The 57671-nt window shown below is 40.0% G+C and carries 51 protein-coding genes and 1 tRNA gene (1 of these 52 running past the window's edge); 18 read left to right on the forward strand and 34 right to left on the reverse strand.

Annotated features, from left to right (window positions below; genetic code table 11):
* Positions 1-329: 329 nt before the first annotated feature.
* The 14 genes from ACOB82_RS16165 to rlmE all read right to left on the reverse strand — a co-directional run bounded on the left by ACOB82_RS16165 (position 330) and on the right by rlmE (position 12596).
* Entirely contained in the window at positions 330-863 is a 534-nt protein-coding gene (locus ACOB82_RS16165; RefSeq protein WP_448214024.1) for a hypothetical protein, read from the reverse strand.
* Entirely contained in the window at positions 860-1291 is a 432-nt protein-coding gene (locus ACOB82_RS16170) for a hypothetical protein (RefSeq protein WP_448214025.1), read from the reverse strand. Before ACOB82_RS16170 ends, ACOB82_RS16165 begins: the two co-directional genes overlap by 4 nt.
* A gap of 458 nt (positions 1292-1749) precedes the next feature.
* Complete coding sequence (locus tag ACOB82_RS16175; protein ID WP_448214026.1) at positions 1750-2964, reverse strand: tyrosine-type recombinase/integrase; 1215 nt, start codon at positions 2962-2964, stop codon at positions 1750-1752.
* A gap of 332 nt (positions 2965-3296) precedes the next feature.
* Positions 3297-3920 carry a replication initiation factor domain-containing protein gene (locus tag ACOB82_RS16180; protein ID WP_448214027.1) on the reverse strand — a complete coding sequence of 208 codons (624 nt, stop codon included), beginning with the start codon at positions 3918-3920 and terminating at the stop codon, positions 3297-3299.
* A 134-nt stretch (positions 3921-4054) separates the two neighbouring features.
* Positions 4055-4255, reverse strand: coding sequence for a helix-turn-helix transcriptional regulator (locus ACOB82_RS16185; RefSeq protein WP_448214028.1), 201 nt, complete (start codon positions 4253-4255; stop codon positions 4055-4057).
* Between the two features lie 74 nt (positions 4256-4329).
* Complete coding sequence (locus ACOB82_RS16190; RefSeq protein WP_448214029.1) at positions 4330-4875, reverse strand: hypothetical protein; 546 nt, start codon at positions 4873-4875, stop codon at positions 4330-4332.
* A 4-nt stretch (positions 4876-4879) separates the two neighbouring features.
* Entirely contained in the window at positions 4880-6127 is a 1248-nt protein-coding gene (locus tag ACOB82_RS16195) for an integrase domain-containing protein (protein ID WP_448214030.1), read from the reverse strand.
* 166 nt (positions 6128-6293) lie between these two features.
* A tRNA-Leu gene (locus ACOB82_RS16200) sits at positions 6294-6378 on the reverse strand.
* A 74-nt stretch (positions 6379-6452) separates the two neighbouring features.
* Positions 6453-6833 (reverse strand): preprotein translocase subunit SecG, encoded by a 381-nt coding sequence (secG, locus tag ACOB82_RS16205; protein ID WP_448214079.1) that lies wholly within the window; start codon positions 6831-6833, stop codon positions 6453-6455.
* A 4-nt stretch (positions 6834-6837) separates the two neighbouring features.
* A complete protein-coding gene (tpiA, locus tag ACOB82_RS16210; RefSeq protein ID WP_448214031.1) occupies positions 6838-7611 on the reverse strand; it encodes a triose-phosphate isomerase in 774 nt (257 codons plus the stop codon).
* A gap of 101 nt (positions 7612-7712) precedes the next feature.
* Positions 7713-9050 (reverse strand): phosphoglucosamine mutase, encoded by a 1338-nt coding sequence (gene glmM, locus ACOB82_RS16215; RefSeq protein WP_448214032.1) that lies wholly within the window; start codon positions 9048-9050, stop codon positions 7713-7715.
* Positions 9050-9904 carry a dihydropteroate synthase gene (gene folP, locus ACOB82_RS16220; RefSeq protein ID WP_448214033.1) on the reverse strand — a complete coding sequence of 285 codons (855 nt, stop codon included), beginning with the start codon at positions 9902-9904 and terminating at the stop codon, positions 9050-9052. The genes glmM and folP overlap by 1 nt, the downstream gene beginning before the upstream one ends.
* A gap of 65 nt (positions 9905-9969) precedes the next feature.
* Complete coding sequence (ftsH, locus tag ACOB82_RS16225; RefSeq protein WP_448214034.1) at positions 9970-11910, reverse strand: ATP-dependent zinc metalloprotease FtsH; 1941 nt, start codon at positions 11908-11910, stop codon at positions 9970-9972.
* 56 nt (positions 11911-11966) lie between these two features.
* Entirely contained in the window at positions 11967-12596 is a 630-nt protein-coding gene (rlmE, locus tag ACOB82_RS16230) for a 23S rRNA (uridine(2552)-2'-O)-methyltransferase RlmE (protein ID WP_448214035.1), read from the reverse strand.
* Positions 12597-12724: 128 nt separating this feature from the next.
* Here rlmE and yhbY point away from each other — a divergent pair, with 128 nt between their 5' ends.
* The gene (yhbY, locus tag ACOB82_RS16235; protein WP_448214036.1) at positions 12725-13018 is read left to right on the forward strand and encodes a ribosome assembly RNA-binding protein YhbY; all 294 of its coding nucleotides are present in this window, start codon (positions 12725-12727) and stop codon (positions 13016-13018) included.
* A 66-nt stretch (positions 13019-13084) separates the two neighbouring features.
* On the opposite strand, the gene ACOB82_RS16240 is transcribed toward yhbY, so the two are convergent.
* The 7 genes from ACOB82_RS16240 to ACOB82_RS16270 all read right to left on the reverse strand — a co-directional run bounded on the left by ACOB82_RS16240 (position 13085) and on the right by ACOB82_RS16270 (position 21333).
* Positions 13085-14005, reverse strand: a complete 921-nt coding sequence (locus ACOB82_RS16240; protein ID WP_448214037.1) for a hypothetical protein — start codon at positions 14003-14005, stop codon at positions 13085-13087.
* Positions 14006-14111: 106 nt separating this feature from the next.
* Positions 14112-14588 carry a transcription elongation factor GreA gene (greA, locus tag ACOB82_RS16245; protein ID WP_448214038.1) on the reverse strand — a complete coding sequence of 159 codons (477 nt, stop codon included), beginning with the start codon at positions 14586-14588 and terminating at the stop codon, positions 14112-14114.
* A 192-nt stretch (positions 14589-14780) separates the two neighbouring features.
* Positions 14781-17999: a carbamoyl-phosphate synthase large subunit gene (carB, locus tag ACOB82_RS16250; protein WP_448214039.1), complete on the reverse strand. Its 3219-nt coding sequence runs from the start codon at positions 17997-17999 to the stop codon at positions 14781-14783.
* A 20-nt stretch (positions 18000-18019) separates the two neighbouring features.
* Positions 18020-19147, reverse strand: a complete 1128-nt coding sequence (gene carA / locus ACOB82_RS16255) for a glutamine-hydrolyzing carbamoyl-phosphate synthase small subunit (RefSeq protein WP_448214040.1) — start codon at positions 19145-19147, stop codon at positions 18020-18022.
* A 268-nt stretch (positions 19148-19415) separates the two neighbouring features.
* Entirely contained in the window at positions 19416-20219 is an 804-nt protein-coding gene (gene dapB / locus ACOB82_RS16260; protein WP_448214041.1) for a 4-hydroxy-tetrahydrodipicolinate reductase, read from the reverse strand.
* Positions 20216-20662, reverse strand: coding sequence for a hypothetical protein (locus tag ACOB82_RS16265; RefSeq protein WP_448214042.1), 447 nt, complete (start codon positions 20660-20662; stop codon positions 20216-20218). Before ACOB82_RS16265 ends, dapB begins: the two co-directional genes overlap by 4 nt.
* A gap of 50 nt (positions 20663-20712) precedes the next feature.
* Entirely contained in the window at positions 20713-21333 is a 621-nt protein-coding gene (locus ACOB82_RS16270) for an FKBP-type peptidyl-prolyl cis-trans isomerase (protein ID WP_448214043.1), read from the reverse strand.
* A 291-nt stretch (positions 21334-21624) separates the two neighbouring features.
* Between ACOB82_RS16270 and ACOB82_RS16275 the strand changes: the two genes are divergently transcribed.
* Positions 21625-22938 (forward strand): Na+/H+ antiporter NhaC family protein, encoded by a 1314-nt coding sequence (locus tag ACOB82_RS16275; protein WP_448214044.1) that lies wholly within the window; start codon positions 21625-21627, stop codon positions 22936-22938.
* Positions 22939-23110: 172 nt separating this feature from the next.
* Here ACOB82_RS16275 and ACOB82_RS16280 read toward each other — a convergent pair whose 3' ends face one another.
* The 3 genes from ACOB82_RS16280 to ACOB82_RS16290 form a co-directional block, all read right to left on the reverse strand.
* Positions 23111-23758, reverse strand: coding sequence for a thiopurine S-methyltransferase (locus tag ACOB82_RS16280; protein ID WP_448214045.1), 648 nt, complete (start codon positions 23756-23758; stop codon positions 23111-23113).
* Between the two features lie 65 nt (positions 23759-23823).
* Entirely contained in the window at positions 23824-24858 is a 1035-nt protein-coding gene (sohB, locus tag ACOB82_RS16285) for a protease SohB (protein ID WP_448214080.1), read from the reverse strand.
* Between the two features lie 156 nt (positions 24859-25014).
* Positions 25015-27432 (reverse strand): VolA/Pla-1 family phospholipase, encoded by a 2418-nt coding sequence (locus tag ACOB82_RS16290; protein WP_448214047.1) that lies wholly within the window; start codon positions 27430-27432, stop codon positions 25015-25017.
* 259 nt (positions 27433-27691) lie between these two features.
* Here ACOB82_RS16290 and ACOB82_RS16295 point away from each other — a divergent pair, with 259 nt between their 5' ends.
* Positions 27692-28429, forward strand: coding sequence for a YciK family oxidoreductase (locus ACOB82_RS16295; protein WP_448214048.1), 738 nt, complete (start codon positions 27692-27694; stop codon positions 28427-28429).
* A gap of 94 nt (positions 28430-28523) precedes the next feature.
* Here ACOB82_RS16295 and fadD read toward each other — a convergent pair whose 3' ends face one another.
* The 7 genes from fadD to ACOB82_RS16330 form a co-directional block, all read right to left on the reverse strand.
* Complete coding sequence (gene fadD / locus ACOB82_RS16300) at positions 28524-30179, reverse strand: long-chain-fatty-acid--CoA ligase FadD (protein WP_448214049.1); 1656 nt, start codon at positions 30177-30179, stop codon at positions 28524-28526.
* A 182-nt stretch (positions 30180-30361) separates the two neighbouring features.
* Entirely contained in the window at positions 30362-31279 is a 918-nt protein-coding gene (locus tag ACOB82_RS16305; protein ID WP_448214050.1) for an alpha/beta fold hydrolase, read from the reverse strand.
* Between the two features lie 56 nt (positions 31280-31335).
* A complete protein-coding gene (locus ACOB82_RS16310) occupies positions 31336-31941 on the reverse strand; it encodes a M50 family metallopeptidase (RefSeq protein ID WP_448214051.1) in 606 nt (201 codons plus the stop codon).
* A 120-nt stretch (positions 31942-32061) separates the two neighbouring features.
* Positions 32062-32412 (reverse strand): hypothetical protein, encoded by a 351-nt coding sequence (locus tag ACOB82_RS16315; protein ID WP_448214052.1) that lies wholly within the window; start codon positions 32410-32412, stop codon positions 32062-32064.
* A 128-nt stretch (positions 32413-32540) separates the two neighbouring features.
* Entirely contained in the window at positions 32541-33233 is a 693-nt protein-coding gene (gene tsaB, locus ACOB82_RS16320) for a tRNA (adenosine(37)-N6)-threonylcarbamoyltransferase complex dimerization subunit type 1 TsaB (RefSeq protein ID WP_448214053.1), read from the reverse strand.
* Entirely contained in the window at positions 33230-35161 is a 1932-nt protein-coding gene (locus ACOB82_RS16325) for an ATP-dependent DNA helicase (protein ID WP_448214054.1), read from the reverse strand. Before ACOB82_RS16325 ends, tsaB begins: the two co-directional genes overlap by 4 nt.
* A 66-nt stretch (positions 35162-35227) precedes the next feature.
* Positions 35228-35548: a hypothetical protein gene (locus ACOB82_RS16330; RefSeq protein WP_448214055.1), complete on the reverse strand. Its 321-nt coding sequence runs from the start codon at positions 35546-35548 to the stop codon at positions 35228-35230.
* A gap of 768 nt (positions 35549-36316) precedes the next feature.
* Between ACOB82_RS16330 and hisG the strand changes: the two genes are divergently transcribed.
* The 11 genes from hisG to ACOB82_RS16385 all read left to right on the forward strand — a co-directional run bounded on the left by hisG (position 36317) and on the right by ACOB82_RS16385 (position 52048).
* On the forward strand, positions 36317-37216 hold the full coding sequence (gene hisG, locus ACOB82_RS16335; RefSeq protein ID WP_448214056.1) for an ATP phosphoribosyltransferase: 900 nt from the start codon (positions 36317-36319) through the stop codon (positions 37214-37216).
* A 4-nt stretch (positions 37217-37220) separates the two neighbouring features.
* The gene (hisD, locus tag ACOB82_RS16340) at positions 37221-38543 is read left to right on the forward strand and encodes a histidinol dehydrogenase (RefSeq protein WP_448214057.1); all 1323 of its coding nucleotides are present in this window, start codon (positions 37221-37223) and stop codon (positions 38541-38543) included.
* Complete coding sequence (hisC, locus tag ACOB82_RS16345) at positions 38540-39751, forward strand: histidinol-phosphate transaminase (RefSeq protein WP_448214058.1); 1212 nt, start codon at positions 38540-38542, stop codon at positions 39749-39751. Before hisD ends, hisC begins: the two co-directional genes overlap by 4 nt.
* Positions 39752-40819 (forward strand): bifunctional histidinol-phosphatase/imidazoleglycerol-phosphate dehydratase HisB, encoded by a 1068-nt coding sequence (hisB, locus tag ACOB82_RS16350; RefSeq protein WP_448214059.1) that lies wholly within the window; start codon positions 39752-39754, stop codon positions 40817-40819.
* Positions 40819-41439, forward strand: coding sequence for an imidazole glycerol phosphate synthase subunit HisH (hisH, locus tag ACOB82_RS16355; protein ID WP_448214060.1), 621 nt, complete (start codon positions 40819-40821; stop codon positions 41437-41439). Before hisB ends, hisH begins: the two co-directional genes overlap by 1 nt.
* Before the next feature lie 96 nt (positions 41440-41535).
* A complete protein-coding gene (gene hisA / locus ACOB82_RS16360) occupies positions 41536-42270 on the forward strand; it encodes a 1-(5-phosphoribosyl)-5-[(5-phosphoribosylamino)methylideneamino]imidazole-4-carboxamide isomerase (protein ID WP_448214061.1) in 735 nt (244 codons plus the stop codon).
* A gap of 234 nt (positions 42271-42504) precedes the next feature.
* The gene (locus ACOB82_RS16365) at positions 42505-44286 is read left to right on the forward strand and encodes an autotransporter assembly complex protein TamA (protein ID WP_448214062.1); all 1782 of its coding nucleotides are present in this window, start codon (positions 42505-42507) and stop codon (positions 44284-44286) included.
* On the forward strand, positions 44286-48188 hold the full coding sequence (locus tag ACOB82_RS16370; protein ID WP_448214063.1) for a translocation/assembly module TamB domain-containing protein: 3903 nt from the start codon (positions 44286-44288) through the stop codon (positions 48186-48188). Before ACOB82_RS16365 ends, ACOB82_RS16370 begins: the two co-directional genes overlap by 1 nt.
* 347 nt (positions 48189-48535) lie before the next feature.
* Positions 48536-49675 carry a DcaP family trimeric outer membrane transporter gene (locus tag ACOB82_RS16375; RefSeq protein ID WP_448214064.1) on the forward strand — a complete coding sequence of 380 codons (1140 nt, stop codon included), beginning with the start codon at positions 48536-48538 and terminating at the stop codon, positions 49673-49675.
* Positions 49676-49776: 101 nt separating this feature from the next.
* Positions 49777-51303, forward strand: a complete 1527-nt coding sequence (locus ACOB82_RS16380) for a M20 family peptidase (protein WP_448214065.1) — start codon at positions 49777-49779, stop codon at positions 51301-51303.
* A gap of 484 nt (positions 51304-51787) precedes the next feature.
* Positions 51788-52048 (forward strand): hypothetical protein, encoded by a 261-nt coding sequence (locus ACOB82_RS16385; protein ID WP_448214066.1) that lies wholly within the window; start codon positions 51788-51790, stop codon positions 52046-52048.
* A 187-nt stretch (positions 52049-52235) separates the two neighbouring features.
* Here the strand turns inward: ACOB82_RS16385 and ACOB82_RS16390 are convergent, their stop codons facing one another.
* Entirely contained in the window at positions 52236-53105 is an 870-nt protein-coding gene (locus ACOB82_RS16390; protein ID WP_448214067.1) for a hypothetical protein, read from the reverse strand.
* 951 nt (positions 53106-54056) lie between these two features.
* Here ACOB82_RS16390 and hisF point away from each other — a divergent pair.
* From hisF to ACOB82_RS16410, 4 genes are all read left to right on the forward strand, one after another.
* The gene (hisF, locus tag ACOB82_RS16395; protein ID WP_448214068.1) at positions 54057-54830 is read left to right on the forward strand and encodes an imidazole glycerol phosphate synthase subunit HisF; all 774 of its coding nucleotides are present in this window, start codon (positions 54057-54059) and stop codon (positions 54828-54830) included.
* A gap of 2 nt (positions 54831-54832) precedes the next feature.
* A complete protein-coding gene (gene hisIE, locus ACOB82_RS16400; RefSeq protein ID WP_448214069.1) occupies positions 54833-55453 on the forward strand; it encodes a bifunctional phosphoribosyl-AMP cyclohydrolase/phosphoribosyl-ATP diphosphatase HisIE in 621 nt (206 codons plus the stop codon).
* Positions 55454-55987: 534 nt separating this feature from the next.
* Entirely contained in the window at positions 55988-56290 is a 303-nt protein-coding gene (locus ACOB82_RS16405; protein WP_448214070.1) for a DUF6559 family protein, read from the forward strand.
* Between the two features lie 74 nt (positions 56291-56364).
* Positions 56365-56820, forward strand: a complete 456-nt coding sequence (locus ACOB82_RS16410) for a GNAT family N-acetyltransferase (protein ID WP_448214071.1) — start codon at positions 56365-56367, stop codon at positions 56818-56820.
* Positions 56821-56935: 115 nt separating this feature from the next.
* On the opposite strand, the gene ACOB82_RS16415 is transcribed toward ACOB82_RS16410, so the two are convergent.
* Entirely contained in the window at positions 56936-57325 is a 390-nt protein-coding gene (locus ACOB82_RS16415) for an MAPEG family protein (RefSeq protein WP_448214072.1), read from the reverse strand.
* Positions 57326-57382: 57 nt separating this feature from the next.
* Positions 57383-57671, reverse strand: the final stretch of a protein-coding gene (locus ACOB82_RS16420) for an AraC family transcriptional regulator ligand-binding domain-containing protein (RefSeq protein ID WP_448214073.1). Its footprint extends 728 nt past the window's final position; the window shows 289 of its 1017 coding nt (coding positions 729-1017); its start codon lies beyond the right edge, outside the window; its stop codon occupies positions 57383-57385.

Here is a 57671-nt window from a genome sequence, read left to right on the forward strand (position 1 = left end):
CTTTCAGCAGCTTCTCTACATAACGGGCTTGGCTATCCGTTAAGTTTTCTAACTCGGTTATCAGCTTTGTAAATTGTGCTGGGATCATGAGTAAACCCTCGTTAACTGTATCTACATACAGTATAGCGACAATTTACGGGAACATAGCCTTAATAATTTGTTCTTTTAGTTCTAACTAGCTCTTGTCTGTTAATATCGTTATAGGCATACCAGCGTCAGTTCTCGGTAGCATGTTTGATTTTTGGCTAAACCAAATATATCTTGTTGCTATGCCGTTTGCTTTTCAAACAAAGTTCAACAGACCCTGGGGCATTTAAAATACGACAACTTCAGTTTTTTTGGTGAAATGATTCAGATATGAAAATGTTTTGTATCACGTTGTCATTACAAAGAATTGCATACCCTTTTTTGATTTTTGGATAAATTTTTGAATCATCAACTGTACTGAATGACCAAATAGTCCAAGTAGGCTGAATGTTAGAAGCAAAATCCAACCAAGCATCATTTAAAAAGCCGAATGGTAACCTAGATACCGCCTCTAACGGATCATATACCATTTCATCTTTTTCAATTTGTTCAATAGTAAGCTGGTTAATTAAATCTTTTGATTTAACAGAAAATGGCTCTGCTTCTGGCAATTTTTTCAATATGTCCCTAATATGAAAAGTAGTGACTACTGGCCAAAATAATGTAAGAACGGCAAACATTAGAGAGCTAAATAAGCATTCAACTAATTGTTCAGATAAATACTTATCCTTACTAAGCTTTGGTAAGCCACGTGATTTAGGTTCTCGCCCAAAATACCAAATCGTAGTCATGATATAAGCAAAGCCTACTGTTAGATAAGTCAATAGATAACTCATGATTCTATATACCTTTCGTTTTGCTCTATAAAAGTATTAGTTACCTTTCCTTTTCTAACTTCTAACACTATATACCTTTCAGGCTCGCTACCACATGCGCTAAAAAGGTTAAAAGAACCTAGATTGCCATCAGGTAAGTTAAGTCTCCCAGAATACCAGTGCGCGAAAACTCGTTCAGAAAAACCAGGGAATATATCTTCCAAAATTATGCTTTGGTTATCATTACCAATTTTAGAGTTAACCTCGATTAGATAAAGTCTATCATCAATAATTTCCCAATGGCCGATATAGCCACGCCATAATGCTGTTAAATGCGATATGAATGGACGCGACTTTTTTGCGAGAATAAAATAATCTTCAAGCGGACAAGCCTCTAGCGAACGCTCTTTGCCTTGATATGTAATCGTTTCCGAATATTGAATGGTCATTACTTTCCTTGTAAGTAGCAAAAATAACTAGTCGATTTCTAGTAGGTAGGAACAATTTAGAAGATTTACTATCCATTCCTATCAGTGACAGTTCTTATAACCCCCAAATTACATTGCAAGTTTAATACTAGTCTAGTTTGCAAACTTCAAATTCTTTGCAATCAAACTAATATTAATCATTCTAGCTAACTTCATGTTGTAGTTGAACAATTTTTCTAGCTCGAACAAAATTCGATACACATTTTGCTTAAAAATATAAATTATTATCTTTGCAGCTTACGTAAGTTTTATACGAATCAGCTTATAAATTAATAGCAACTAAGACCATTGCTTGAAACAACTTCCCTAAATAAAGCCTATTTATAGAATACTCCTAAATATAATTTTCTTTAAAATCTGCAATCTATTGTTTTAAAACAAGAAAGCGACATTGATAAAGTCGCTTAATCTTAGTACTGTCATACTGCAAATAATTTGGATAAACCATGTTGTAATAAATAGTTTTGCCAAAGCTCAATCGCTTTTTTACATTGCTCGTTAGCGTAAGTTTGGATATAAGCTTGATCTAATTGCTTTAGCTTTTGATTTAAAAGTATTTCCCCTATTACATAGTCTACGCCCAGTTCCCCCCACATAGTTCTAGCAAGTTTTCTTAAATCATGGGCGCTCCACTGCCCTTTTGATACTTTAAGCACTATTTGTGAGCCATACTGTGCTGTAATAGGCCTTTTTGAATCTCTTTTCTGTGGAAACAGCCAAGTACTACGGCGATTACCAACTCTGGTTTTTCGATAGCTAGTTAGCAATGAACTTACTAATGGTGTGATCGGTAACTGATGAGCATGATGCGTCTTAGTATGCTCTGTAGGTATTCGCCACACGTTACGTTTAAAGTCAAAATCCTGCCATCTAGCACTAGTTGTTTCTCCAATTCTTGTTCCATAAATTAGCATCAATAAAACAAGCAGTTGATTTGCTAACGACTCATTTTTGATTTGATGTAGTACTTTAGGCAGCGAAATATTAGAAAGGCGCGTTGCTCTTGGTTTTATTCTTGCCGATATAAACTCCGAGAATTGATGGTTAATTAACGGGTTTTTACTGATTAAACCAACGTTTTTAGCAAGCTTAAACGAACGCTTTAACACCTGAAATATTTGTCTTACGGTTGATAATTTTAACTCTTGCTGCAAAGGCCATAGCAATAAAGTATCCAACCTACTGCGGTCTATATCATCAATTAACACATTTCCTAGTTTTGGAATTAGATGATTATTAATGGCCGTGACACCCGCTTTAACCGTATGTGGCGATAATGACTGGTCATGTAAAAGCCTATCTCGATACCAGGTAAGCACATTATTTACAGACGACATTGACTGCCCTCTTGTTAATGATGAAATACCTTGCATATTTGAAATACTAAGCTGCTCAAGCGCAATCATCAGCATTTTATGTGCAGTAGTGGTAGAGACATCAGGGTAAACATCCAGCTTGCGCCATAGCATTTGGCCGTTTATCCGCTTTGCTAAATGAAACGTGCCGTGCTCTCTATTTTGGTGATAGCGAAATATTAACGGGCTTACCTCATCAGTCAGTTGAAATACATTAGTGTGGCTTTTATATTTCGCTATCGACCTATCAGATATTTTAGTTCTAACTGTTCTCTTCATAGCTCACTACCTTGTAGCTTGCTCAGTAAGACTTCGTTAAAGTCATCCTGATTTAGATAACTAGGTATCTTAGCTTTTGAAAACTCTCCCGGTCTTGCGATTAAAGCCAATGTTCTATCTGGCGAGCCTGTTCTGCTGTTAAGGTCGCTTAAACATTTTCCCCACTGGATTTTCAATGCATTTAAAGACTTTACATAGCTAGATGCATATAGTTGATTCATCTCACGTTTTATCGAGCGAGGCTTAACACCTTTAAGTATTTTTTTAAGTGCTTTCGGGTAAGCTCCGACAAAGTACTCATCAGGCTTTATAAGTGCTTCAAGCTCAAGAAGTTATCCAGTTTTTCGATATAAGCTCACTTCATGTCTTAACCAGCTAGCATCATCATCTAATTTAAGTTGTCTAGCCTTGTCATATAATTGAAATTGCTTACACGAACCGCGTGTACCAATTCTGATACTTTTAGCACCAGCTTTATCAAATTTTTCTCTAATTGGTTTCTTGCCTGCTAAACCACTAAACTTCCCTGAAGTGTAATCTCGATTAACTTGTCTAAAGCCGTACTTTTCTGAAAAATCATCAACAGCAATATCAATCTCAATTAACTGGCCTTTAAATTTTTTGGCAAATTCATATAAAAATATAAATTTATCAGGATAAGAATTAACGTAGTTACAGCCTTTACCTGTCAACTCCAATTGCACGTTACCTGACTGACCTTGCCACTTAATTGCACCAACTACATCTTGTGTTGCGTCTTGAGCAATCAATTTAAAACCTTTTTCGAAGTATCTTAAATTTGGTTTTCTAGATGATTTAACGAGACCTATATTTTTGAGCTGCTCTTTAAGCAAAATAACTAACACTGAATCAGTTATAGAGTCATTTGGTTCAAACTGAATTTTTATTAAATCAATTAATGACTTTTGTTCTTTAGAAGTAACCTTATTTGTCATTATTAAATACCTCTTCAGCAGTGCCATTAACTATCTGTTTTATTAGTATTTTTATTAATACTCTGTGTTGATTAATGATCTTATTGTTATCAATAGCTGACAATTCGAATGATAGTTTGTGAAGCCTAATCATATTATTTAGCCTCCTGAGAACGGCTGTTTGCAACTTGTTGCTCTAACCAATTTTCAATTTCTGTAGATAACCAACCAACAGCGCGCGCTCCTAAACGAACACTCTTAGGAAAATCATCATTTGCCATTTTTAAGTAAATTGTGCTTCGGCTAAGGCCTGTTAAGTTTTTGACTTCTGGAAGTCTTAGAATGGTAAAAGCCATACTGATCCCTTATTGGACGATTTAAAGTATGGCTAAGGTAAGTACTAGATCCGACAAATAAGCTTATTTGTCGGTTATGTGTCGGATATTTCTTTCTTGGCTCTTCTTAAAGCCGCACCTAAAGCATCCTTAGATACTACTTTCAATTTTTCACCTTCATAGTAAGAGAACTTAAAATTATTACTTGTAGGCACTCCATTACACTCTTCTACTTCAAAACAATCAGCAAAATCATATATTTGATTGCGAGCTTTCTGAATTTCTTTACTGACGTCCGACAATGATAAATCTGGCTTTTCAGAAAGCAGTCGTGATAAAGCCTCTGGTAACAGTGCTTTGGGTCTAATACGAGATTTTTTATTAAGAACAAGATCATCATCTATTCGACGGCTAAGTTGTTTAATTTGCTCCAACTTTTTCTTAAAAGGTTTTATTGCAGAAATCTTTGTCTCTTCATATTCAAAGTTCCGCAATTCTATTCCTCTTATAGTTTCTAGCAATTCTGATTCTAAGCAAATCAGCTCGAAGTATTTCGATTGTTTATCTTCGATCGAATCTGCAACATCATCAAATTCAGGAATAACCCAATCGAGTACACTTTGTTCTTCGTCATATCCCATAAAGTTAATTACCTACCTTTTGAAATGGGAATATATTTGAAGGATTATCTAATGGTGTACCAGCCGCTTTATTAATAAATTCTGACCACCATTCCATTACTGGCCGCCTTCTTTCGAGGTATTCGGCTCGGTTGTATGCTCTTCTAACTTCATTCTTATCGACATGGGCTAAAGCCGACTCGATAACGTCACCATCAAAGCCATATTCATTTAGTGCTGTACTAGCAATTGAGCGCATACCATGTGCCACTAATCTATTTTTAAAACCCATTCGCTTTAATGCCATATTCGCAGTTTGCGAATTACTTGGCTCATTATGTTTTCTATCAGCAGGGAATATATGCTCTCTATGACCGCTATGAGGATGCATAATTTCAAGTAATTTCAATGCAGAATCAGTCAAAGGAACTGTGTGTTCTTTTTTCATCTTCATACGTTCAGCAGGAACTAGCCATAACTTATTTTCAAAATCTACTTCTGACCATTTAGCCCCAGCAGCTTCGCTAGGCCTTACCATTGTATGTAGTTGCCACTCTATTAGGCATCGAGTTGTGATTTTAATACTCGCATAAGAAAGCGCAGTCATTAGTTCAGGTAACTCTTCTGGGCGAATTGTTGCCATATTTTTACTTTTAGGCGTTTCAAAAGCAGCTTTAATACCTGCCAACGGGTTGCTAAAGATCACACCAGTATTGACAGCGAAAGTCATTATCTCATTTAAATAGCCAATAACCTTATCAGTTGTTTCAAGAGAGCCTTTAGCCGCCAATGGTTTTAATACATTTATTGTTTCTGGCGCATTAATTTGATCAATTGGCTTATGAGCTAGTTTGGGAAAAACATGGTTCTCAAAGTTACGCCAAATTGCTCTAGCAGTAACTTCTGCAACTTTTGTTTTTTTAATATCAAACCAAGTTTCAGCAACGCTCTTAAGTGTAGAAGTTAAAGCTTTTAGCTTTTCACGCTCTTGCTCATCTCTTTTATCTTTTGGATCTATATTGTTAGCGATAAGCTCTCTTGCCTCAGCTTTTCGTTTACGAGCTTCAGCCAGTGAAACGTCAGGATAGCTCCCTAAACTAAGTGATGTGCGCTTTTTGGTATAAGGCTTTAAATAATCTAACAACCATTGCTTTGAGCCACTAGGCATAATTCTAAGTTGCAGCCCTTCACCGTCTGAAAGTTTATATACCTTTTCTTTTGGTTTAGCTTGCTTAACCTGTGTATTAGTAAGTGGGTTAACTGTTTTAGCCATTTTATGTAGTACAGATTTTCATTAAGTTAAACTGTACTACATACTGTACTACTAAAAATAACGGATGTCACTGAACCCAATTGGACAACATTAGACATAAAAAAACCGGAAAACCTTGTTTCTATTAGGCTTTCCGGTCTTTATCGGTTCTTAATGAACCTTGTGTTGGTGCGGATGGCGGGACTTGAACCCGCACGCCGTGAAGCACCACCCCCTCAAGATGGCGTGTCTACCAATTCCACCACATCCGCATTTTTGAAACTTACTTAACTAAGATGCTCACTAACTGTTGAGGATAATTAGTGACTTAGTTTTAAGCGAACCCTTAATTAGGTACGTCGCTTGAAGTGTTGTTGTCATCTGAAGCTGGCACATCAGCATTTTCAGATTTAGGTTCAGCACTTTCAACAGCATCTGCAGGAATTTGTTGCTCAACAGGTGTTGCTAAGTTGTTCCACTCGTCAGTAGCTTTAACGCGGTTTGCCGTTAAGTTACCTAAAATCAGGCTGATTGCGAAGAATGCTACCGCTAACCAAGTAGTAGAGCGGGTCATAAAATTACCCGAACCGCTTGAACCGAAAATAGTTGCAGAAGAGCCTGCACCAAATGACGCACCCATGTCTGCGCCTTTACCTTGTTGAATTAACACTAAACCAATTAAGCAAAGTGCCACAATTAGGTAGATGACGATTAAAATTTCATACAACATATTAGTTATTTCCTTTTGCGGCTGAACAAATTACTTTGAATTCTTCAACCTTTAAACTTGCACCGCCAATCAACCCACCGTCGATATCAGCTTGTGCAAACAATTCTTCGCAATTACTAGCGTTAACACTGCCACCATATAAAATCGGTGTTTTGTTAGCAACAGTTTCGTTGTTGTTCGCTAAAAATTTTCTAATATTTTCATGGGTTTCCTGCGCCATTTGTGGCGATGCAGTTTTCCCAGTACCTATTGCCCAAACTGGCTCATAGGCAATCACAATGTGACTAAAACGCTCAATACCAACTTCATCGATAACTGGTTGAAGTTGTGAAGCAAGTACGACATCAGTTTGACCTGTTGCTCGCTCTTCTTCACTTTCACCAATACAAAGAATTGGCACTAAACCAGCATCAACTGCTGCTTTTACCTTATGCGCTACTTGCGTGCTAGTTTCTTTGAATATCGCTCGTCGCTCAGAATGACCTACAATCACGTATTGAACATTACAGGCTTGCAACATACTGGTAGAAATTTCGCCGGTATATGCGCCTTGCTCAAACTCACTGACATTCTGTGCACCAACACTGATGTGTGCTGACACTTTTTCGTGTTCAAAAGCGTCGCTCAGTGCGGCTAAAAAAGGGGCACTAGGACAAACAACCACACTAACATCGTTAGCTAATGATAATTCTGATAACCCTTGACTCATTTCAGTAATAAGACCAAAGCTACCGTTCATTTTCCAATTAGCTGCAACAATTGATTGTCTATTCATATCGTCTTCCCAATTTAGAGCGGCGAGATATTAACTAACCTGCCGCCAAGATACAAGTATTTCCAGTGATAATCTGATTCAGTTGGCGATATTTCGAGCTATTAACAAGCAAGCTTTACCGCATCAGCAATTTCATTCGCAAGGCTGGTTACCTCATCAAGCTCAGGTCCTTCTACCATGACACGAATAAGCGGCTCAGTACCTGATTTACGTAACAGCACACGGCCTTTACCAACGAGTTCATTATTCACTTTATCAACAGCAACTTGCACTGCTGGAGCTGTTAATGGATCGGTCTGCCCTTCGAAACGTACATTAACCAAAATCTGAGGTAATTTAGTCATGCCTTGGCGTAGGTCAAATAATGACTTTTCCGTGCGACAAATTGCCGTTAGCACATTAAGTGCCGCGATAATACCATCACCGGTCGAAGTGTGGTTTAGGTTAATAATATGGCCTGAATTTTCAGCACCTAATTGCCAGCCCTTCTCTAACAGTAACTCCATCACATATCTGTCACCCACTTTACTGCGAGCAAATGGAATATCTAATTCTGCCAACGCTAATTCTAAGCCCATATTACTCATCAGCGTACCGACAACCCCCCCAGTTAAATTACCAGCGGCTAAGTCACTTCGAGCAATTACATAAACAATTTCATCACCGTCAACTACTGCACCGGTGTGATCAACCATCATTAAGCGATCGCCGTCACCGTCTAGCGCAATACCAAGGTCTGCTTGGTGTTCAACAACTGCCGCTTGAACTTGCGCCATGGAAGTGGCACCACATTGATCGTTGATGTTAGTACCATTTGGGCTAGTACCAATCGAAATTACCTCAGCGCCAAGTTCTTTAAAAACATTCGGCGCAATGTGATAAGTTGCGCCATGGGCACAATCCACCACAATTTTCATGCCCGAAAGTGATAACTGGCTCGGGAAATTACTTTTACAAAATTCAATATAACGCCCTGCCGCATCTTCAATACGATTGGCTTTACCAAGCTTGTCTGATTCAACGCAAATCATCGGCTCATCTATTGCCGCTTCAATGGCTAATTCAACAGCATCAGGCAACTTTTCACCTTGTTGAGAAAAAAACTTAATACCGTTGTCGTAATATGGGTTGTGAGAAGCACTTATCACTATGCCCGCTTCGGCACGAAAGGTTTTGGTTAAATAAGCAATGCCAGGTGTTGGCATTGGCCCAAGTAAACCGATATTGACACCCGCGGCAGAAAAGCCAGCCTCTAAGGCAGATTCAAGCATATAACCTGAAATTCGAGTATCTTTGCCGATAAGTACTTTCTTTGTCCCTTTTGCTGCTAGCACTTTTCCTGCAGCATAGCCTAATTGCATGACAAAGTCTGGGCTAATTGGGGCTTTACCCACTAAACCTCTAACGCCATCTGTACCAAAATATTTTCTTGCTGACATTATATTCCCCTAGTCAGTTCTGGCTGCATTGCAGCTTGTAATACGGTTAATGCATCCACGGTTGCTTTAACATCGTGAACACGAATAATTTTTGCCCCTTTTTGCGCGCTGATCATTGCCGCGGCTAAACTTCCCGCCAAGCGCTGTTCAACATCGGCGTTAAGTAAATTACCAATCATAGATTTTCGAGACATACCAACGAGTAACGGTAAGTTCATTGAGTTGAATTCATCTAATCGATTTAGTAGCTGATAATTTTGCTCTAAGGTTTTACCAAAGCCAAAACCTGGATCAACTAAAATACGCTCGCGAGCAATGCCATAAGATTCACATTCGTCGATGCGCTGTTCGATAAACGCAATGACATCATTAACGACATCATCATATTGTGGGTTATGTTGCATAGTTCTAGGCAGGCCTTGCATATGCATCAAACAAATAGGAATATTACTTTCGGCGACAGCTTCAATACAACCAGCATTTTGAAGCGCTCTAACATCATTAATAATACCGGCACCAGCTTTAATACTTTCCGCCATTACTTGCGCTTTGCTGGTATCAACGGAAACAATGGTATCAAACCTTTGCTTAATAGCTTCAACAATTGGTACTACGCGATCAAGCTCTTGCTGTAGCTCAACGGCCTGCGCTCCTGGCCTAGTGGACTCGCCACCAATATCAATAATGGCTGCGCCTTGGGTAATCATAGCTTCCACTTGCGCTAAAGCAGCAGAGTTAGAATTGAATTTACCGCCGTCAGAGAAAGAGTCTGGTGTAATATTTAATATGCCCATCACTTGTGGCGATTCAAGTGATAATTCTTTATCACCACATTGCAAAGTTGTTTTGATCATTAATTTAATTCGACTGTTAAAATAAAGCCCCGATATACGGGGCTAAATAATCATTAAATACTTAACTATTCTGCTGGAATATCTGAAGGTTTATCAATATTTGGTGATTTTGTTTCAGTTGTCACCTCATCAGATACTTTAGAGCCTGACTGTGGTTTGGCACCAGTGTCTGAGTCATCATAACTCGCTGGCGGACGCACAGTTCTACGTGCCATTAGATCATCAATTTGATTAGCATCAATAGTTTCGTAGTGCATTAACGCATCTTTCATCGCGTGCAAGATATCCATGTTATCTTTTAATATCTTTTCAGCACGTTGATAATTACGATTAACAAACGCTTTGATTTCATCATCAATATCTTTTGCTGTTTCATCTGACATATGCAGTGATTTTGCTGATGTACGACCTAAGAATACTTCACCTTCTTCTTCAGCAAATAACATAGGACCCATTTTTTCAGATAAGCCCCATTGGGTAACCATTTTACGAGCAAGGTTTGTTGCGCGTTCAATATCATTTGACGCACCAGTTGATACTTTATCAGGACCGTAAATGATTTCTTCAGCAATACGACCACCATATAAAGATGAAATATTACTTTCTAAATGCTGCTTACTGTGACTGAATCTGTCTTGCTCAGGCAAGTACATAGTCACACCTAAAGCACGACCACGAGGAATAATACTTACCTTGTAAACCGGATCATGCTCTGGCACTAAACGACCAACAATAGCGTGACCTGCTTCATGGTAAGCTGTCATTTCTTTTTCTTCTTCAGACATCACCATAGATTTACGCTCTGCGCCCATCAAGATTTTGTCTTTCGCTTTTTCAAACTCTTCCATCGATACTAAGCGACGTGAACCACGAGCAGCAAAAAGTGCCGCTTCGTTTACCAAGTTTGCTAAATCAGCGCCTGAAAAACCTGGCGTACCACGGGCAATTACTGACGCTTTAACATCATCACCTAACGGCACTTTACGCATGTGGACTTTTAAGATTTGTTCACGACCACGAATATCGGGTAGACCTACAGTAACCTGACGGTCAAAACGGCCTGGGCGTAATAACGCAGGGTCTAATACATCTGGGCGGTTAGTTGCAGCAATAACAATAACTCCTTCATTACCTTCGAAACCGTCCATTTCAACAAGCATTTGGTTTAGTGTTTGCTCACGCTCATCGTGACCACCACCAAGACCAGCACCACGTTGGCGACCTACAGCGTCAATTTCGTCGATAAAGATAATACAGGGAGCAGATTTTTTCGCTTGCTCGAACATATCCCGAACACGTGAAGCACCGACACCAACAAACATTTCAACAAAATCTGAACCAGAAATACTAAAGAATGGTACTTTTGCTTCACCAGCAATTGCTTTTGCTAACAATGTTTTACCTGTACCTGGCTGACCAACCATCAAAATACCTGATGGAATACGACCACCTAATTTTTGGAATTTAGTTGGATCACGTAAGTAGTCAACTAACTCTGCTACTTCTTCTTTGGCTTCATCACAACCAGCAACATCAGCAAAGGTAGTTTTGATCTGATCTTCACTTAACAGACGCGCTTTAGATTTACCAAATGACATTGCGCCCTTGCCGCCACCGCCTTGCATTTGACGCATGAAGAAAATCCATACACCAATTAGCAGTAACATAGGGAACCAAGAGATAAAAATAGAGGTTAAGATGCTTGGCTCTTCAGGTAACTGACCTTTAGCACGTACACCTTGTTTAACTAAATCATTAATTAAGTCACTGTCGTAACCACCAGGGATCACAGTAACAAATTGCTCACCACTGCGCTTGGTGCCTTGTACAACACCGTTGCGATCAACAGTCGCATCACGAACTTGCCCCTGTCTTACATCTTGAATAAAACGGGTGTAGTCCATTTGTTGTTCATTGCCACTACCCGGTGAAAATGACTGAAATACAGACATCAACACAACGGCAATGACCAACCATAAAATAAGATTTTTTGCCATATCGCTCAACTTAACAACCTCTTGCTGTTTCTACTAATGGTGCGACCATACTGTTTTTTAATTTACTACAATTTGAAGCCAGTAGCTACTAGATATACTTCTCTTGATCGAGCTCTTGATGAATCCGGTTTACGAGTTTTCACTACGTTAAACACCGCTTTTACCTCTTTCATAAACTGATCAAAGCCCTCTCCCTGAAATACTTTGACCACAAAAGCACCATTTTTCTTCAATACTTGATGACACATATCTAATGCTAGCTCGACCAAATACATGCTTCGCGCTGCATCAGCGGCGTCATTACCGGTAAAGTTAGCGGCCATGTCAGACATCACGACATCAATATTTTTGCCATCAATACGCGCTAGTAAAGCGTCTAGCACAGCTTCTTCTCTAAAGTCGCCCTGTAAAAAATCAACGCCTGCAATAGGGTCCATCGCGAGAATATCACACGCAACCACCATACCTTTATCGCCAACCTGCTTCACCGCATACTCTGACCAACCGCCAGGGGCAGCACCAAGATCTACGACTTTCATGCCAGGTTTGATCAACTTATCTTTAATGTTGATCTCTTCTAACTTAAACACGGCACGCGAACGTAAACCCAGTTTCTGTGCTTTTTTTACATATTCATCGTCAAAGTGCTCATCCAGCCAACGTTTGCTGCTTGCACTGTGCTTTTTTTTACTCACCCAGTTACCTTTAAATTTGATGTGATTTTGTGCAGATATCTTGCTAAAACCAAAGGGAAGACATAGTAATACAACTTAGATAAGGGTAAAATAACCAAATTCAAGCTAACTTGTAACGAAAATTGTTAATGAGTCTAAATAAAAAACAACTTCAACACTTAAAAGGTCTGGCACATTCATTAAAGCCAGTCGTACTTTTAGGTAGCAATGGTCTAACCGAAGCAGTAGTCGCAGAAATTGATTTTGCTTTAAGTCACCATGAATTAATCAAGGTTAAAATCCCAACTGACGATCGTGAAACCAAAGCATTGATTGTCGATGCTATTTGCCGAGAAACGCAAGCTGAAAAAGTACAAGTGATCGGTAAAACCTTAATTATTTACCGTCAATCTGAAGATAAGAAAATTCAGTTACCTAAGTAATAATAAAAGGTATTCAACAAAAGTAATCTGCAAGCTACCAAGGGCAAATTCAATGCCTTAGGTAGCTTATTTATTGGCGGTTTTCAAAGCCAAGTCCTTTGTTTTATTTGACATACATATAGCGTTTGAACCATAGTTTGCTACAGCCTGTTTAGTTTCTGCTGTCAACAATGGATTATCCAAATAAATTAACTGCCGCTGAGGAATTTTAGCGGCGGCAATTACCCCCGAGGTAACTGGGTGGTTATTGAAAAACTGCTCGAATGTCCCGTCAGCAATCGCTTTATTTAAACCATACTCAATACGGTCGGCAATTCGTGGATTTTGTTTACTGACAAAAAAGAAAAATGGCGAGTCGTAATAAAATAAAAATCGCTGCTCTATTGCTAATTCCGAGTGTTGTTTCGCTTCGGTGATCGCTTCATGTAATGCCCTTGGGTAATAATCAAAACGATGCTTAGTTAACATAGGTAGTAAAGAAAATTGATCGACTGACGTTGCCACTTGAAAGTGGTTGTAACGCAATATTTCGGTATCTGGCCACATAGCGCCTTGACCAGCAACCAATTGTGATAATGCTTTTTCGTCAGCAAGCGCACTAAACCTTGCTTGATCGGCTTTATTGATCAAGGCAATACGACAACCTCCGAGCCCTTTTAGTAAAGGAATGCGGATCGGAATTAATTTTTGCTCGCGTTCTTTTGATGTCATGGTCCACATCAAATTGATTAACTTTTCACGACGAGCTAATTCCACCATATGATCTTGACTTACGCCTGCGCTAACGAGGTTTAGCTCATATTCTCCATATTGATCTTTGGATATTTCTAGAACTAGCTCAAGTAAATCCTGATAATACTTATCATAGGTTAATTGGATGCGTTCTGGTTTATACCAAGAGTAATTTATAATGTCTTTAGCATAGCCATTTGCTAAGCCATTAAACGTAATAGCCGCATAGCACACTAACAAAAAGAATTTATTCAATTGGCACCAAAGTCAATCTATTGGACGACTTATTCAGTTTACAATAATTTAACAATAAAAAAAGCACTCTTTAATGAGTGCTTTTTCGTTAATAATTCAATAGTCGTTAGATATGCTCAACCGAAATAATTTCGTATTCAACAATACCTGCTGGTGTTTTTATTTCTACTTCTGAGTCAACAGTTTTACCAATTAAGCCACGAGCAATTGGCGAGTTAACAGAAATACGGTTATTTTTGATATCCGCTTCGTCATCACCAACAATGCGGTACGTGACTTCTTCGTCTGTTTCGATATTTAACAAGCCAACCGTAACACCGAAAATCACTTTACCAGTATTTGGAATTTTTGTGACATCAATAATTTGAGCGTTACTTAATTTACCTTCAATATCCTGAATACGACCTTCACAAAAGCCTTGCTGTTCACGAGCAGCATGGTATTCAGCGTTTTCTTTTAAATCACCGTGTTCGCGCGCTTCAGCAATTGCTTCAACGATTTGTGGACGACGTACTGTTTTTAATTCATTAAGTTCAGCACGCAGTGCTTCCGCACCCTGTATTGTCATCGGAAATTGATTCATTATCTTTGATTTTCCTACTAAATTTATTCTTTCTAACAAAAAATAAAGGTGGTCGAGCCACCTTTATTAAAATCTATTTCATCGGTATTGGTTTAAGCATAACAAAACTGTCATGATTCGCCAAAGTTTCGTTTAGTATCTATGATAGCTTTTACTAATAGTCCACTAAACGAAACCGAATTACTTCAACTTTTACTTACAACGTTGGTGTAACTCTTGAATTGACGTTACCGTGTTACGGTCATCAGCAGCATGAGCCTGACACGCAGCAAACGCAGCGTTTAACGTTGTGGTGTATGCCACTTTATAACGCAATGCTCCACCACGTAACACTTTTGAATCTTCAATCGCTTTACGACCTTCAGTAGTGTTAATGATGTAGCTGTACTCTTCGTTCTTAATTCTATCAAGAATATGTGGACGACCTTCATGTACCTTGTTCACTAAGCGACATGGTACACCAGCTTCACCTAATACCACTGCGGTGCCGTGTGTTGCATCAAGTTCATAACCTAATTCAACTAATTGGCGAGCAAGTTCCACCACGCGCGCTTTATCACTGTTACGAACAGAGATTAATGCGCGACCAGATTTAGGAACAGAGACACCTGCACCTAAGTTAGCTTTAGCGTAAGCTTCTTCAAACGTTGCGCCAACACCCATAACTTCACCTGTTGAGCGCATTTCTGGGCCAACAAGTGGGTCACTACCGTGGAACTTGTTAAATGGAATAACCACTTCTTTTACTGAGAAGTAATCAGGAATAACTTCTTCAGTCACACCTAGCTCAGCTAAGGTTTTACCTGACATTACCAAAGCGCCAATTTTTGCTAACGGTACCGATGTCGCTTTTGATACGAATGGTACAGTACGTGCTGCACGTGGGTTAACTTCGATTAAGTAAACTTTACCGTCTTTAACCGCCATTTGCGTATTCATTAAACCGATTACACCAAGCTCGAATGCAAGATCTGTTACTTGCTTGCGCATCACGTCTTGTACTTCTTGGCTTAAACTGTATGCAGGTAATGAACATGCTGAGTCACCCGAGTGAACACCGGCTTGTTCAATATGTTGCATAATACCGCCAACAACTACTGAAGTACCATCACACACTACGTCGATATCCACTTCAATTGCATCATCTAGGAAGTGATCAAGCAATACCGGCGCTTCGTTTGATACGCTTACTGCTTCGTTCATGTAGCGACGTAAGTCTGCTTCGTCGTAAACGATTTCCATTGCACGACCACCTAATACATAAGATGGACGAACAACTAATGGGAAGCCAATTTCTTTCGATTTAGCAACCGCTTCGTCAAGCGAAGTAACGGTAGCATTTTCAGGCTGTAATAAACCTAAACGCTCAACTGCTTGCTGGAAACGCTCGCGGTCTTCGGCACGGTCAATGGCATCTGGCGAGGTACCAATAATTGGAACACCAGCTGCTTCTAATGCACGCGCTAATTTAAGTGGAGTTTGACCACCGTATTGAACGATAACACCTTTAGGCTGTTCGATACGGACAATCTCTAATACATCTTCAAAAGTGATTGGCTCGAAGTACAAGCGATCAGATGTGTCGTAATCTGTCGAAACCGTTTCAGGGTTACAGTTAACCATGATAGTTTCATAGCCGTCTTCACGTAGCGCTAACGCTGCGTGTACACAACAGTAATCGAATTCAATACCTTGACCGATACGGTTTGGACCGCCACCTAAGATCATGATTTTGTCTTTGCTAGTCGGATTTGCTTCACACTCTTCATCATAAGTTGAATACATGTAAGCAGTATCTGAGCTAAATTCTGCCGCACAAGTATCAACGCGCTTGTAAACTGGGAAAATATCAGCGGTGTGACGTTTCTTACGAATCTCTGCTTCTGATACACCAATAACATCAGCTAAGCGGGCATCAGCAAAACCTTTACGCTTAAGCTTACGCAAGTATTCCGGCGTTAAACCTGCCATCCCTACTTCGCTAACGTTTTGCTCTTCTTTAACGATATCTTCAATTTGTACTAAGAACCAACGGTCAATTTTTGTCGCATTAAATACTTCATCAATTGATAAGCCTAAACGGAAAGCATCAGCAACATACCAAATGCGATCAGCACCAGCTTCTTGAAGCTCATGCATAATTTGCGTTTTAGCACCCGGTTGAGTGACATCAACTTTCGGGTCAAAACCATTAGCACCTACTTCTAAACCACGTAATGCTTTTTGCATTGATTCTTGTTGGTTACGGCCAATAGCCATCACTTCACCAACTGACTTCATTTGCGTGGTTAATCTGTCTTCAGAGCCAGCAAATTTTTCAAAGTTAAAGCGAGGAATTTTCGTTACTACGTAATCGATAGTCGGTTCGAATGATGCTGGTGTTGCGCCACCAGTAATATCATTTGATAATTCATCCAGCGTGTAACCAACCGCTAATTTCGCTGCTACTTTCGCAATTGGGAAACCTGTTGCTTTTGACGCTAGCGCCGATGAACGTGATACACGAGGGTTCATCTCAATGATCACCATACGGCCATCTTTTGGATTAACACCAAACTGTACGTTTGAACCACCCGTTTCAACACCAATTTCACGTAATACCGCAAGTGATGCATTACGCATTAATTGATATTCTTTATCAGTTAATGTTTGCGCTGGTGCAACCGTGATTGAGTCACCAGTGTGAATCCCCATAGGGTCGAAGTTTTCGATTGAACAGATGATGATACAGTTGTCGTTTTTGTCACGAACCACTTCCATCTCATATTCTTTCCAACCAATTAAAGATTCATCAATAAGAAGTTCGTTGGTTGGTGATAAATCTAAACCACGATTACAAATGGTCTCAAATTCTTCTTGGTTGTAAGCGATACCCCCACCAGTGCCACCCATAGTAAATGATGGGCGAATAATACACGGGAAACCAATGCGTTTAGCAGTTTCGCGAGCTTCATCCATTGAGTGAACAATTTCTGCGCGCGGACATTCTAAACCAATGTTTTTCATCGCTTGGTCGAAACGCTCACGGTTTTCAGCTTTATCAATTGCATCCGCAGTAGCGCCAATCATTTCCACGCCAAACTCTGCTAATACACCATTAGCTTCAAGCTCAAGGGCGCAGTTTAATGCGGTTTGACCACCCATAGTCGGAAGCACCGCATCAGGGCGCTCTTTTTCAATAATTTTGCGAACAACTTCCCAGTGAATTGGTTCGATGTACGTGGCATCGGCCATTTCAGGATCTGTCATAATGGTGGCAGGGTTAGAGTTAACTAAGATAACTCGGTAACCTTCTTCACGTAACGCTTTACACGCTTGTGCGCCTGAATAGTCAAACTCACAAGCTTGACCGATAACAATAGGACCAGCACCTAAGATTAAGATACTTTTTATGTCGGTACGTTTTGGCATCGTATTCTTCTCTCCTAATCTTATTGACGTGCTTTAATTAAATCGATGAAATGGTCAAACAGCGGTGCCGCATCATGTGGACCAGGGCTTGCTTCTGGGTGACCTTGAAAACTAAATGCCGCTTTATCCGTGCGGTGAATACCTTGAATTGAACCATCAAATAAAGACTTGTGCGTTACTTTTAAGTTTTCAGGCATATTATCTTCGTCAACCGCGAACCCGTGGTTTTGAGCAGTAATCATTACTACATTGCGGTCGTAATCTTTAACCGGATGGTTACCACCGTGATGACCAAATTTCATTTTGATGGTTTTTGCACCACTGGCTAAGCCAAGTAATTGATGGCCTAAACAAATACCAAAAACAGGAATATCGGTAGTTAAAAATTCTTTAATCGCACTAATGGCATAGTCACACGGCTCAGGGTCTCCTGGGCCATTTGATAAGAAGATACCATCAGGGTTCATTGCAAGCACTTCACTTGCTGGTGTTTGTGCTGGTACAACCGTTAACTTACAGCCACGGTCAACTAACATACGTAAAATATTGTGTTTCGCGCCAAAATCGTACGCTACCACATGAAAGTCTAACTTTTCTGGAGAAACATGACCTTCGCCAAGTTTCCAGCTACCTTCGGTCCAAGTGTAGCTTTCTTTGGTTGATACAACTTTAGCTAAATCCATGCCTTTAAGACCTGGAAAGCCTTTTGCTTCTGCCAGTGCCTTAGCTTCATCTAAGTTGTCACCGGCAATAATACAACCGTTCTGCGCGCCTTTTTCACGAAGGATACGCGTTAATTTGCGAGTATCAATATCAGCAATACCTAAAATATTGTTGCGTACCAAATACTCACTTAAGCTTTCTTCATTTCTAAAATTACTTGCTAACAATGGCAAGTCACGAATTACCAGGCCTTTTGCCCATATCGTACTAGACTCTTCATCTTCAGAGTTTGTTCCAGTGTTACCAATATGTGGGTAAGTGAGGGTAATAATTTGTTCTGCGTAGGAAGGATCTGTAAGAATTTCTTGATAGCCGGTCATTGAAGTATTGAATACTACTTCACCAACAGCCAGCCCTTCTGCACCAATGGCGGTGCCGTTAAATATAGTGCCGTCTTCTAGCACCAAAATGGCAGATTTAGTCAATTTAGCCTCCGAAAAGAAGAAAGTAAACCTAATAAAAAACAGCGAATTATCGTTGATTTATTAAGCGCGAAAATTGTTCATTAATCCGTCTTTTGGCTTGCAAAATGCAAATTTTTGACAAATTCCGCGCATTTTACGGGAAAACTTAAGTCTCGTCCAGTAAAAACCACAAAAACTAACTGTTATATACAAATTTATGTTTAAAGCTCCAAAAGTGACAATCTTCTTAAGGATTGAGCCGCTTTATTTGCTAAGTTAATTGTTAATATTATTTTAATCCAAGTACATCTTGCATATCGTAGTAACCTTTATCAGCATTAGCTAGCCACGACGCTGCGCGCATTGCGCCTTGAGCAAATGTCATACGAGATGACGCTTTATGGGTTATTTCCAGGCGCTCACCTAAATCAGCAAAAAACGCTGTATGTTCTCCAACAATATCGCCCGCTCTGACCGTGGCAAAACCAATGGTTTTTTGATCACGCTCTTCAGTAATCCCTTCACGCCCATAAACTGCGCACTCAGCTAAATCTCGGCCTAAAGTTTCTGCGATCACTTGCCCCATTTTCATCGCTGTACCTGATGGCGCATCTTTTTTGAATCTATGGTGCGCTTCAAAAATTTCTATATCAGTATAGTCGCCAATCGCTTTTGCGGTAATTTCTAAGAGCTTAAATAGCAAATTAACACCAACACTGGTATTCGGCGCTAATAACACTGGCATTTGTTTACCTGCGTCTTTGATTTGCGCTACTTGCGCCTCTGAAAACCCTGTAGTACCAATGACTAGCGGCTTTTGATGTGTTTGGCACCAAGTAAGGTTATCTAAAGTCGTTTCAATAGCAGTGAAGTCAATGAATACGTCAGCCAGCTGAACAGACTCCAAAGAGTCAGTCGCGGTCAAACCAATTTTACCAATGCCCGCTAACTCGCCTAAGTCAAAGCCTAAAAATGACGAAGACGCTCGCACAGTACCGCCGACAAGCTCAATTTGGTCATACTCTACGGCGGCTTTAATCAGGTTACGGCCCATTCGGCCACTACAGCCTAATATTGCTACACTGGTAGTCATAGTTCGATTGATTCCTTTATTTGAAGATTAAGGCGGTGCTCAAATGGCGTGCCTAAGGCAGTATCATGAGAAACCACATTAAAAATTTTAAATTGTTCTTGGATAAAACTTAAATGATAAAGCGCAGAAAATTCAGCAAAAACTTGGTTGTTTTCCCCAACAAATTTCCAATCTATTGATACGCAAACCAAGTGCTTATTTAACCATTGATAGGTGGTATTTGCCGCTTTAAAGCCTTGCGTGTTATTGGTTTTAAGCATATCAAAGATGACTGAAAACTCGTTATCAAACTCAGCTTTTGACGATAACACAATAGTTTTTTCAGGCGTACTTAAGACACAAGGAAGTTGATAGCAGTTTGATAATATTGATAAATCATAATATGAAAACCCTTCGATATAACGCAGGAAAAAATTAACTAACTGTTGCTGTTCTGTTTTCATAAGTTTTACATGCAAAGAAAAGCCGGGATAACCCGGCTTATTAATTCTTATTAAAGAATATCTAATAACTCAACGTCGAATACTAACGTTGCATAAGGAGGAATAGCTCCTTGTGAGCCGCGCTCGCCATATGCCAAGTTATAAGGAACGTATAAACGGTATTTAGCGCCAACGCTCATTAACTGTAATGCTTCAGTCCAACCAGCAATTACACCGCCAACTGGGAATTCTGCTGGCATGCCACGATCGTATGAGCTGTCAAATACATCACCGTTGATAAACGTACCGTGATAATGCGTACGAACCGTACTAGCAGCTGTTGGCTTATCGCCTTCTGCATCAGTTAAAATTTCGTATTGTAAACCAGATTCAGTAACAGTCACTTCCGCGCGCTCAGCATTTTTTGCTAAAAACGCTTCGCCTTCTGCCGCTTTTTCTTTAGCAGCTGCTTGCTCTTGCTCTTGTAATTTTTGAGAAACAATAGCAAATGCTTCATTAAGGTCTTGATCGCTTACTTGGCTAGCTACATTAGCTAACGCATCAGCTAAACCAGCTTGTACCGCAGTTACATCAAATTCTTTAAATGGATTGTTACGTAACTGGTCACCTAATTGACGACCCACGCCGTAACTTACTCTTTGTTCAATTGATTCAAATTTATTATCAGACATTTGCATTTCTTCATTATAAAAATTGGCGGCAAGAATAGCATAGACGCCTTTAACAATGTACCCCCGATTAACCATTAATTAGCGAAATTTAACAATAAACAACACATTAACCGGATAACGCCTAACATTGTTCCTGTACTCAACCACTCTAGAATTTCCCAAAAAACACTTTAGACATCTAAACATCTAGATTGACATTAAAAAGTTAGCCCCTATAATTTCGCCATTGATTATCCCTTCTCTTTTTGCAATGTTATAGCGCTGCAAAATAAGAAAAATAAGAGAGCATATATGCAGGCATCAACCGCCCAAAAAAGTTTAGTCAGTTTATTCCCCTTCGCCGTGTTTTTAGGTTTATTCCTTGGTACAGGCATATTTCTAACCATGCAAGGCGTCGACTTTGCTTTTTATCAATTGCCAGCAAGTGTTGCGATAATTCCAGCGATCATTGTTGCAATTTGGATGGGTAAAGCATCTATTAGCGAGCAAGTACAACAATTTATTGAAGGTGCAGGCCACAGTAATATCATCACCATGTGTATGATTTACCTACTAGCAGGCGCATTTGCCGTTGTTGCTAAAGCAACCGGCAGCGTTGATGCCAGTGTGCAACTGGGCTTAGCTATTTTCCCAAGTTACCTCATTATTCCAGGCTTGTTTCTGGTCGCAGCATTTCTTTCTACGGCGATGGGCACATCAGTTGGCACCATTGCTGCTATTGCACCAATTGCTGCAGGTTTTATAGAAACCGCTGATTTAAACCCACTAATTGCTGCTGGCAGTATACTGTCTGGCGCCATTTTCGGTGACAACTTATCAATTATCTCTGATACAACGATTGCCTCAACTCGTAGCCAAGGCGCTCATATGAAAGATAAGTTTAAAGTGAACTTTAAATTTGCTTTACCTGCGGCAGTTATTGCCCTAATTATTTTTGCAACCATTGGTGGTAATGCTGATTATCAAAATGATAAACCGCTAGATGTGATTGGCTTGCTGCCTTATTTAACTATTTTAGTAATGGCATTAGTGGGAATAAATGTTTTCGTTGTACTTATAGTTGGTATTTTACTGGCAGCGGCGACTGGACTATTAAACAACGGCTACCAAATATCTGCCCTTGCCACAGACATTAACAAAGGTTTTGCCAATGTTCAGGATGTGTTTATTTTAGCGCTATTTATTGGCGGCTTAAGTGAGCTAGTGAAACGCCAAGGTGGCTTATCTGCATTGACCAGCTCAATTGAGCGCTTAGCAGGCAAGTTAAGCCCAAATAATAAAAAGCGTGCCTCTGGACTTGGTATTGCAGGCCTTGCTTTTTGTGCCAACTTTTTTACTGCCAATAATACCGTTTCAATTATTATTACCGGCGAAACCGCAAAAAGCTTAGCTAATGATGGCGATATTTCGCCAGCGGAATCGGCCAGCTTATTAGATATTTTTGCCTGTATTAACCAAGGGTTATTACCCTATGGCGCACAAGCATTGCTACTTGGCGCAACATTAAGCATATCGCCGGTTGAAGTAGTGATTTACGCGTTTTACCCGATGATCTTATTTTTTGCCGCCGGTTTTGCGTTTTGGCGCTTAACTAAAAGCCAGTAAGCTAACTTAAAGTACTCAAATAAAACAGCGCTCAAATAAAACAGTGCTCAAATAAAAAACACCGCAATTACGCGGTGTTTATTTATCTGAACTATTACCTAAATAAGCATTTACCTTAATAAGCATTGCCTAATGAAGGGTTACCTAAAGGAGGACTATCTAAACAAAACGATTAACGAGTAATACGATACAAAGTTTCGGTTAAGGCACTGACCTTTAACGACCGTCTGGCAAATTGTTTATCAGGAATGGCTCGCTTAGCAAGGCACTCAATTTTAAAACCAGAAAATAGTTGCTGTACTTTCGTCTTATCAATAGCAAAAGGCGGCCCAGCTAACTCACCTAATGGATATTCCACTGAAATCAAATAGAGCTCAGTATCTTGATTAATAAACTTAGCAAGATGAGCGGCGTATTGTGCTTGCATTTTTTCAGGTAAAGCAATTAATGCCGCGCGATCATAAATATAGTGAACACTAGGTAATAGAGCAGGTTCAAGTGAAAAAAAGTCGCCTTGATAGATTGACAAATTTCCACAGCGAAACTCTTGAAAGTCCGCTTTATTTTGACATTGATAGTCAAGCTTATTTTCATTGAAAAAGTCATGACAGGCAATTTCGCTAAGCTCAGCACCAATTACCTGACAACGCTGCGCCCACCAAAGCATATCCATCGATTTACCACACAGAGGCACCAATACAGTATCAGTTTGCTTAATCGATAACTTTGCAAGTTGCTCGATTAAAAACGGGTGTAAATCATCTTGATGAAAACCCAATGCGCCCGTTTCCCAACATTTGTGCCAAAACTCTGGATTCATTTGCTTGCTTACCCACTACCTTGTTTTGTTAATAAGTTTTACTAATCAGCTTTATCAATTAGCTATTAACTTGGAAAAATGCGATTACGTTGCATTAGTTTTGAAATAAAGCTATCAGCAGACAACGATGCCGCTTTTGACAGCTTCTCAGCTAAGCCCTTTTTCACTTGATATTTAATCGCGACAACTTGTTTAGTTTTAGCTGATTGATATAAATAATCATCACTGGTTTGAATATCATCAACTAAACCAAGCTCTTTCGCTTTTGTACCAAACCAATGTTCCCCGGTTGCAACTTTAGCAATATCTAAAGATGGACGATGATTGCTAACAAAGTCTTTAAACAGCTCATGGGTTTCTTCTAATTCTTCAACAAACTTCTCGCGGCCTTTATCGGTATTTTCACCAAACATGGTTAATGTACGCTTATATTCACCGGCGGTTAGTTGTTCAAACTCAATATCATTTTTCTTTAGCAATTTATTAAAGTTAGGCACTTGGGCAATGACACCAATTGACCCTAAAATTGCAAATGGCGCGGCAATAATATTGTTAGCAACACATGCCATCATATAACCACCACTGGCAGCGACTTTATCAACAGATACGGTAAGTGGAATATCTTTTTGACGAATACGATCAAGTTGTGAAGACGCTAAACCATAGCCATGCACCATACCACCACCAGACTCTAAACGAACAAAAACTTCGTCTTCTTTGGTGGCAACCGATAATACTGCCGAGACTTCTTCGCGCAAACTGGCCACTTCTTTAGCATCAATACTGCCTTTAAAGTCTAAAACAAAAAGTCGAGGCTTATCGGCTGGGGCTTCACCTTTTTTCGCCGCTTTCGCCTGAGCTTTCTCTTGTTTTTTGTCTTGTTTTTCCTTTTCTTTTAATTGCTCTTTCGATAATAGCGAATGAACAATCTCCTGCTCCACATCCTCAAAGTGTTCGCTTAAGTCTTCAATTTCAAGCTCACCTTTTTTTGATTTTTGTTTAATAGCCGCTCCAGCGATTACCGCAACTATGGCAACAAACGCCAACACGATTGTGATTGCTTTGGCTAAGAACAGCCCGTATTCGTATAAAAATTCCAATGCTTTCTCCATTTTTTGCTCTGCATGAGCAAAGCTTATCGATATTACTCAGTACTATATAGTGACTCATTGATAAAAAAAAAGCTCCCACTAGGGAGCTTTTTAATATTTAGCTAAATTTTCGTTAACTACTTACTTAACTGCTTACTTAACTGCTTACTTAACTACTGCGTCGTTAGTAATTGCAACAAGTTGTCCCATAGTTGCAAAGAAAGTCGTCACTTGCGTTTGCATTTCTTGCGTTGCAGCAGCACTTAACATCGCATCCGGTGATTCTGGACGCGTTGACGGGTCAAGTAATGATGAATGATGACCATTTAAGAATCTAACAGCACCAGAGCCTTCAGAGGTTTCGCTAACACCCGGTAAGCCAAGTAAGGCAATAGCTGGTTCAGTGCCGGATAATGGCGAGCTAGATACAGAGTTTGGAATAACCTGATCAGATAAGTTATCAACACCATTACCAACCACTTCAATTAAATGGGTTGGTGTTTGGGTGGCTGCTAAAATACCTGCGTAGTTCACTGGATCACCAGCATCAGTTACTGTTTGCGCAGCAAAAGTGAACTCAGCAAAAGTACCGTTTAACGAGCCTTGTTGCTCTGGAGTTAATGCATCAAAGAACACACCAAATGCCTGAACAAGTTCAGCTTCACTTGGGCCATTAGGGAACATTTGTGCCACTAGCGCTTGGAATTCTGGTGATACTGATAACGTTAAGCTAGCTTTAATTAAATCAGCAAATGAAGCCGACTCCATTAGCAAGTTTGCAACACCAACACCAGGCATACCTAATGAGTTAGTTGCTACTTTAAATAATGCATCGGCTTGTGGATCTAAAGGCATATTTGCCATTGCCACAAAGTTGATCCCCGTAATAGCGCCTAATGAATGCCCTAAGAAGTGAACTTTAGTTGTATCAACCACAACCGGGTTACCTTCAGCGTCACTACCATTAACAAAGTTTAAACCTAAACGCAGGCCCAGCATATCTGAAGTACTTTGACGTAAATTATCACGCGTTGTTAGTAAGTTCGCCAAGTTCATATAATGAGTGGCAGAAACGGTTGAGGCATTAATTTCATCAACACCATCACCATTTAAGTCAAATCCGCGACTACCATGAATCGGGTGATCTATGGCTACAGTGGCAAAACCATTAAGCGACAATAGACCCGTTACTGCTAGCATATCTTCTTTCTTCGAAGTAATGCCATGCTGTAACATAACAACCGGCCAACCACTTTCAGGCTGAGCAATTGGATCCATACCTAATGATGCTCTAACGGCATTTGCTACGGCAACATCAGGGGTGGTCATTTGCACATCTAAATTCATCATGGCCCGCATTGCTGGCACAGGGTTGAACTTAGTAATATTACGCTCTGGATCTAACGGTAAAACCGTACTTAAATCGCGAAGACCAGGCGCAGGCAAACCAGCCGCTTGTGAAATTGCCATACAAGTACCATCAATTTCGCTCACAGGCTCAGCAGGAATTGCTTCAGGATTTTGCGCTGCAAGGCCAGCTAAAATAGCGCCTGAGTCACATAGTGCTTTCCACCAGTCATTAACCGGTGCCATTGGATCTTCTGCGGTTGGCACACCTAAGTAGTAAGGCAAAGAAATACTACCCGACAAATAATTTGCTGTGCCGTAAATCGCTTGTAAATCAGCAGGTAGTTGTACACCTTGGCTGGCTAATACTTGCGCTACAGAAAAAGTAGTGTCTGCAACAGTTATTGCTGGAATATTTCCTAGTTGTAACCCCTGCGCCATTAATGACTTAACACTAACAAGTGCATCTACTGTTGACTGGGTTGTCATCGCCATTGAATAAATAATAGATTCTTTATCAACGCCAGCAGCAGAAACTGCTGATTCAAAACTATTAATCACACCTTGAAGCTGCAGTTGAGATTCACTGCCTAAAGGCTTTTCATTAATGTCTTGTTGAACTAGCTCATAGGTTGTAGAGCCTGCAATGGCCTTGCCTGAGTCATCCATTAAGCTATCAGTTAATACCAATACGTAAGTTGTTTTACCCTTTAATGGTTTTAATGGCACGACAGCAATGCTGCTACCGGCTTTTTGAGTAACAAAGTCTGTACCAAAAACTAACTCACTAATAACTCGACAAGCAGCACCTTGTGGCACTTGTGCACATTCTTCAGAGGCGAATGCCCCGCCCATTTCTGTTTCAAAAATACGAACAGATGCTGGATTAAATACAGAGTTTCCGTCAAGTGAACGGCCTTCAACCACATCGATATCAATAACGAATGGATTATTAGTTGACCAACCATCTAATGCGCTAACCGCAACTAACGGATCTGAAAAGTCAGTTGGGTCATCAACAGGCGTGTTTAACGTGCCATCAGTCGTACCAGAGAACAACAAATCATTTGGTACTGATAAAACGCCATTAGCAGGATCGAAAATAACACGCGAGGTAGGTGTGGTAACTGGACCGTTTTCGGCCACATCTTTTTGTACATCTTTAATGGTTTCACTGTCACAGCCACTTAAACTAAGTGCGCCAGCAATTGCCATACTAAGAACTAGCTTTTTCATTGTATCTCCCCAGAGACTAGTCTACTTATTTTTTTATATTTTATAGCTTTGAACTCGTTACCTTTATTTATCGTACAACACGACCAAGTTAACTAGTTAGACCAGTTAAAGTTACACAAAGATTCATCATAGTGCTAGCGCTTTTTGAAAATTCGAGTTTTTTTTGCTGAAAATCGATAATTTCTGCCAATTTTTACTCGTCAAGCAAAGCCCTGATGCGTAAAATCCCCCCATCCAATAGATAAACTATTAGCTCTCAATGTTCGACTATCAAATTAAAAGCAATTCACTAAACCACAAAGTAATCTTAGTAACAGGCGCCGGTGATGGCATTGGTCGTCAAGCGGCAATTACCTACGCACAACTTGGTGCAACGGTAGTATTGTTGGGAAAAACTGTCGACAAGCTAGAAGCGGTTTACGATGAAATTGTTGGTGCAGGTTTACCTGAGCCTGCCATAGTGCCATTAGATTTAAAAGGCGCGACAAAACAAAACTATATCGATATGGTTAATACCATTGTCGATCAACTTGGCCGACTAGATGGCGCATTACTTAACGCCTCGATATTGGGTGAGTTAACACCATTTACCGCCATTCATGAACAAATTTATGATGACGTTATGCAAGTGAACGTTAAAGCGCAGATGTTACTAGCCCAAGCGCTTATTCCTGCGTTAACTTCCGCTCCACAAGGGTCATTGGTATTTACTAGTTCAGGTGTTGGTAATAAAGGCCGTGCGTATTGGGGCGCCTATAGCATGTCAAAATTTGCTACAGAAAGCATGACCCAATTAATTGCCGATGAATATGAAGGTACTAACTTACGTACTAACGCGATTAATCCAGGAGCAACAAAAACGCCAATGCGTGCAAAAGCTTACCCAGCAGAAGATGCAAGTAAGCTAGCAACTGCTGAGCAAATTATGCCGCTGTATGTTTACTTAATGTCAGATGACAGTATCGAAGTTAATGGGCAAATTCTAAACGCACAATAATAATTAGTCGGTAATACAATAATTAAAAAGCCGGCAATTGCCGGCTATTTTAATTATTGTATAAATATTTGATAAACATAAATTTAGTTAAAAACTACCGTAATTCACGACGTAAAATTTTACCAACATTGGTTTTTGGTAATTCATCACGAAATTCAATAATTTTTGGCACTTTATATTTAGTTAAATGCTCAGCACAGTGAGTAATTAATGCTTTTTGAGTAAGTGATTCATCCTTGCGAACAATAAATAGCTTAATGATTTCACCACTAACCTCATGAGGTACACCAACTGCAGCAGCTTCAACAACAGCAGGATGCATCATTGCCACTTCTTCAATTTCATTTGGAAAGACATTAAAGCCGGAAACAATGATCATGTCTTTTTTACGGTCAACAATTTTAAAGAAGCCGCGCTCATCCATTTCAGCAATATCACCGGTTGCCAACCAGCCATCTTTTAAGATTTCATCGGTTGCATCTTGACGGTTATAGTAACCTTTCATGACTTGCGGGCCTTTCACCCACATTTCACCTGCTTCATTGATGTCGGCAGTTGTGCCATCTTCACGAACAATTTTGACATCAGTTGACGCTGCTGGTACACCAATAGTGCCATCATAGCCACTAATATTGTATGGGCTCATTGATACCATAGGTGCACATTCTGTTAAGCCATAACCTTCTAATAAACGGGTTTTAGTTAAGTCTTGCCAGCGCTCAGCAACAGGTTGTTGCACAGCCATGCCACCGCCTAACGTCAGCTTTAATGTTGAAAAATCTAAATCCGCAAAACTAGGAGTATTTAATAAACCGTTAAATAAGGTATTAACACCGGTAATTGCAGTAAATGGGTATTTAGCTAACTCTTTAACAAAATTAGGCATATCTCTTGGATTGGTAATCAATAAATTAGTACCACCAAGCGTCATAAAGGTTAAACAGTTCGCGGTTAAGGCGAAGATATGATAAAGCGGCAATGCGGTAACCACTAGCTCTTCACCTTCGTTTAACATAGGGCGAATTGCTGCTTTTGCCTGCTCTAAGTTAGCAACCATATTACGGTGCGTTAACATCGCGCCTTTTGACACACCCGTTGTGCCGCCAGTATATTGCAGAAACGCTAAATCCTCGCCGCTAATAGCAACATCATCAAACATTAAGTGGTCACCTTTGGCTAATACCTGATTAAATTTAATCGTATTTTTTAACTTGTAGCTAGGCACCATTTTCTTCACGTACTTAACCACAAAATTAACCAGCATACCTTTTAGGCCACCTAAGCGATCACCTAAACCCGTTAAAATCACATGTTCAACCGGCGTTTCGTCAATAACCTCTTGTAGAGTGTGCGCAAAGTTTTCAACAATTAACATGGCTTTCGTACCAGAATCAGTTAACTGGTGCTTTAACTCACGAGCGGTATATAAGGGATTTACATTTACAACAGTAAGGCCGGCTTTTAATGCACCAAATAATGCGATTGGGTATTGCAAAGTATTTGGCACCATAATGGCAAACTTATCGCCTTTAACTAAGCCTAAATCTTTTTGAAGATAGGCAGCAAATGCATCGACTTGTTGGGCTAGTTCTTTATAGGTAATTTCTGCGCCCATATTAATGAACGCGGTGCGCGCTGAATAAACACCTACATATTTGTTGAACATCTCAACAATAGATGAATATTTATCTGGATCAATTTCGTGTGGAACTCCGGGAGGATAACTTTTTTCAAGCCAAATTTTATCCACAGTTCTCTCCTCTTTCTAAACCTGACACACGTGACGATTATTATATTTATAGTATTATCAAGATGTTCTGATAACGCCACCGTTAACTGCAACCGGACGACAAGACGTCCGACCTCCGAGCTTTTGCTCGAAAGTTTCGCATAATTCCATATTTTGCATAGAAATCCTAGTGTTTTATCTCACTATCTAGCGATATCTTGCCAAAATTTTTCGATTAAGTTCGCAACTTGTTGTGGTTTTTCCATATGTACATGGTGTCCACCTGCAACACAGTGGCTGGTTAATTGCTTAAAGCAACCAGCATATTCCTTTATACCAACTTGAACCATATCTAAGCCTTTATCGCCATAAATTAAGTTAACCGGACATTGCACATCACCAATTAGTTGTTTTGCTTGTTCAAGCGTTAATCGGTATGGCGAGGTATTACGTAAGCGGCTATCAGCACGCCAAATATAGCTATTTCCTTGCTGCATTAGCCCACGTTTTACAATAAGTGCAGCTTGTTCAAACGCCAGATCAGAGACTAATACCCGAGCTTGAATAGCTGACTCTATTGAGCTGTGTTTATTTTTTTGTTTGCTGCGCCCTTTTATTCGACTTTCTAAGCCTTTACGAAGCTGTTCCGTGGTGTTTTCTGGTTTATCAGATACAAAACCAATCGAGTCTAACAAAGTTAATGACTTAACTTTTTCTGGATAAGCGGCAGCAAATGCCGTTGCGACCATTGCCCCCATAGAGTGAGCAACAATATCAATTGCCGGCCATTGGGTAACCTCGAAAAGCTGCACTAAATCATAGACCCAATCAATAAAATGATAATGGGCATCAAAACTACGATGAGACGAAAAGCCATGACCTGGCCAGTCAATGGCAATTAATTTGCGATGGGGTAAGTGGTCAAATAGTGGTAAAAAACTCGCCGCATTATCTAACCAGCCATGTAAACATAAAGTCACCATCTCTGGTTCGCCACCATTCTTTGTACTTGGTAAAGCTAAGTCATGTGTTGCTTTACCGTGTGTGGCTATACCGTGGGTAGAAAGGCCATGTAATGCTAACTCATTAATTTCAAAACAAACTTCTTCGGTGTTAACCATAAACTTACTCACTAACCGGTTTATTATTATTTTTAATTGTTTTTAAGCAGCTATTGCTAATTTGCTCGCTTAAATGCCACTAAATACAAAAGTCCTAATGCCATTGAGGACCAAATGATGATCCAAATAAACTCTGGAATAAAGGTCAACTCGCTTAAGGTTGCACCGTCACCTAAATGACGACCATCAAGTAAATAAAATGGGCTAAACAAAGCATTTAATAAGATACTAATACCGATAAACTGTAAACCATAGTTAAGCATTGTTGTCTTAGCGTAGCGCAGTTTCACCGAAAACAAGGCAATAAGCACTAACATGATCACTAAGGTTAAAATATCGCGAACCCAAAAAATAATAGTCATCACCAACAAGCTTAGCAGTAAACTAATCACCACTTGGCTAAAGCGAATACTGAACGATGAGAGTGCATATATTAGTGCGCCCCAAACCGCTGCTCCAGCATAACCAGAAAAGCTAGTTAATAGGCGAAAGCCGCCAACTGTTGTACAAAGCCCTGCACCATTGGGAAATAACTCAATACGGACAACTTTGCCACCAGCCAACATTGCCGCAAGACCATGACTGATTTCATGAAAGTAGCTTTCCAGCCAATTTAGCGGTAAAGAAAGCAGCGGAATTTGCCGGATAACAATGGCCGCCAATAGCAGTAGCCAGAATGCATAGCGTTTAAAAAAAGAATTAGATGAGTTTGAGTTCGACGTTACAGTGTTCAAGGGTACAGAGCTCAAAGTTATTGGAAGTATTTGAAAAGGTGTCTAATTTTACGCAAAAAGATCAACACCCAACAACTGCTGAACACTTTCTCGTTGTTCAATAGCATCGACTGAGCGGTAAGCGCTAATTGCGGTGATATTTTGATTAGATGGCTGATCGTAGCCTGCTTGCTGCTCGGATGTTTGGTTAGCCGTTTGGCGACGTTGCTGATTTTGCTGCTCAAGCACTGCAATAGCATTTTCGTCAACATCGACGCGATTGACTTGTTGGCGCTGCTCAGCCTGCTGTTGTTGCTCGCGCGCACGCTCAGCAGCTTGCTGTGCTTGCTGCTGATTGTTTGTTTGCTGGCGAACTAGCTGAGTAGCTGAGCTCGATACTGTCGTGCTTTTTACATCCATAGCCATAATCTAGCAAAAGTTTTACCAACTGGCGAATATTATCAATGAGCTAAATATCAATCTTTAAATAATCAACCTTTAAATAATTAACTTTGCAGCTAACAAGCTTTTCATTATCAAATTTAGCGCTATCGACCCGGTAATTTCTTCCAAGAAACGGTATCTCTAACATAAACAGGTTGTGCTTGCTCTGCCGGTACTGCCTCACCTAAAGCCAATGCCTGCTTTGCCTGCGCTAACATATATTTAGCATTAGGGTATAAAACCTCAATATTATTTTGATTAGCACAAATAGCGTTGAGCTCCGCACTATAGGCTTGCCAACCAGTACCAACACCATACACAGGATTATCTTGTTCAAGCATTTGCTTGGCAAAATCCCCCGGCGACATTACTTGCTCACTATCGGTTAGCTGCATAATGCCTTGTTCATTTGCCTGCCAGTTTGAGCAATAGACTTCCGACATTCGAGCATCGATGGCGACACTGACTTTTTCTTGTTGATGCGCGACAAACGCTTGCTGCGCCATGGCTTGCATAGTTGAAATGCCAATGGTTGGAATATCTGCAGCAAATGCCAAACCTTGAGCGACACCAATACCAATACGGACACCAGTAAAACTGCCCGGCCCCCTGCCATAGACTAAGGCATCAAAATCGCTTAGCTTAAACCCTGATTCTGCCAACAACCTATCCACCATAGGTAATAACACTAAACTATGAGATTGTGGGCAAAGTTCAAAGTTGCTAATAATTTCTTGTTGATTTAACAAGGCGACCGAACATGCTTCTGTTGAAGCATCAATGGCTAATAATTTCACTGTGGTTGGTTCTCACTATGTATCGCTGAAAGAAATGACTCAGCGTAACTTAAATCTCTACTACGTTTCATATCTGGCAAACTGCTTAAAAACGTTTGTCCGTATGGCCGATTAACTAAACGATCATCACAAATAACTAAAATACCGCGATCATTAACATCGCGAATTAATCGTCCGACGCCTTGCTTTAGCGCAATTACCGCTTGTGGTAATTGAATATCAGCAAAGGGATCTTTCCCCTGGCGTTTCGCATCTTCACTTCGAGCTTGAAGTAACGGGTCATCAGGGGATGCAAACGGCAATTTATCTATGATAACACAGGTTAGTTGGTCGCCTCTAACATCTACGCCTTCCCAGAAACTGGCAGTGGCTAGTAATACCGCTTTTGGGTTAGCCATAAATTCAGTTAGCAAATTACGCTTAGCCATTTGCCCCTGAACTAGCAGAGGGTTGTCAATTTCTTCGGCTAAAATATCAGCCACCAAATTCATCATCCGGTAGCTAGTAAACAGCATAAAACAAGCGCCCTGTGATGCTGCAATCAGCGGCTTTGCTAAATCAGCTAATGCCCGTGGCCGGCGTTTGTCATTAGCATCGGGTAAATAGCGCGGCACGATAAGTTGCGATTGATGAACGTAATCAAATGGACTGTCCAGCATCAATGTATGTTGCTGTGATAACCCTAGCGGCTTGGCAAAATGTTCAAAACCATTGTTCACTGCCAAAGTAGCGCTGGTAAAAATCCAGCCAGCGCCGGAATCTGCCACCACCTTGCTAAATTTTTCAGCAATCGATAATGGCGTTTGATGCAAGGTAATATGCTGGCGAGTTGTTTCGTACCAAAGACTTACTTCGAATGCCTCGACATCGGCAACGATATTGAACTTTGCTAGCAAAGTGACTGCACGTTCAAAACAATTATCTACCAGTTCATTACGAGAAACATTAAGTTTGAGTACTTGATACAGAAAATCTAAATCCTGTTTTAAGTGCTCAAACGCCTGAGCAATTTGCTGAGACGCTAGTTTTTCACGCCAGTTACCACGTTCAGGATCATAAGCAAATAGTAATCGAAAATCCTGACAACTGCGGCTGAGCTTTTCTGCCGCTTTAAGTAATTGTTTAGCATCGGTAACGGTAGTTTTGTAAGCCTGAATCACATCAGCACAAAGCTCTTGCACTTGTCTGGTTGAAAACGATTCACCAAAATATTCTGTGGCAATATCAGAAATTTGATGAGCTTCATCAAAAATCACCACTTCAGCTTTAGGGATCAATTCACCAAAGCCAGTATCTTTCAACGCCATATCAGCAAAAAACAAATGATGATTCACCACAACTACGTCAGCTTCAATAGCGCGCTGCCGAGCTTTAACTAAATAACAGTCATCAATATGTGGGCAATCGCGGGCTAGGCAGTTATCAACTGTACTGGTGATATAAGGAAATACGTTAGAGTCTTCGGCTATGGTATCAAGCTCACCAATATCACCAAATTGAGTGGCATTTGCCCATTTTCTCACATTGACAAAATCAGCTAATCCTTGAGCATCCAGCTGACCACGAGAATGCTGAAATTGCTCCATGCGGTACAAACACAAATAGTTTGAACGCCCTTTTAACAAGGCCATTTGAGCATTGGTTGCCAAAGCTTTTTTTATAATAGGTATGTCTTTATGGAATAGTTGTTCTTGCAGCGTTTTCGTACCGGTAGAAACAATGACTTTTTTGTCAGACATTAAGGCAGGGATCAAGTAGGCAAACGTTTTACCCGTTCCGGTTCCAGCTTCAACAATCAGTGAAGATTGCTGATTAATCGCTTTTTCTACTTCCAACGCCATATCAAGCTGAGCTTGTCTTGGCGAAAAGCCATTAATCGCTTTAGCGAGAAGTCCGCTAGAAGAAAACGCCTGTTCAACAGTGCTCATACGCGCAATAAAAATACGAATTAATAATTAAATACAGCGGCGTATTATATCGGCTAGCGCAAAGGATTAAACAAAAATGTCTAAATGTTGAATTTTATTGTCTTCATCTTTTTCTATTTTATTTTTATGTTGGTCGGTTTGCAGTTCATTATCAATATCTTCAATCACCTCTTCATCAGGTGCTTCAGATGATGATGCTTGCTGCTGGCTATATTTTTTTTGCCCATGTTGTTGGGTCACAGTATAACGCTCATGCTCATCCATATGATCATGCTCGTCATCAATCGACTGAGTACTCGCGTCTTTAGACAAACGTTTAACTCTAAGTTTATCAGCCTTAATTTTGTTTGGTGCTACACGCGTTAACTGTGTAGTAAAAATGTCCATAAATCCTCTCTACTTATGGTATTAGTGTCACCAACAACTATCACTAATACCTAAACGTAAAATGTAAAGTTACGCCTACTTACTATTTCGCTAGGGTTATTCACTAGTTTTAGCAACTGATAAATAACTATTACTTTGACCACAACTTTACAATAATTGCACAACAAATAAACACTGATTGCACATGGCAACGTGTACAGGCTTGCTTAATGCCTATTTTTTAATCACAAGTTAACTTTATATCGACCAAAAATCAAAAAACCTTAATTGATAGGCTTAGTTATAAACGCCTTGTTAGCAAAGGCGCATCTAGATGCCTATATCAAAGGCTTAGAAGACAAATGTATATAGCGATAATAATTTTTTATAAGTGAAATAAAAATTTAGGGTTGCACGATTAAACTTTAGTCAGTATGTTAATAGTCAGTTGGGCTCAAAAACAATAATAAATAGCACAGCTACTGTAATATCAGACTTAGTAATTAAACTTAACATTTTGCGCCAAAGCCTGATAAATAAAAGAATATAGAAAGTTAGAATTTACAATTAAAGGCAAATAAATAATGAAAATAAACCTAAGCACTATCCATCATCACCATCATACGGATTAGCCGCTCAGGTTTATTCGCTGAGGGGCTATGGCTCTTTCAGCGGTAAACGACTTATTTGATAGTCTCAAAAACCCCGAAAGAGTCCACTCTCTCGGGGTTTTTTACGTTTTAAGGTTTATTAAAAATTTAGTTACACCAACTTTAGGAAATGGAAGAAATGACTACAGAAACTCGTTTACGCATTGCCATGCAAAAATCTGGTCGCTTAAGTGATGAAACACAGCAGTTACTAAAACGCTGCGGCTTAAAACTCAATGTTGCTGATCGTCGTCTACTTGCCCATGTAACTAACATGCCGATTGATATTATGCGTGTACGTTCAAGTGATATTCCTGGCTTAGTGATGGATGGCGTTTGTGATTTAGGTATTGTTGGTGATAACACATTAGAAGAAACGGCATTAGAGCGTAAGTTATTAGGAATAAATGCTGACTATGTTAAAACCGTAGGGCTAAATTTTGGTGGTTGCCGACTCTCACTAGCTATGCCAGAAGAGTTTAATTATCAAGGTATTGCCTCGCTAAATGGTTTGCGTTTTGCCACCACTTATCCGCAATTACTGAAACGCTTTGCTCAGCAAAGTGGCATTGAATTAGATTTTTGTTTGCTTAAAGGTTCGGTCGAAGTGGCGCCTCGTGTTGGCTTGGCTGACGGTATTTGTGATCTCGTTTCAACCGGTGCCACGCTTGAGGCCAATGGTTTAAAAGAAGTAGAAGTTATTTACCGCTCTAAGGCCTCATTAATTCAATCATCGTCAACCATCACACCAGAAAAACAAGCAATTCTCGACACCTTATTACCGCGTATTCAAGGGGTTATGAAAGCTCAAGAAAGTAAATACATTATGCTACACGCGCCTAAAGATAAACTTGAGCAAGTCAGCTTTTTAATGCCAGGTAAAGAAACGCCTACGGTATTACCATTAGCTGGTCGCGACGATATTGTTGCTGTACACGTGGTTGCCACAGAAACCTTCTTCTGGGAGACCATGGAAAAATTAAAAGACTTAGGCTGTAATTCTATTTTGGTGATGCCAATTGAAAAAATGATGGGCTAGTAAAATGACCAAACCAACACTATTACCCACAACTATTTGGTCTTCGTTATCGGAAACCGAACAAAAAGCTGCATTAGCACGACCGGCGATTGCTGAGAGTGGTCTGTTAGCCACGCAAGTAGAAAACATTATTAATCACGTAATGGAATCTGGCGATAAAGCATTATATGAGTTTACAGAGCGCTTTGATGGTATTAAATTGACGACATTAGCCGTCAGCCAACAGCAGGTAAATGCCGCGATTGCGTCATTAGCCCCTGCCCGCTTACAAGCTTTAGAAACAGCCTATAATCAAATTAAACGTTTTCACCAAGCGCAGCGTCAAGACGATATTGAAGTGGAAACTTGTCCTGGTGTGTTGTGCACTCTAAAAACCGAAGCCATTGAAGCGGTTGGGTTATACATTCCAGCAGGCAGCGCGCCCTTACCTTCAACAGTATTAATGCTTGGCGTTCCTGCTCAATTAGCCAACTGTCCACGAAAAGTATTGGTATCACCACCTGATAAAAACGGCAATATTGCCCCAGAAGTGTTAGCGGCGGCAAAGCTGTGTGGTATTGATGAAATATATGCGGTTGGTGGTGCGCAAGCTGTTGCTGCACTAGCCGTAGGTACCGAAACCATAGCCCCGGTCAATAAAGTCTTTGGCCCTGGCAATCGCTATGTTACCGAGGCGAAAAAGCAATTATCACAACATATAGCTGGCTTTGCTATTGATATGCCGGCAGGCCCTTCTGAAGTCTTAGTGATTGCCGATAGTCAGGCAAATCCGGCATTTGTTGCAGCCGATCTACTTTCTCAAGCGGAGCACGGTGAAGACAGCCAAGTCATATTATTATCAGATAGCTTAGCCTTGATTGATAAAGTTAGAGCACAAATAGAGCTTCAGGTTAGTACCTTACCACGTGAGCAAATCGCACGTGCCGCATTAAGTAAAAGCCGATTAATTCTTACGGAGTCAATGGCTCAAGCTGTTGAAGTTTCAAATAGCTATGGCCCTGAGCATTTAATTATTCAAACGCAAGAAGCCGATAGTTTAGCGATTAAATTAAGAAATGCGGGGTCAATTTTTGTCGGTGCATACACCCCTGAGTCAGCGGGTGATTATGCTAGCGGTACTAATCATGTATTACCAACCTATGGCTATTCAAAAGTTGTTAGTAGCCTATCGTTGGCCGATTTCTCCCGACGTTTCACTTTACAAAAAATTAGTCGTGAGGGTTTAGCCAACCTAGCACCGGCAATTATTGAGCTTACCAATGCAGAAGGTTTAGATGCCCACCAGCGTGCGGTAACGATTCGACTTGCGGATGATCAAGCATCATGAAGATAAAAACAAAACCATCAAACTTAAAATCGAACTTAAACTCGAACTTAAACGAAAACATAAGCACAAGTGTTTCACAGCTCGCCCGCAGTGAACTTCTTGATATGGTGCCTTATCAGTCAGCTCGCCGATTACAACAAGCGGATAAAAACGCAAGCGACGGCAATGAACAGACGGTAAAGCAAGCTAATCGCCAAATTTGGCTAAACGCCAATGAAGCATCAGGGCAAGGCAAATACAGCATCAATGCTGAAAATATTAATCGCTATCCAGACTTCCAACCAGAGCAGTTGCTTAATGCTTATAGCAAATATTGCGGATTACCGGTTGACAATATTTTAGCTACGCGCGGCGCTGATGAAGGTATCGAGTTGATTATTCGCACCTTTTGTACCGCCTATCGAGACAATATCTTAATTTGCCCGCCGACCTATGGCATGTATGCCATTAGCGCAGAAAACCATGGTGCCGGCATTATGCGAGTACCGTTAATTAACAACTTGCTAGATGTAGAGCAAATCGTAGCTAATGCAGAACAGGTTAATGTCATCTTTTTATGTTCGCCAGGTAACCCTACGGGTAACCTATTACCAGCAGATCAAGTAAAAGCGGTACTTGATGGCGTAGCTAATCAATGCATTGTTGTGCTTGATGAAGCTTATATTGAGTTTGCACCAAATGATTCGGTATTAGCATGGCTAGACAGCTACCCTAACCTGATCATTTTAAGAACCTTATCAAAAGCCTTTGCGCTGGCTGGCTTGCGATGTGGCTTTACCTTGGCAAGTACTGAAATCATTCAGTTAATGTCTAAAGTCATTGCCCCCTATCCAATTTCGGCACCTGTTGCAGAGCTAGCCTCTTACTATTTAACCCAAGATGGGCTGAGCATAATGCAGGAGCGAGTGCAAACAACCAACAACTTACGTGAGCAACTGAGTGCCTGGCTTGCCAAGCAGTCTTGGTGCCAGCAAGTTTATGTCAGTAATGCCAATTTTGTGCTGTTTCGCACGCCCTTTAAAGACGTTATTTTTGACGGGTTAAAACAACAAGGCATTTTAATTCGTGATCAATCTAAGCAACCGCAATTAGAAAACTGCTTACGCATTAGCATTGGCAATGCCAGCGAAATTGATTTGGTCAAACAAATAATTAGTCAAATAATGATGCAACAATCACAACCAGCAGTAACACAGGAATCAAAGTAAATGACCAGACAAAATATTCTATTTATCGACCGAGACGGCACCTTAATTGAAGAACCACCCGTTGATTTTCAGGTAGATACACTAGAAAAACTAGTGTTTGAGCCAAACGTTATTCCAGTGCTACTGTCGTTGCAAGACAAAGGGTTTCGCTTAGTGATGGTCACCAATCAAGACGGTTTAGGCACTGATAGTTACCCGCAAGCTGATTTTGATTTGCCTCATAATAAAATGATGGATCTATTTAGCTCTCAAGGGATCGTATTTGATGATGTGTTAATTTGCCCACATTTCGATAGTGAAAACTGCAGTTGCCGCAAGCCTAAACTTGGCTTGGTTGCCGATTACTTGCAGCAAGGTAAAGTCAATTTTGCCAATTCATTTGTAATTGGTGACAGGGAAACCGATCTACAACTAGCGGCTAATATGGGCGTTCAAGGTATTAAGTACGACCGAGCATCAAATAATTGGACTGCCATTGCCGAACGCTTACTTAATAAGCCTCGCCAAGCAACTGTCACCCGTACCACCAAAGAAACCGATATTACCATTGAGGTTAATTTAGATAGCACGGGAAATAATATTAAAACGGGCCTTGGCTTTTTTGACCATATGTTAGAGCAAATTTCTACCCACGGTGGTTTTGCATTAAATGTATCGGTTGATGGTGATTATCACATTGATGAACACCACAGCGTTGAAGATACCGCCCTCGCCCTTGGTAGCGCGTTAAAACAAGCATTGGGTGATAAACGCGGTATTGGCCGATTTGGCTTTGTCTTACCTATGGATGAATGTCGTGCTGAGTGTAGTTTAGATTTATCTGGCCGCCCTTGGCTGGCATTTGATGCAAAGTTTACCGATAACCGCGTCGGCACTATGTCCACCCAAATGGTCGAGCACTTTTTCCGCTCACTGGCTGACAGCATGGCCATTACCCTGCACTTATCGACTACCGAAGGAAATTGTCACCACCAAGTAGAAAGTTTGTTTAAAGTATTTGGTCGTGCATTACGTCAAGCTATTGAAGTAAAAGGTAATACGCTACCAAGTAGTAAAGGAGCACTATAATGGCTAGTGTTCAAACCAATGTCATTATTGATACCGGATGCGCAAATTTATCCTCGGTTAAATTTGCCATTAAACGATTAGGCTTTGATGCGTTAATCACCGATGATATTGCACAGATTAAACGGGCAGATAAAGTCATTTTACCCGGTGTAGGCAACGCTAAACACGCGATGCAAAATATTAACGCTAAAGGTTTAACTGATACCATTTTGCAACTTAAGCAACCAGTATTAGGCTTTTGTTTAGGGATGCAACTAATGTGTCGCGACTCTCTTGAAGCAGGTATTGGCAATGCAACTGAACAAGTGCAATGTTTAAATATAATTCCGACATCGGTTAAACCACTAGATGTCGGTAAGTTAAGGTTACCGCATATGGGCTGGAATACCTTAACCTCCGTCATTGATCATCCTGTATTTAAAGGAATTAATGCGGGTGATTACTTTTACTTTGTTCATAGTTTTTGTGCGCCAATAAGCGAATATACCGCAGCAAGTTGTGATTATGGGCAAGCTTTTTCAGCTGCTTTGGTAAAAGATAACTTTATCGGTTGTCAGTTTCACCCAGAGCGTTCAGGCGAAAATGGTAGCAAAATTATCAAAAACTTTTTAAACGCCTAACGGTATATTCGCGCTAAATGGCTAGATGGCTAAATAGCTAAATGGCTAAATGGCCAAATGACTAATCGCTTAATAAAAAATTTTAAGGTTACTATTATGATTATCCCAGCTATTGATCTGATCGATGGTGAAGTTGTCCGACTTTATCAGGGCGATTATCAACAAAAAACCAACTACCAATACAGTGCCAAAGAGCGCCAAACTGCCTATGCTAAAGCAGGCGCAAAAGTCATGCACTTTGTCGATCTTGATGGTGCTAAAGACAGCAACAAAAGACAGTTAAACCTACTTAAAACCTTAGTCAATCATCCAAGTATGACCATCCAAGTCGGCGGCGGAGTTCGCAGTAAACAAGATGTTATTGATTTATTGGACCTAGGTGCTGACAGAGTCGTTATTGGTAGTTTAGCAATCAAACAGCCACAACTCGTTAGGGCTTGGCTAGAGGAGTTTGGTGGAGAAAAAATAGTACTGGCATTGGATGTAAAAATAGATCAACAAGGGAATAAAACCTTGCCCACTCATGGTTGGATTGAAGACAGTGGTGTCAATTTAGAAGAATTGCTAGATGACTATATTAGTGCAGGATTAATCCACGTACTTTGTACCGACATCAGTAAAGACGGTACATTAAGCGGAAGTAATGTTGCGCTATACACCGAACTTTGCCGTCAATATCCAACAATTGCATGGCAGGCCTCTGGTGGTATTGGCAACCTTGAAGATATCAACGCTTTAAAACCTACAGGCGTTAAAGGTGTTATTTTAGGACGATCATTGCTTGAAGGAAAGTTTAGCTTAGAAGATGCGATTAGTTGCTGGCAAAGTTAGCTAATATCCTTATATCGCTAGGTTTTATCGACCACTACTTAGCACGTTAATGCATTTATTTATAAACGTTTTTTTACATTGTTAAGAAAATGATAACCTAGCGTTAATCTTTCGAGGGTTTTATACTACTGATCCTAAACTTAGCTAAAACTTAGTTAAAAACCTAGCCCAAAACACTAGGGCTTAATCAATACTTTTAAACGTTATCGTGTGAGCAATTTAGGTGTATAAACATTGAGTAAAACGTCTTTTTCAATTATTTACAGTGTGCTTATTTGCCTAATACTGTTTGTGCCAAACGCGGTGGCCAGCAATTTAAACATTAAAATTAATGGTGATATGCCTAATAGCGTCGAAAAGAATATTCGAAGTCATTTAGGAAAGTTACCGACATCATCTATCGAGCGCTCTGCTTTTATCTATAAAGCTAAGCCTAATGTTGAAGAAGCACTGCAAGCCTTAGGGTATTATCGCGCCAGAATTAATACTAAGGTCAATAAAAACCTAGCGGATGATATCTGGGAGTTGACTATTTCAGTGACTCCCAACCAACAAACAGCGATAGAGCAAATCAACATTACATTGCTCGGCGAAGCTCAAACCGATGATGCCTTTAAAGCATTACTGGATAAAGCACCGTTGAAACAAGGAAGCAGTCTGCATCATGGCCGTTATGAGCAATTAAAGGCAGATATTTTAGCGCTAGGTTTAAGTCGCGGTTATTTCGACGGTAAATTTACCCATTCAATTATTGCTATTCAGCCTGATCGCGTAACCGCCAATATAGACGTCGTTTACCAAAGTGGCATGCGCTACCAGTTTGGTAACATTAATTTTAGCGAAACCATTTTAAGGCAATCATTACTCGATAAATTTGCACCATTTAATCTCAATGAACCTTATGACGTGACTTTGCTACAAGACTTCCAGCGTCAACTGGAAGAATCACAATATTTTAGCGAAATCATTATTTTACCTAGCCATAATAAAGAAGGTGGTGAAACTGGCGACAACCGCCAAGTAACAGTAGATGTAAACCTTAACCCCACCAATAGCCACAGTTTTAACTTTGGTACCGGTTACTCCACCGATACTGAGTTTAGACAATCAGTGGTTTGGCGCACGCCCTTAGTTAATAGTTACGGTCACAAGCAAGAAACAAAAATAGAGTATTCAAAAATTAATCCGTTAGGAAGATTTACTTACACTATTCCATTGAGTCACCCACTCCATGATGTTCTGCAAACGCAAGTTTCTTTAGAAAACAATGACTATGGCGATATTGACAGTCGCCATGCTATCGCGCGTCTAGGGCGGCTCAAGTTTTATCGAGACTCTACTCTGGAATATTACACTCGATATCTTCATGAAACATGGCAAGTAAATGGTATCCACGATGATGCAAATTATTTTTTATTTGGGGCAACTTGGTCAAAAACTCAGCGTGTTGGCTTTTTGTTAGATCCTAGCGCCGGTTTTAGTCATTACTACAATATTGAAGGTACCCACAAAAGTATTGGCTCAGAAAGTAGCTTTATTCGTTTTAACGCAAAATGGCAGTACATTTTTACGCTCGCCCCTAACCACCGACTTCTAACACGAGCCGAGCTAGGTATAGCAGAATTAAGCGCGGATAGTGTTGAAAACCTAGCCCCATCTTTACGGTTTTTTGCTGGTGGCGATCTAAGTATTCGAGGGTTTGGTTATCAAGAAGTGGGGCCGATTGTAAAAATTACAGAAGATGATGGCACCATTAGAGAAATTGTCGTTGGTGGCACAAGAAAAGCGATAGGCAGTATCGAATATCAATACTACTTCAATGAAACTTGGCGTGGCGCACTTTTTGTTGACGCAGGCTCAGTGCACACTGGCGATAAAGCGAAACTGGTTTATGGCGTTGGCCCAGGCATTCACTATATGTCACCTGTTGGCGCTATTCGATTGAACCTTGGTTATAACATTAGTGAAGACGACCCATCTTGGCGCATTCACTTAGCCATAGGGGCAGAATTTTAATGACAAAATTGCTTCAAAAATCACTGCTCGGCGTAAGCGTTATTATTATCTTTTTATTGATAATGGTAATTTCACCACTGGGCTTGAAGCTTGCCGTGACTATCGCAAACCTAAGCGATGATATTAACATTGGTAAAGTTGAAGGTAGTTTGCTGTCAACAGTAAAGGTCCGCAGCGTGAACTACCAAACTAGTGGATTTGCATTAGCAATAAATAATGCCGAATTAACGCTTGAACTTTCGTGTCTATTACAAACAAAGTTTTGTATTGAAAACCTTGCAGCCGAGCTCGTCGATACCGCCATTTTTGACAATACTGAAAGTGACAATAGCGAAAGTGCCGAAACAACTGTCTCGAAAACAACAAATGCTTCAGAAAAAATTTCCTTGCCTCTCGCTATTACATTAAAGCAATTAGCGATTTTACGCGGTAAATTTGATAGTCCAGCAGTATCAATTACCTTAGATAACTTTTTAGCGAGTGCTCGGGCAAAACAATCACTGATCACGGTCAATAACGCTAGCCTTTTAAAGGTTGATGTTGTCACCAAAGCTAGCACGAAAGCAGAGCAAGTACAAAATCAAGATCAGCCTTGGCCACTAGCAAACTTACCCACGATTAATCTCCCGCTGGCCATTAACATCAATCAATTGGCTGTTGAACAAATAACGGTTAACGGTATTGATCTACAAACGGAAAGCAACGCTCAAAAAGAAACTGCCGCTCAAGCCGAAAATTCTGCTCAACCGCCTTCAGATAGCCCAAATAATAATGACGACATAACCCACTATATAACTGCGCAACAAACACAGCTTGCAGCAAGTTGGATGAATACCAAGCTGGTTATTAACAAGTTTAGTTCGCAGCTTATTGATTACGGGAAACTTTCATTATCAGGCCAAGTAGACTTTACCAATAATTACCCTCTTCGCCTGACCTTAAATACCGAGCTGGTCAATTTTGCCCTGTGGCCAGCGTTATCTGATACGACTCAAACACTCGAGTTATCAGGGGACCTAGCCAGCATTGGCTTAAATCTACAAAGTAAGGGAAATTTAGCCTTAATAGCAAGTGCCACGGCAGATGTAACCAAACAGGCTTTACCATTTGATATAACGTTAGATGCCAATCAATTCCCACTAATTAAACTACCGGAAGTCGACGCACAACCGACGGCGGTTAAACTTGTCGCCTCAGGCGATATTTTATCGCAACAATTTGAATTACAAAGCAAAATAAATGGTTATGGTTATCAACAAGCACAGCTGAACCTTGTAGCTAAGCATGGTGATAAAAACCTAGCTATTGAACAACTCAGTTTTAACGATAACAAAACGCAAAGTAAATTAGCCGTTGACGGCAATATCGATTATCAAAATAACATTAATTGGCAGCTATCTATTGCAACAAAAGGTTTTACCTTCCCACAATATATCGCATCAACCGTCACTGGTCGTTTATCTGGCGCGATAAAAACTCAAGGTAATTGGCAGCAGCAACAATGGGCTATCTCATTAAAAGATACACAGCTAAAGGGGGAAGTTGCTGGCTACCCAATAACCATAGATGCAAATATTGATTTAAATGAAAATTGGCGACTTTCGCCAGGTCACTTATATGTAAGCTCGCAAGACTCCTATATAAAAATAAACGGTTTAAGCGATGAAAACTGGCAATTATCGGGCAACGCCTATATTGCCAATATAGGACAATGGCATCCTGCAATTACAGGGGAAGTTACGAGCAAATTTACCGTATCAGGTCCGTTCGACAACCCTAATATTCATGTAGTTGCAGATATTAATGCGCCTGAACTAGCTTCCGTATCTACAGAAGCGATTCATCTAGTTGCTGACTATCAACCGCTAAGTAATCACCAAACACAATTGCAAATTACCAGTGACCAAATCGTGGCAAATGAATTAAGCTTTGAGCAAATTAACCTTGAACTTGCAGGCAATTTAGAACAACACCAACTTAACGCCTCTTGGCAAGGTGATAATGCCAGCGAGATTAATATTTCAGGCCAATGGCAAACGGCAAGCCAAACGTGGCAAGGGCAAATATCGCAAGCCAACATTGGTTTTAATACGCTTAATTGGCAGTTAGATCATGCAGTTGAGATTAGCGTTAATGCTCAATCAGAGCATGCGAAATTATCAGCACATTGCTGGCAAGGCGAAAGTGCTTCGTTATGTTTTAATCAAGCCATTGAACTGGGCCAAATTGGCAGTATTCATGCTGACATCACAGGAAAACTCGCCGAACTAGGAAAACTAGGGCTACCAGAAGATTTAACGATAAATTCAGACGTTACCGGACAACTAAATATTGATTGGCAAGGTCAAAATAACTTGAATGGCTCTGCTAAGCTTTCATTAACTGAGGGCAGCATTTTAATTAATCAAGATGAGGAGACATTAGTTCCAGTAACCTCATGGCAAGATGGCGCTCTAAATATCAGCTTAGCGAATAATCAGTTGGAGACTCATTTTGCCCTCAATCGCAAAGCTAAGAACTCTGAAAACCAAAGCCAAAGCAAAAGCCAAAACGAACAACTTCAAAGCCAGCGATTACAAGAGAATACAAATAGCCCGAGTAACCTATTGCCGCTAATCGAGCTGACTTCTAACGCTAAGCTGGATAATTTAGCCGATATCTCGGCTGATCTTGAGATAAACCAATTTAACATTGCGCCGTTTAAAGCGTTCACCAAAGAGCTTTCCTCATTAGCTGGCGAAATAACAGGACAAGTAACACTTTCTGGCGAGCTAGCTAAACCTCAAGTTAATGGACGCCTTGTGCTAAATAATGGCGCGGCTAATTCAATTAGAACACCATCAAAAATTGATAACATTGCCTTAACCGTGGAATTAACAGGAAACGAAGGTACTATTGATGGCGATATTGGCTTAAATAATCAACAAGCCAGCATCAATGGTAAGCTAAACTGGCAGCAGCAACTTGCCATGGAAATGCAAATAAAATCAGCGGAATTATCGCTGGCGTTACCTCCCCATATTACCGCCACTATCGCCCCAGATTTACATATACATTTGCTTGATAATAACCTAACTATCACGGGTAATTTGCATGTGAACAATGGCGAGTTATTACTTGCAAAGTTGCCACCAGGAAGTGTCAGTGTTAGTGATGACGTGGTATTTGTTGACGCTAGTGGCGAAGATATAGCTCCACAAAGCAAGTTTAGTATTACAACTAATATTAACTTATCCGTGGCTGACAAATTTCATATTGAAGGGCAAGGCTTTAATGGTTTTATTAATGGCGAATTGGTTATTCGCCAAGAACACAGTAACCCGCTGCAACTGTTTGGTACGGTAAAAATATCTAATGGTCGCTATAAGGCTTACGGCCAAAGCCTAAAAGTTGAAAAAGGACAGTTTTCGTTTAATGGTGCGGTCGACAACCCATTGATTGACTTACAAGCGTTTAGAGAAATAACCAAAGAGGATATTCGGGTCGGCATTAATATATACGGCCCTGTTAACTCAATGGTATTAACCTTTTTCTCATCACCATCAATGAGCCAACAAGAAACTTTATCTTACTTAATTAGAGGGCGTGGTATTGATGCGGGTACGTCTGGCGATAGCACCTTAGGATTAGCCATAGGCACAACACTAGCTAATTCAACGAATATTGTTGAAAGCCTAGAAAAAATTGGTGTGCTCAATCAAATAGAAATTGATGGTAGCGATGGTCAAGCTTCAATATCGGGTTATTTAGGCGAACGGGTTTATATCAAATACGGCGTTGGCGTTACTGAACCGATAAACGAATTGACCGTTAGACTCTATCTATTTAGTCGTATTTGGGTTGAAACAGTCTCAGGTTTAGAAAATTCTGCAGATATCTACTACTCTTACGATATTAAGTAACAGCCTAAATTGAAAGATAAGTTGATGAAAATTAGTCATTAATAATCAAGTAATGACAAAACGCTTTGATTTAGTTCAATGAACAAACAAAAAAGTAAAATATTTGTTATAAAAAAAGCATAATAATGTTGCATAATACCAATAATGTATTAAAAATTTAATAATATCAGCCATATTGAACAATTGTCTTTTATTCAAAGGAACTGATTTAACGATAAAGACTAAAAGGTAATTACCGATCGTTGACTGAAATTAACTTGCAAGTAGATAAACACTAAACATGGCAAGCGTGCCTTTATCCGGTTAAGAAGTATCAGTGGATTTAGCTCACGCCAATGGAGATAAACATGAGAAAGACACTATTAGCATCTGCCCTAGCCGCAACAGCGATGACCGCAAATGCAGCCACCATCGTATCGAATGAATCATCTGACTTTCAAGTTGCGGTAGGCGGTTATGCAAAGCTCGACATTATTGCTGATCTCGATGGTTCTAGGGATAAAGATCAGTTTCTCGTTAGTGGCATTCCGGTTAAAGGTGATGCTGACTACAATCGCAGCGGCTATTACCATATGCATGTCCGTGAGAGTCGAGTCAACTTGGACATCAGCAAGAAAAATAGTGATGAAGTAATACGTTTTCATACTGAACTCGATACATTTGGTGGTTCAAACAGCACAAATCCTCGTATACGTCTGTTATATGTTCAAATGGGTAAGTTTATTGTTGGTCAATACTGGACGGCAGTAACAGATTTACGTGCTATCCCCTACTACATTGACTTTGCTTTTGGCGAAGCGCTTTATGGTGGTAGAACTGTCCAAGCGCGTTACCAAACTGAATTATCTGAAGGTTTACAGTTTATTGCTGCAATTGAAGAGCCTTCTGGTAGCAAAATTGATAACCCATTTAATATTGCCGGTGAAGAAACCAATAAATTACCACTGCTTGGTTTCCGCTTAACTAAAGAATTAGAAAATGGCCACCTTAACTTTGGCTCTGAACTAGTACAATTACATTGGGATGGTATTCAAGAAGTCAGTAATGACGATGTGCTAGGTTGGTCAGTTTTATTTTCAGGTAGTTACAATATTTTACCAGGTAATCCAATTAAACTTGCGATATCACATGGCGATGGCTCTGCCAAAGGCGTATTAGCGCTTGCCGGTGGTGGCACCAGCGCTACACTTGATGAAAATGGTAAATTACATACTGATGAACATACCACAATTGCTGGTAGTTACACCCACCATCTAACAGAAAAATTAAATGTTACTCTCGGTTATGCGTGGTTAGATGTTACGCCATCAAAAGATCGTGAAGTTTCAGATGTAGAAACTGCTGGTATTGGTCACTTAAGCATGCTTTATCAATACTCTAAAGCGGTTGATATGGGGGTTGAATACATGTGGGGCGATCGTGAAAATATTGATGGCCGTGAAGGTGATGCTAGCCGTTTGCAAGCCATGGTGCGATATACTTTTTAATGAAATGTCTTATATCGCCCCCTCCTGTATAAAGCACATGTAAGACTATATAAACAATACATAACAAATAATTTATTCGTAAAAACCATAGGAAATTATCGATGAGTAGATATAGCAAAATTACTACAGGTATAGCTTCTGCTATTACATTGAGTGTCAGCCTGTTTGCTTGCGCTGATAGTGAAGACAAGTTCACTTCCATGCAAATGAAAGGTGTGGAGCAAGTAGAAATAAAGGTTGATTTAGACAATGCCGTTCAACGCTTGTCTAAAGCTGTAACCTTTAAAACCATTTCAAACCAAGATCGTGATGACTTTGATACTAAAGCATTTACTGACTACTATGAATTCATTAAAAATTCTTACCCACTCGTGCATAAAAACCTTAAGCGAGAAGTTTTAGGTAAGCCACGTCCATATAGCTTACTTTATACATGGGAAGGCAAAGATCCTAGCTTAGAGCCAGCCTTATTCTATGCACATGCTGACGTAGTACCAGTGCCAGAAGACTCGAGAGATAAATGGGCAGTAGAGCCATTTGCTGGAACAGTTAAAGATGGTTACATTTGGGGACGCGGTGTATTAGATGACAAAAACCAGATCCATGCCATTTTAGAAGCCGCTGAAATGCGTTTAAAAGAAGGTTGGCAACCACAACGTACTTACTATTTCGTATTTGGACAAGATGAAGAAGTTGGTGGGCCAGAAGGTGCTAAGCACATTGCTGATGTATTAGAAGGCCGAGGTATAGAGCGTTTCGCTTATGTGATGGATGAGTCTGCACCTATTACTCCGGGCATTTTCCCTGGCATTAATGAAAATACTGCGTTAATTGGTATCGCGCAAAAAGGCTTTATTAGTTTAGAGTTAGCTATTAATGGTATCGGTGGCCATTCGTCAATGCCAATGGAAGAATCAAATATTGGTATCCTTGCAGAAGCGATTAACAAATTAGAAGATGCACAATTCCCATACCGAATTCATCCTGCAGTTCGCCACCAATATCGCTTTATGGGCCCAGAGCTAGATGAGGCTAATCAAGCACTATACGCTGCTGTTGCGTTTGGTAAGGATGGTGAAATTACAGAGCTAGAGCAAAAATTTATTGACGTAATGTCGAAAAATGAAGTAACTCGAGCAATGTTACATACAACCATAGCGGTTACTATGTTTAATGCCGGTATAAAAGACAATGTACTACCACCTGCTGCAACGGCAGTGGTCAACTTTAGACCTATGCCTGGCGACACACCTGAAGTGATTATTGAACATGTTAAAAATGCAATTCAAGATGATCGCATTACTATTCGCGATATATCAGCTTCAACACCAGCAACGAATATAGCCGATCCGTTTAGCCCTGCATATAAAGTACTTGAAAAAACCATTCGCCAAACTTGGGGGAATGACTTGATTGTGGCACCATTTTTCGTAGTGGGTGGCTCAGACTCAAAACATTTCCAAGCGCGAAGTTTTGCTCCAGACGTCTTTACGATCACTGGTATTCAACTAGAAAACACTGAGGAATTTAAAGGCTTCCATGGAGTAAATGAGCGAATTTTAGTAGAAGAGTATGGAAAATCAATTGGTTTCTTCTATCAAATATTCTCTAATCTAAATGATTTGTAATCAAAAAAAACAGGGTGAATGTTAAATTAATCAGTTAATATAAACGCTTGCTAAGCGCTCCCTATTTCATTTGCAATCATATAAGCCCCTACAAGTAATTGTCGGGGCTTTTTTACAGGTAAACATAAGTGCGACTGATTTAACCTACTATGCCCTATCGGACACAATAACTGATTATTAACAAATGAGTTGTTCAATTAATAGGCGCAATTAACCTCAGCTTTGTATAAGAAGTAGTGTAAAGCTATATAAAACAATAACTCCTGTCTTCCGTAATTTCTAGCGTGACAATTTTTGCTGAATTCAAGGCTTTTTGATGTAGGAATAGCCAGTTATTTCACGTCAAAATAACGTCGAAGTCAGTAAAAATAGCTGCTAGAAACACTTTACTTATGCGAACCTGATGTGATGGTCTCCTCCCTAATTCGGCATCTAGGTGCCATGATTGAAGTGTAAACATGCAATCAAAACAGGAGAAGACCACATGCAGATTACAACAATTGGTATTGATATAGCAAAGAATGTCTTTCATGTCGTGTGTTGTAAAAGCGCGAATACGATAGTGCGTAAAAAAGCCGTTAGGCGCAGTCAGTTACTAACCTATTTGTCGAATATACCCAAGTGCTCTATTGCCATGGAAGCTTGCTCAACGTCTCACTATTCGGGAAGAGAAATAGCGGCATTGGGACATGATATAAAGTTATTACCCGCCCAACATGTAAAAGCTTTTTTAGTGGTGCCCTAATGGCTGAAAATACTGCAGGCGATTATCAACGTAGCAAGATACTTCAGCCAAGTAACAGAGTAGTCCAAAAAATTAAAAATAGATGCTTCTAACAATAAAAACGCCACCTTAACTGGGTGGCGTTTTTATTTATCGTTTATTGCGACTTAATGCTAATAGCTAAGTCTCTATCCGTCTGTCGATAATTTTACCAAGGCAAAGGTACAACAGGCGCGATAGTGAAGCGAATTTGAAAGTCTGGTCCAAACGCATCTGCTTGCTCAATATAGTGCCAATACTCAACGCCAAACTTCCAAGGGCGTCCAGCTAAAATCGCTGTTTTTTGAATGCCTACACCGACAGGAAAGGTCAAGCGTTGACCACTTTCTGCTTCATGATCGTAAGCAAATGTTGGTCCAGAGCGCAGCTGCCAACCGTCACTTAAGTTAGCTGTCCAGAAATATTGACCAGCAGTGACATTGGTATCAATATCGTCGTCGCCTGCAACGTCCCATTGATGCGTTACTAATACACCCACAGCACCCCATTTAGCAACTTTAGCTAATAATGCTGAAGGACCTAACGCCCACTGGTCTTTACCTAACGCATCATCAGTTGCCGTTGGGATAGTACCAACCAAACCACCTAGCGCAACAATACCGCCAGCAAATGTTTTACCAATACCTATATCAAAGCCAGTATCACCTAAGTTAACACCAGGATCGCTATAGCCGAACACAGGGTCTTTATCAGGATCAATATAAGGAATGTCTTGACTGATAACCACAGGAATCGCTGGACGAATAAATAAGTTCATTCCATTACCTAAAGGCTTAGGCAAACTTGGTTGAAAAGTAATGCGCGTCGCAGACTGACTTCCTGCTCTAAGCAAGTCACCATCAAACGAAATATAGTCAATATTAAAATTCATTAAACCTAACGCAGCATTCGGGTTTGATAATTCCGCCGCTATCTCGTCAACAGACTTCTGCTCTTCTGCTACTGCACTGTAACTCACGCCGACAAGAATGGCTGACACTAAGACACTTTTTGCCAAATTTTTAATTGAGTGCTTCATATTTTTACTTTGTCATTTTTCAATGTTCGTGATTAATGTTTATCGGTATAAACTGTAAGTATTTATGATTAACAGTGCAGAAATGACGTTGTTACTTCATGGTCACTCAATCACACTTCAAGCTATTGAACCCGCCAACTATACTTTACAGCTATCTTGTTAATATATAGTTAACAATAGTTGATACTGCCAAATAATTATCTAAACAAATCAGTTGACGGTATCAACTTGGCTTACCTACTTTGTTATCACTTTTTAATAATTTTATGTGTAAGAACCAAGCGACAAGAGTGCGATCTCGTCGAGCAATCTAACAACTAAACATGGACAATAGATATACTCAAAAGAATCAAGCCCCTCTATGTTGCAAAATTGTAACCTCAACGTTAACAAAGAGCAATGGCAAATGAACGATAGTGCTGAGCACTACTGCTAAATGATGTTGGCGTAATGTACTAAAAGTATATACTGATACAAGCGTAGGCTCGTACTTAACTATCATACTTAACTAATAAATAATTGCTTACAAATAAGCGACATAAGCACTTATAACCAGAGTCCATACCATTATTAATATTAACTCTAGCCATTTGTTGATTTTAAGTTAACTCTGTCGATGAACTGAGGTATATTTATTTCCTGTTTAACAATAGCGTCTGTTGAACTTTGTTTATATTTTCTGCAATCGATTAGTTTTGATATATAGTAAAGCACCATAAAGGTGATTAGATTATTCCACATGATGAATTCTAATTATTAAACAAAGAACAGCGGCTTTTAAAATAAATATAAAAGTTACTATTTTTACCACTTGGTTACTTGTGCCATGTCGTTAATTGTTCAGCACTTTTCTAGTGTAAGAAACAACTAAACTAGCACCCTGTTAATAATTTCCAGTTATAAAAATAAGTAAAAAAACCTAATTAAACGGCTAACGAGGAGTTCGTTGTCATGCTAGCCAAACGCATTATTCCCTGTCTTGATGTTCGCGACGGTAAAGTCGTCAAAGGAGTTAAGTTTCGCAACCATGAAATTATTGGTGATATTGTGCCGCTAGCGCAAAAATATGCGGAAGCTGGTGCTGATGAATTAGTGTTTTATGACATTACCGCTAGTTCCGATGGCCGCGTTGTCGATAAAAGTTGGGTGGAACGCATTGCTGAAGTTATTGATATCCCGTTTTGTGTTGCTGGTGGGATTAAATCAGAGCAAGACGCCAAAGAAATCCTAATGATGGGCGCTGATAAAATCAGTATTAACTCCCCTGCTTTGCAAGACCCTAACCTAATTGCGCGCCTAGCCGATCACTTTGGTGTGCAATGTGTGGTGGTTGGTATTGACAGCTTTTACGACAAAGAAACTGGCACTTACCAAGTGTATCAATTTACCGGTGACGAATCGCGTACCGAAAAAACCCAATGGCACACCGTCGATTGGATCAAAAAAATACAATCGTTTGGTGCTGGTGAAATCGTCTTAAATTGCATGAATCAAGATGGCGTCAGACAAGGTTATGATATTGAGCAGCTAACCATAGCTCGCCAAGCTGCCAACATTCCGCTTATCGCCTCTGGTGGTGCAGGTGAAATTTCTCACTTTGTCGATGTATTTAAACAAGCAGATGTCGATGGTGCATTAGCCGCCAGTGTTTTTCATAAAGGTATTATTGATATGTTAACGCTAAAACAAGCGTTAAAAGCCGCAGATATAGAAATAAGGGTTTAGTAGTGATTGTTAGCAATGCCAATATTGAGCAGCTCGCTTGGCAAAAAATGAATGGTTTATTACCGGCTATTGTTCAGGATGCCGCAACAGGTGCAGTGTTGATGCAAGGTTATATGAACCAAGAAGCGCTTAATGCAACACTTAGCACAGGTAAAGCAACATTTTATAGCCGTTCAAAACAACGACTTTGGATGAAAGGTGAAAGCTCAGGTAACACGCTTGATGTTCATCAAACAATTGCCGACTGTGATCAAGACAGTTTACTCATTTTAGCAAGTCCAAACGGTCCAACCTGTCATTTAGGCACAGAAAGTTGTTTTGCCGAACAAACCGTCACCCAGCAAAATTTCCTGTCTTATTTAGAGCGCTATATTAGTGATCGTAAAAATGATCCAGTAGAAGAAAGCTACACCGCTCGTTTACTGGCTCGTGGGACAACTAAAGTCGCTCAAAAAGTCGGCGAAGAAGGGGTTGAGGTCGCTCTTGCTGCAGTGGCTGAAACCAAAGAAGATCTATTAGGGGAATGCGCAGATTTGTTTTACCACACCTTAGTGTTACTGCAAGACAAGCAAGTTAAGCTTTCGGAAGTCATGGCCGTATTACAACAGCGTCACAATAAATAATACCAATTGAATTAAATATTTGATCATTCAGCGAGAATTAAACGGCTTATAGGCAAGGCATTGATTGCTGGTAATGATTATTCCCTTATCAAAATCAATAACGCGGCATATAAGCTATTTAAACTCGCCCTTGGGAGCTCGTCAGGAAAGTGATAACTTTGCAAATTGTTTTGATGGAGAATACTACACCTGCATCAATTTGCTTTGTTCTAACTCCCCTGACATAGCTCTGAACTGATTAAATATTTAATAAAATTGGTATAACTTCTATCGTAAAATAGCGACTAATTACTTAATCAGCTGCTATTTTACCCATTAGTTATTTACTTCAAAAACCGGTATCCCGACAGTACGTTTAATTACTCGCGGTTATTATAGTTTGAGCGTGTTGAGCTTTGCTGTGTGCTATTGCTGCAAATTTCACCATGCGCTAGTTACAATTTGTTTATTGATCCTTAGCTAGATCTGAGTATAATTCTGCTCCGATATCGTATTTACAAGTGAATAACAATTCATACTCGCTAAGGAATAGCAATGTTTAAATATTGGTCTATCAAACGTTACAGTAATAAGTTTCTTCCGACATTAGAACAACGTTACGGAAAACAAACACACTATAGTGCCCAGCAAATTCGTGCCACCGTTTACCAAAAAGACTTTAACCCTAAATTCTTACCCCTCGCCTATATCTTATTTCTAACACCGGAACACTTAACTCAAGTGATGGCCGATGAGTGTCCAGATATTGATATAGCAAAGTATAAAAAAGAAATGTTGGACTATTTAGCAACAAAGCAATATCACGGTTTATTAAGCCATATTCACAATATTAGTTAATTGTACCCTTAATAAGTTCATGGTTTAATTAAGCAATTTTCGCTTAATAGCTAGAGTGTTAGCTTAGTATTTTCATGAACTGGATTATTAAATCATTTAACCAATTAACCACGGATGAACTTTACGACTTGTTAAAGTTACGTATTGATGTGTTTGTTGTTGAGCAAACTTGCTACTACCCAGATCTCGATAACTTGGATAGACACCCAGATACCCTGCATATACTAGGTTATGGGGATGATCAATTACTGGCGTATTTACGAATATTGCCTGCTGGCACGACTTACAACGATTACAACAGCATAGGTCGAGTGGCTACTGCCGAGCAAGCTAGAGGCATTGGCTTAGGTCACCAACTAGTTAAATTAGGCATTGAAACCTGCCAAGCACACTTTAATGAACCGACAATCAAAATTTCAGCTCAACAACATTTAGCCAAGTTTTATCAACAACATGGCTTTGAGCAAATTACCGAAATGTATTTAGAAGATGGCATTCCACATATCGGCATGTTGTTATCGGCAAATTAGCTAAAAGTTAGTTGGTAATATTTACTGTTAACGTATTAGCTAATGCATTTATTAGCTAATACGTTAATTAATGCTTTAGTTAAGCAATTAGTTAAGCTGTTTAGCGAATTTACGCCTAATATGACAACAAAAATGTTACCGCCATCGCCAATAAAGTAATAAAGGTGGTCACCACACCAAGCGCTCTTGGTATTGATGTGCCGATGGATTTAGACAATCCAATCGCATGAGCAATACGCCCAAATAATAAAGCGCCGCCAAATACATGTAACCACATAGCGTCAAGACCACTTAACTCCAGCGCTGCTAACATAATCAAAGCTAACGGAATATATTCGGCAAAATTACCGTGAATTCTGATCGCTTGTTCTAATTCTTTTATTTCTTTACTACCTAACCCCACTTTATGTTTAAAGCGCTGGCGAATAACATTGATTGATAAAGCAATAAAAAGCAGTACTAACAAGCTGGTATAAAGGCCAGTTATGGCAATTGAAAAGTTCATATTGTTCTCACGATTGTTGTTATTTTTAAATACGTTAACTGATCTTTATCAAAAGCGCTAAGTTTTCTTATTTTTAGTACGCCACGCCGATGGTGTTAAACCTAGTTTTCGCTTAAATAGCCGAGTTAACACTGCAGGCTCTGAAAGCCCTAAGATTGAAGTAATCTCAATTAACGAAAGTTCAGTGTCTTTTAAATAGTAGGTTGCAACACCAATTCGCTCTTCTTCTAACAGTGCTTGATAATTTGTGCCCTCACGCTTTAACTTTTGCTGTAATTCATGGCGAGTCAAATTAAGCAAAGCGCAAGCCTCATCTATCCGCGGTAACCCCTGCTCTAATTGCTGA

It is taken from the genome of Colwellia sp. MEBiC06753, assembly GCF_053470325.1.

Coding starts and splice junctions, on each gene's coding strand:
- ACOB82_RS16280 (WP_448214045.1), bottom strand. CDS start 23,758: ATGAATCCAGAGTTTTGGCACAAATGTTGGGAAACGGGCGCATTGGGT.
- ACOB82_RS16385 (WP_448214066.1), top strand. CDS start 51,788: ATGCAGATTACAACAATTGGTATTGATATAGCAAAGAATGTCTTTCAT.
- ACOB82_RS16415 (WP_448214072.1), bottom strand. CDS start 57,325: ATGAACTTTTCAATTGCCATAACTGGCCTTTATACCAGCTTGTTAGTA.
- ACOB82_RS16375 (WP_448214064.1), top strand. CDS start 48,536: ATGAGAAAGACACTATTAGCATCTGCCCTAGCCGCAACAGCGATGACC.
- hisD (WP_448214057.1), top strand. CDS start 37,221: ATGACCAAACCAACACTATTACCCACAACTATTTGGTCTTCGTTATCG.
- ACOB82_RS16170 (WP_448214025.1), bottom strand. CDS start 1,291: ATGACCATTCAATATTCGGAAACGATTACATATCAAGGCAAAGAGCGT.
- ACOB82_RS16370 (WP_448214063.1), top strand. CDS start 44,286: ATGACAAAATTGCTTCAAAAATCACTGCTCGGCGTAAGCGTTATTATT.
- ACOB82_RS16380 (WP_448214065.1), top strand. CDS start 49,777: ATGAGTAGATATAGCAAAATTACTACAGGTATAGCTTCTGCTATTACA.
- ACOB82_RS16330 (WP_448214055.1), bottom strand. CDS start 35,548: ATGGACATTTTTACTACACAGTTAACGCGTGTAGCACCAAACAAAATT.
- dapB (WP_448214041.1), bottom strand. CDS start 20,219: ATGACTACCAGTGTAGCAATATTAGGCTGTAGTGGCCGAATGGGCCGT.
- ACOB82_RS16195 (WP_448214030.1), bottom strand. CDS start 6,127: ATGGCTAAAACAGTTAACCCACTTACTAATACACAGGTTAAGCAAGCT.
- ACOB82_RS16315 (WP_448214052.1), bottom strand. CDS start 32,412: ATGGATGTAAAAAGCACGACAGTATCGAGCTCAGCTACTCAGCTAGTT.
- yhbY (WP_448214036.1), top strand. CDS start 12,725: ATGAGTCTAAATAAAAAACAACTTCAACACTTAAAAGGTCTGGCACAT.
- ACOB82_RS16405 (WP_448214070.1), top strand. CDS start 55,988: ATGTTTAAATATTGGTCTATCAAACGTTACAGTAATAAGTTTCTTCCG.
- hisH (WP_448214060.1), top strand. CDS start 40,819: ATGGCTAGTGTTCAAACCAATGTCATTATTGATACCGGATGCGCAAAT.
- hisB (WP_448214059.1), top strand. CDS start 39,752: ATGACCAGACAAAATATTCTATTTATCGACCGAGACGGCACCTTAATT.
- greA (WP_448214038.1), bottom strand. CDS start 14,588: ATGAATCAATTTCCGATGACAATACAGGGTGCGGAAGCACTGCGTGCT.
- ACOB82_RS16290 (WP_448214047.1), bottom strand. CDS start 27,432: ATGAAAAAGCTAGTTCTTAGTATGGCAATTGCTGGCGCACTTAGTTTA.
- hisC (WP_448214058.1), top strand. CDS start 38,540: ATGAAGATAAAAACAAAACCATCAAACTTAAAATCGAACTTAAACTCG.
- ACOB82_RS16390 (WP_448214067.1), bottom strand. CDS start 53,105: ATGAAGCACTCAATTAAAAATTTGGCAAAAAGTGTCTTAGTGTCAGCC.
- ACOB82_RS16270 (WP_448214043.1), bottom strand. CDS start 21,333: ATGTCTGATAATAAATTTGAATCAATTGAACAAAGAGTAAGTTACGGC.
- ACOB82_RS16190 (WP_448214029.1), bottom strand. CDS start 4,875: ATGGGATATGACGAAGAACAAAGTGTACTCGATTGGGTTATTCCTGAA.
- ACOB82_RS16175 (WP_448214026.1), bottom strand. CDS start 2,964: ATGAAGAGAACAGTTAGAACTAAAATATCTGATAGGTCGATAGCGAAA.
- ACOB82_RS16165 (WP_448214024.1), bottom strand. CDS start 863: ATGAGTTATCTATTGACTTATCTAACAGTAGGCTTTGCTTATATCATG.
- ACOB82_RS16325 (WP_448214054.1), bottom strand. CDS start 35,161: ATGAGCACTGTTGAACAGGCGTTTTCTTCTAGCGGACTTCTCGCTAAA.
- ACOB82_RS16295 (WP_448214048.1), top strand. CDS start 27,692: ATGTTCGACTATCAAATTAAAAGCAATTCACTAAACCACAAAGTAATC.
- ACOB82_RS16265 (WP_448214042.1), bottom strand. CDS start 20,662: ATGAAAACAGAACAGCAACAGTTAGTTAATTTTTTCCTGCGTTATATC.
- ACOB82_RS16180 (WP_448214027.1), bottom strand. CDS start 3,920: ATGACAAATAAGGTTACTTCTAAAGAACAAAAGTCATTAATTGATTTA.
- hisA (WP_448214061.1), top strand. CDS start 41,536: ATGATTATCCCAGCTATTGATCTGATCGATGGTGAAGTTGTCCGACTT.
- tpiA (WP_448214031.1), bottom strand. CDS start 7,611: ATGAATAGACAATCAATTGTTGCAGCTAATTGGAAAATGAACGGTAGC.
- hisG (WP_448214056.1), top strand. CDS start 36,317: ATGACTACAGAAACTCGTTTACGCATTGCCATGCAAAAATCTGGTCGC.
- ACOB82_RS16185 (WP_448214028.1), bottom strand. CDS start 4,255: ATGGCTTTTACCATTCTAAGACTTCCAGAAGTCAAAAACTTAACAGGC.
- ACOB82_RS16410 (WP_448214071.1), top strand. CDS start 56,365: ATGAACTGGATTATTAAATCATTTAACCAATTAACCACGGATGAACTT.
- ACOB82_RS16305 (WP_448214050.1), bottom strand. CDS start 31,279: ATGGTTAACACCGAAGAAGTTTGTTTTGAAATTAATGAGTTAGCATTA.
- hisF (WP_448214068.1), top strand. CDS start 54,057: ATGCTAGCCAAACGCATTATTCCCTGTCTTGATGTTCGCGACGGTAAA.
- carB (WP_448214039.1), bottom strand. CDS start 17,999: ATGCCAAAACGTACCGACATAAAAAGTATCTTAATCTTAGGTGCTGGT.
- ACOB82_RS16275 (WP_448214044.1), top strand. CDS start 21,625: ATGCAGGCATCAACCGCCCAAAAAAGTTTAGTCAGTTTATTCCCCTTC.
- folP (WP_448214033.1), bottom strand. CDS start 9,904: ATGATCAAAACAACTTTGCAATGTGGTGATAAAGAATTATCACTTGAA.
- glmM (WP_448214032.1), bottom strand. CDS start 9,050: ATGTCAGCAAGAAAATATTTTGGTACAGATGGCGTTAGAGGTTTAGTG.